This window comes from Bacillus sp. VA15, from assembly GCF_055721145.1.
Genome location: NZ_JBVQPQ010000001.1, coordinates 687999 through 744944 on the forward strand (window position 1 = coordinate 687999; position 56946 = coordinate 744944).

Here is a 56946-nt window from a genome sequence, read left to right on the forward strand (position 1 = left end):
TTCCGATTCGGCCTAATCCGACAATCCCAAGCGTTTTTCCATAAAGCTCTGAACCGACGTAAGCTGTGCGGTTCCACTCTCTGGATTTTACTGAAATATTAGCCTGAGGAATGTGTCTCATTAAAGAAGAGATCATCGCAAATGTATGCTCAGCTGTCGAAATGGTGTTGCCGTTTGGAGCGTTAATCACGATTACTCCGTGTTTAGTCGCCTCGTCAATATCGATATTATCTACACCGACACCGGCTCTTCCGACAATTTTTAAAGAAGTCATTTTTTTGAAAAGGTCTTCTGTTACTTTTGTCGCACTTCGCACCAAAAGAGCATCAAAAGTATGTAATTCATCTTCTGCATCTGCTGCGTTTTTTTGAACAATTTCAATAAAGTCTGATTCAATAAGTGGCTGTAAGCCGTCGTTGCTCATTTTGTCTGAGACCAATACTCGAAACATCGTTAGATTTCCTCCTAAATTGACAAACTAAATATCTGATAATTTAACATATTCTCAATAGAGTGTCAACGTGTATTGACGCAGTAAAGGATAAAAGGAAAGCTTAAAAATCAATGTTTTTATAGCTTTCAGGTATTATATATAATTTGAAGCAATTCTCTATACAGCCAACCAGTTATCGTTTATAATGGAACTAAATTCATATGATCAATCTTCGGGGCAGGGTGAAATTCCCTACCGGCGGTGATGAGCCAATTGCTCTAAGCCCGCGAGCTGTTTTTACAGCAGGATTCGGTGAGATTCCGGAGCCGACAGTACAGTCTGGATGGGAGAAGATGGAGGTTCATAAGCGTTTTGAAATTGTATTTTAAAACGTTTCTTTGCCTAGCCTAATTTTCGAAACCCCGCTTTTATACATGAAGCGGTTTTTTTATTGGCTGGAAAAGAACCTTTCCGTTTTCGAGTAAGATGTGATCGAAAAGGAGAGAGTGAAGTGAAAGTAAAAAAATTAGTTGTGATCAGTATGCTGAGCAGCATTGCATTTGTTTTGATGCTGTTGAATTTCCCGTTTCCGGGTCTTCCGGATTATTTAAAAATTGATTTTAGCGACGTGCCCGCTATTATTGCCATTCTGATTTACGGACCTTTGGCGGGTATTGCCGTAGAAGCGATAAAAAACGTTCTTCAATATATCATTCAGGGTAGCATGGCCGGAGTTCCTGTAGGGCAAATTGCGAATTTTATCGCAGGAACACTCTTTATATTGCCGACTGCTTTCTTATTTAAGAAACTGAACTCAGCAAAGGGCTTGGCTGTCAGCCTGCTTCTAGGCACAGCTGCAATGACCATTTTGATGAGTATTTTAAATTATGTTCTGATTCTCCCGGCATACACGTGGTTTTTACATTCGCCGGCATTATCTGACAGCGCGCTGAAAACAGCGGTCGTCGCTGGTATCCTACCTTTTAACATCATAAAAGGCATTGTGATTACGATTGTATTCTCACTTATCTTCATCAAGCTTAAGCCATGGATTGAACAGCAGCGCGCACATATCCATTAAATAAAAAAGCTCCCGCAGGGGAGCTTTTTTTGTTTCTTCTATTCAAATTTAAGCGGGTCGCCTTCAAATGGCTCATCCGCCACTTTGATGGAATCAGTAGGACATCCTTCAAATGCATCAATCATATCTTCTTCCAGTACCTCAGGAACTTCGACAACGCCTTTGTTTTCATCAAGCGTTACGAACGCGATGCCTTCATCATCGTAATCGTAAATGTCTGGTGCAGCAGCACCGCAAGCGCCGCATGCAATGCATGTATCTTTGTCTACGATTGTGTACTTTGCCATGAATAAAACCTCCCAGATTGTTCTTGGTGGAACAAATGGATCAATCTTTATATTTAATCAATTTAACACCTATTCCTCTTACTTATTGTAATGATGTTGCTGCCACATTTCAACAGAAAAATGATTGAGAATGCTTATCACATAAGGGGTTATCTACATAACATCCCCCTTAATGATGACTTTAAACGTCGATTTCTGTTTAAAATCTGTTAAAATAAAGAGAGCAAATCAACGATTTTTGTCAGGAAGAATGTGGGTGGATAGGTTGTCATTAAATTACTTCGATATTATGGTTCTCGATTGCCTTTTTAAAATAAACGGAGAACGGTCGGGAAGCGCTGTTTTTCACCTATTCAAAGGCAAAAGATCGTCACAAACCATTCAAGATGCCGGCTTATTTCAGACTGCAAAATACTTTGGAATGGCGGCGCAATGTTCGAGAAGCGATATTTCAGCGTCGCTCACCAAGCTTGAACAGCATTCATATCTCGAACCTATGTCTGAAACAGATACATACAAAGTGACAGCCAGCGGCGCAGCAGGATTAAGGCACGCCCTTAGTGAGCGGCCTTGGCCAGTTCATTGCCACGGCGCTTATTATCAGCAGGCTGCCGGCGTGCTTTGGAAGAGGCTTTCGCTGCTTGTGCAGGTCTTATCTCATAAACTGCAAGGGAGCAGGCAGTATATCCCTGTCACAAAGGATTATAAGACACTTCACTGGGTAAAGAGATACCTGTCCCGGCATACGGATCATATAGAGATGGCAAGCAGTCTTTTTGCCATGCTGGAGGCGCATTTGCATGAGGTTGGTGACAAAGCAGCGCAAATTTTTGTCTACTCCTTAACCTCACACGATAGGATCGGTTATACGAGCAGGCAGCTTGCTGACACGCTGAAAGAAGATGAATGGTATGTTTATATCATGTTTTGGGCTTCGGTACATTATTTTATTCATTCTCTTCCGGAGTGTGAAGATACTTTGTTAAAGGATCTCCTTTCTGATGTGCGTTTAGATAATGCTCTGACAGAGTCAACCAGAAAAACATGGCAGATGATCAAACAAGGGGTTCCGATACATCGTATTGCTGAAATCAGAAAGCTGAAAACAGCGACGATCGAAGACCATATTGTCGAGATTTCTCTTCACGAGCCTGCGTTTGTGATTGATGACTATGTATCAGCGGAAGACCAGCTCCAAATTGCAGAGTTTGCCAAACGGATGCGGACGAACAAAATCAAACAAATTCGAGACGGGCTGGAGCAGCGGTTCAGCTACTTTCAAATCAGACTGGCATTGACAAAGCAGGTGCAGCAATATGACTAAATTACAGCAAACGTTACATCAGTTTTTTGGTTTTACTTCCTTTAAAAAAGGGCAGGAGGACATTATTAGAAGCATACTTAGCGGGAAGGATACCATTGCGATGCTTCCGACCGGGGGAGGAAAATCGCTTTGCTACCAGCTGCCTGGCTACATGCTTGACGGCATGGTATTAATCGTTTCTCCATTGCTTTCTTTAATGGAGGATCAGGTACAGCAGCTGAAAGCACGGGGTGAAAAACGTGCGGCCGCTTTGAATAGCATGCTTAGCAGGCAGGAAAGACAATTCGTTTTGGAACATATTCATCGTTATAAATTTTTGTACTTGTCTCCTGAGGCTTTACAGTCGCCATATGTATTGGAAAAATTGAAAAACGTCCCGATCAGCCTATTCGTTATTGATGAAGCACATTGCATATCTGAATGGGGGCATGACTTTAGGCCTGACTATTCAAAGCTCGGACAGCTGAGAAAAAAACTTGGGCATCCTCCGGTTCTGGCATTGACTGCTACGGCTACAAAGGATACGCTGCAAGATGTCACGAACCTGCTGGAGCTGCAGCATGCCGAACGGTATCTCAACTCAGTCAACCGCCCAAACATCGCCCTTCGGGTTGAAAATGCGGCGGATACTGCCGAAAAAATAGATAGGGTCATTCAGCTGGTTGAAAACCTGCAAGGACCCGGAATTGTTTATTGTCCGACACGGAAATGGGCTGAAGAATTAGCGGGTGAAATTAAGAGCAAGACGAGCAGCAGAGCCGACTTTTACCATGGCGGTATGGAGTCTGGCGACAGGATTTTAATACAGCAGCAGTTTATCCATAATCAGCTTGATGTGATATGTTGTACGAATGCGTTTGGAATGGGTGTCGATAAACCTGATATCAGATATGTGATTCATTTCCACATCCCGCAGACGGCTGAAGCTTTTATGCAGGAGATCGGCAGAGCGGGACGCGACGGAAAACCGAGTGTCAGCATTTTGCTGCGGGCACCAGGTGATTTTGAATTACAGGAGCAGATTATCCAAATGGAGAGTGTCACAGTGGCAGAAATCGCCGATGTGATCCGTGTGCTTGAAAAGACGGATGAGCAGGATGAGAGAAGGTTGCGTGACGTATTAATGCAGTATGGTGTCGGAGAGACACAAGCACGTATGATGATACATCTGTTTATGCAGGGGAAAACATCAATTGAACTGATGAAACAGGAAATTTCATATCGCATGGAGCTGAAGCTGGAAAAAATGCGCCGCGTATCTTTTCTGCTTCAGCATGACGGCTGTTTAAGGCAATCACTGTTAAACTATTTTGATGAATCATACGAGCCTGATGACGGAAATCTTCCGTGCTGTTCACATTGCGGTTTTGATCTATCCCTGTATGAACAAAAAGGCGAACGGAGTAAAATGGCGCCATTAGTCAGTTGGAGTTCGGAATTGCACCGGATATTCAGCTTGCAGACTGTAGGTGAGCTAAACTGAAACAGCAAAAGGATTTCATTCAGCATATGTCTGATCGTGATATGCTCAAGCAGTTATATTTGACGCAGCTTTTGATCATCATCGCAGCAGCCTTAGCGGGATTGTTCTTTTTTGAGGATGTAAGAGACGTACTAAAACTCTGGGATATTCACGATCTGCGAATCATATGGTATGGTGTTTCTATTTCGGTTATTGTTATTTTAGCCGATATGGCAGTGATGAAATGGTGTCCGCCTCATTTATATAATGACGGCGGAATCAATAAAAAAATATTCAGTAAGAGGTCAATCCCTCATATTATATTTTTAACGCTTCTGATTGCTTTTGCGGAAGAAATGTTATTCAGAGGAGTGCTGCAGACTCATATCGGTCTATGGGCGGCCAGCCTTATATTTGCCGTTCTGCACTTTCGGTATTTGTCAAAATGGCTGTTATTTATCATGGTGACAGCAATCAGCTTTTTGCTCGGTCTGATGTATGAATGGACCGGTAACTTATTTGTTCCGGTGACGGCGCATTTTATCATTGATGCCGTGTTTGCCTGTCAGATTCGTTTTGAACATGTGAGGAGGGATAAACATGACGAACATGTCGAGAGTAGAGAGAAGAAAAGCCCAGAATCTTTATGAAGATCAAAACGCCGCATTGGCGGACGATTATGTCGATGATGATGGAGAAAGCCTTCCGACAAGACAATCTGTAAAAAATCAAAGAGAACAGAAAAAAAAGCAAGGCAAAACAAAAACGCCATTATTCACTGTACTCGCTGTATTATTTGTATTTGTGCCGGTTATCGTGTTAGTCAGCTTATTTTATCTAAAAAACTATCCGGATAATCATGACGATTATGAAGATGTTTTTATCGACAGCAGCCAAAGCAAATATGAGGTTGTGCCGAAACCAGAGGATAAAAATGACACCGCAGACACCAAAGAGACCAAAGAAACTAAAGAGACCGCACTGCAGCAAGAGTCAAAAAAAAAGTCTGAGGATACAAAGGCAAAAGACCCTGCAAAAACAACAACTGATAAGAAACAGCCTGCTGTAGCGGAAAAAGAAGTCTCAGCAAATAAGGAGGAAGCAACCGCCGCGGCTGCTTCCTCTTCTCAACAAGAAGCGGCACCGCAAGAGCGGCAGCCGGCTGAACCAGTTCAATCTGAGCCAAAACGCGTTGTCAAGCACACCGTCCAAAAGAAAGAAACGCTGTACCGCATTTCTATGAAGTATTATAAAAGCCGGTCGGGAGAAGAAAAAATTCGTGTGTATAATCATCTGAATGGAAATGATGTTTACACCGGACAAGTTTTGGACATCCCCTTAATGGATGAATAGGGCATTTTTTTATTTTACGCTCATATATTGTAGAAATGAAAATGGACAAGGTGTGAAGCGTATGAAAACCTTATGGAGTCAGATGGATCAGTTTACAGACGCGCCGACCAAACAGATGCTCCAAGCGCTGGTGAAACGAAAACAAAAATTTGAAAATTATGCAACGCAATGCCGCAGATGGCGATGGACTTCACTCATTTGCTTAGGCCTATTATGTATTATGATCATGATCAAGAGCCCGGCGCCTCAGCTTGTTCTTCAAGAAATGCTTAGCCATACCTTTTATTTATTTTGGATGATGGCAACCGCTTTTGCATACTGCACTTCATATTATTTTAAGAAAAAGGAAGAAAAAGCTGAGGGCGATTTTCATAAACTGAGATGCGAAATTATTCAGAAAAGCACTGATCTTTGGCCGCAGCCGGATAAATGGAAGGCGAGAGAATCTGTTTTTCAAATGATGAAGCACCAATATGACATTAATCTATATTTTGAAAGTAAATAAAATCGGGCGTTTTCTCAAACGATAGAAACGTCTTTTTTTATTGTCCGTCTTATTGATAAGTTCTAAAAGAATGGAGAGTTTTTATGAAGCTATCAGTGAAAATTGCCGGTGTGCTAACTGTGGCGGCAGCGGCAATGACGGCAAAGATGTACTCAACAGCAAAAGGCAACCATTTGAAAACACATACGTTTCCTTTATCAAAAATGAAGGGTAAGCCGCCTCTTACAATCTTTTTTATTTCGGACATTCACAAACGTCTCATCGATGAAGATCTTTTAGAAAAAGCGCGAAGCCATGCCCCTCAGCTGGTTATCATCGGCGGTGATTTAGCCGAGGGTGGTGTGCCCAGTACGAGAATCGAGGAAAACATCAAAAGGCTCACGGCTTTCGGGGTCCCTGTCGTGTTTGTGTGGGGGAATAATGATTATGAAGTCAGGCAGCATAAGCTGTATTCCATATTCAAAGCGCACGGTGTCATCACTCTGAGGAATGAGTCAATTCCGTTTTCGTACAACGGCCATACGATTGCGATTGCCGGAGTTGATGATATCAGGATGGAGATGGATCATTATGAGGAAGCCATTAAAGAACTCGACAAAAGCCAGCTGAATATTCTGATATGCCATAACCCGGAGATTCATGAACAAATCAATGAAGCTGACGGTATTGATGCGATATTCAGCGGACATACCCACGGCGGTCAGATTAGGTTTGGAAAATTCGGCCCGTATGAACTCGGGAAAACAGGCATTGTGAAAAATGCAGCGTATCTCATTAGCAACGGATACGGCACAACAAAAGTGCCTCTTCGTTTAGGTGCTGAGCCGGAAACACATATTGTGACGCTTTGTGCGCCGGAATAGCTTCTCAAAAGCAAAAAATCCATAAGGTAATAAAAACTGCATTGTGCTTGTCTTACTAGTGAACTCAGTGTAAACTGATAACAATTAAGAACCTATGACTCATCATCTCATATAATGTGTTATATGATTTGTGTGCAAGTAGAGGCAGGAGGGAACGTTATGCGGCTTGAGCGTCTGAATTATAATAAGATCAAAATCTTTTTGACCCTCGATGATTTGACAGACCGGGGATTGACAAAAGAAGACCTCTGGAAGGACTCATTTAAAGTCCACCAGTTATTTAAAGATATGATGAATGAAGCTAATACAGAGCTCGGCTTTGAAGCGAATGGACCGATTGCAGTGGAAGTGTATTCTCTCCAAGCACAAGGGATGGTTGTGATTGTAACAAAGGACCAAAGCGCCGATTCAGAAGACGATGAGTATGATGATGGTTACATCGAAATGCAAGTCAAGCTTGATGAAAGTGCGGACATCATTTATCAATTCCATTCCTTTGAAGATATCATTCAGCTTTCAGAAAGCTTACAGCGAATCGGTATCAATGGGGGAACTGTCTACCACTATGACGGACAGTACTTTTTAAGCCTAGAAGATCTGGGGTCACATACGGCTGAGGGGGTTGTGGCGGTTCTGGCTGAATACGGCAATCCGACAACTTTAACGATTTATCGCTTGCATGAGTATGGTAAGATCATAATGGACGGTAATGCCGTTGAGACGATACAGACTCATTTTTCATAAGAATGCAACGGAAAACTGCTGATTTCACAGCAGTTTTTTTTCGTTAAAAAACATGGAAAAACATAACGTTTATTCTATGCACAGATCATATGAAGGTGTATACTATTCTCTGAAAGGGAGCATGTGAGAAACAGAAGATTCTAGGAGGTTAACTCAAATGGCAGCCGATCGAAACACCGGTCATACAGAAGAGGACAAACTTGATGTATTAAAATCAACCCAAACCGTAATACATAAGGCTCTGGAAAAATTGGGATATCCTGAAGAAGTGTACGAACTGTTAAAGGAGCCGATGAGATTATTAACGGTAAAAATACCTGTTCGTATGGACGACGGTTCAGTAAAGATTTTTACAGGTTATCGTGCGCAGCACAATGACTCTGTCGGTCCGACGAAAGGCGGGATACGTTTTCACCCGAACGTAACAGAAAAAGAGGTGAAGGCGCTTTCTATTTGGATGAGTTTAAAATGCGGCATAATTGATCTTCCATATGGCGGTGGTAAAGGCGGAATTGTTTGTGATCCAAGGGATATGTCGTTTAGAGAGCTGGAGCGTCTGAGCAGAGGGTATGTCAGAGCAATCAGCCAAATTGTCGGCCCGACGAAAGACGTGCCGGCGCCGGATGTATTTACAAACTCACAAATCATGGCTTGGATGATGGATGAGTATTCAAGAATTGATGAATTTAATTCGCCTGGATTTATTACAGGCAAGCCGCTTGTGCTTGGCGGATCTCATGGGAGAGAATCTGCGACAGCAAAAGGTGTAACCATCTGTATTAAGGAAGCGGCTAAGAAAAAAGGCATCGATATTAAAGGTGCGCGTGTCGTTGTCCAAGGCTTCGGAAACGCGGGAAGCTATTTGGCGAAATTTATGCATGATGCAGGGGCAAAGGTTGTCGGCATTTCAGATGCGTATGGCGGACTTTATGATCCTGAAGGTCTCGATATCGATTACTTACTCGACCGCCGTGACAGCTTCGGTACCGTAACAAAGCTTTTCAACGATACCATTACGAACCAAGAGCTGTTGGAGCTGGATTGTGATATCCTCGTTCCCGCTGCGATTGAAAATCAAATTACAGAAAAAAATGCCCATAATATCCAGGCTAAAATTGTCGTTGAAGCGGCAAACGGGCCAACAACGCTTGAAGGAACAAAAATTCTTTCAGACCGGGACATTCTGCTTGTACCAGACGTGCTGGCAAGTGCCGGGGGCGTAACAGTTTCTTATTTTGAATGGGTTCAGAATAACCAAGGCTTCTACTGGAGTGAAGAAGAGGTAGAAGAAAAATTAGAAAAAATGATGGTCAAATCATTTAACAATATTTATGAAATGGCTAAAAACCGAAGAATTGACATGAGACTCGCTGCTTATATGGTCGGCGTTCGCAAAATGGCTGAAGCTTCGCGTTTTAGAGGCTGGATATAAGTTGATGATTTGCATAAAAATAAAAAATCTCCTATGATAAAATAGGAGATTTTTTTATTCGGAAATAGAAAAATATGTAGTGAAATGCCAATCGCAGGAGTTGACGGAAATGATTCAAGAAAAAGCAATAATTATAGGCGGAGGACCTTGCGGACTGTCTGCTGCCATTCACCTAAAACAAATTGGCATTGATGCCCTCGTCATCGAAAAAGGAAATGTCGTTAACAGTATTTACAATTATCCGACGCATCAAACCTTTTTCAGCTCAAGTGAAAAGCTTGAAATCGGAGACGTGGCATTTATTACGGAAAACAGAAAGCCTGTCAGAATTCAGGCTTTGTCGTATTACCGGGAAGTCGTCAAAAGGAAAAACATCCGTGTAAATGCGTTTGAGATGGTGCATAAAGTGACGAAAGCGGAAAACGATACATTCGTTATAGAGACGTCAAAAGGGACCTACACGACGCCATATTGTATTATTGCAACAGGCTACTATGATCATCCAAACTATATGAACGTACCCGGTGAGGATTTGCCAAAAGTATTTCATTATTTTAAAGAAGGCCACCCATACTTTGATAAAGATGTTGTCGTCATCGGCGGGAAAAATTCAAGCGTAGACGCCGCCCTTGAACTCGTGAAATCTGGAGCGCGTGTCACAGTTTTATACAGGGGCAAGGAGTATTCGCCAAGCATTAAGCCATGGATTCTGCCTGAATTTGAAGCGCTCGTCAGAAACGGTACAATCCGTATGGAATTTGGCGCTAGTGTCGAAAAAATCACCGAGGATGAAGTGGTATTCTGCTCAGATAAAAAGGAACTTATTACCATTAAAAATGATTTTGTATTTGCCATGACAGGCTATCATCCCGACCATCAATTTCTTGAAAAAATGGGTGTTGAAATTGATAAAGAAACAGGACGCCCCTTTTTCAATGAAGAAACGATGGAAACGAACGTTAAGGGTATTTTTATTGCCGGGGTCATTGCTGCAGGTAACAATGCAAATGAAATATTTATTGAAAACGGCAGATTTCACGGAGGACATATCGCAGCGGAAATCGCAAAAAGAGAAAATTATTAAAGAAGGGGAGCATATGATGAATTCGTATGCTCTTTTTGTTTTTTTAGGTTCTGACAGATGTAAAATCATAAACAACATGGTAGGATAGACTTAGGAATATAAAGGAAAGAGGTTGCCTGATGTTTGCAATCATCTCTGCAGGAATTGCTCCCGGCATCGCGCTGTTAAGTTATTTTTATTTAAAAGATCAGTATGATAATGAACCTGTACATATGGTGCTTCGGTCGTTTTTTCTAGGGGTTGTTCTTGTATTTCCCACAATGTTTATCCAGTACGTGCTTGAAAAAGAGAATGTGGGAGGCGGAAGCTTTTTCGTTTCTTTTTTATCTTCAGGGTTTTTGGAGGAATCATTAAAATGGTTTATTCTGATGGTCAGTGTTTACCCTCACGCCCACTTTGATGAGCATTATGACGGGATTGTATACGGGGCAAGTGTGTCGCTCGGTTTTGCAACCCTCGAAAATATTCTTTATTTAATTGGCCACGGTGTGGAGCATGCGTTTGTCAGGGCGCTCCTGCCTGTTTCATGCCATGCATTAATAGGCGTTATTATGGGATTTTACCTTGGGAAAGCCCGTTTTTCCGCTGATAAGGCGCGTGTGAAGTGGCTTATTCTTTCTTTAGCTCTCCCGTCACTTTTGCATGGATCGTATGATTTTATCCTGACAGCACTCAGTAATTGGATTTATTATATGTTTCCATTTATGTTATTTTTATGGTGGTTTGGTTTGCGAAAAGCGAAAAAAGCCCGTTCCGTCAATATGATGCAAGTATAGAAGCCGCACAGCAACCGTGCGGCTTTTTTGTGTGTGTTGATTTATCAAAACAGATATTATGTTCTGAGGGATAACAAGGAAAGAGTGTATAAAAATAACCTCGTTACAGAAAATACGATTACACTTAAAAATTTGCTGTAGGAGGCTTGAAAAGATGAAGTCCAAAGGATCGATTATGGCATGTCTCATCCTTTTTTCCTTTACAATCACGACGTTTATCAATACTGAAACCATCTCTGCCTTTTCGAATCAGGTCATTCAAAGAGGGGCAACAGGGGATGATGTGGTCGAACTCCAGGCGCGCCTTCAGTACAACGGATACTACAACGGAAAAATTGACGGGGTTTATGGATGGGGAACGTACTGGGCAGTTCGAAACTTTCAGGATCAATTCGGGTTAAAAGAGGTTGACGGCCTTGTCGGGGCTAAAACAAAGCAAACCTTAATATCTAAATCTAAATACTATCGTGAATATGTCATGGAACAGCTTAATAAAGGGAATACCTTTACGCATTACGGAAAAATTCCGCTGAAATACCAGACGAAACCATCAAAAGCTGCAACACAAAAGGCAAGACAACAAGCAGAAGCGCGGCAGAAACAGCCTGCGGAAAAAACAACGCAGCAGCCTAAAGCGAATAAACAGCAAAACAATACACCTGCAAAAGCAAGAAAACAGGATGCGGTCGCAGCTAACATGCCTGGCGGATTTTCCAACAATGATATCAGGCTCCTTTCTCAGGCAGTTTATGGTGAAGCCCGGGGCGAGCCGTACGAGGGACAGGTTGCCATTGCAGCAGTCATTTTGAACCGATTGAACAGCCCATTATTTCCGAATTCTGTAGCGGGGGTTATTTTTGAGCCGCTAGCCTTCACAGCAGTAGCCGACGGTCAAATTTACATGCAGCCGAATGAAACGGCCAGAGAAGCAGTGCTGGATGCCATCAATGGATGGGACCCATCAGAGGAAGCGCTGTACTACTTTAACCCGGATACGGCTACAAGTGCTTGGATTTGGGGACGTCCGCAGATTAAAAGAATCGGTAAACACATTTTCTGTGAGTAGCAGGACATGAGAAAGCATAAAAAGAGGTGTGATAAATGATCAGAGGAATTTTAATCGCCCTGCTTGGTATTGCAATAGTCGGTACAGGCTACTGGGGATACAAAGAGCACCAGGAAAAAGACGCAGTTCTTCTTCATGCTGAAAATAACTATCAGCGGGCGTTTCATGAACTTACCTATCAGATGGATCAGCTTCATGATAAAATCGGAACAACACTTGCCATGAACAGCCAAAAATCACTATCACCTGCATTGATAGATGTGTGGAGGATTACATCTGAAGCTCATAATAGCGTCAGCCAGCTGCCGCTTACATTAATGCCGTTTAACAAAACAGAAGAGCTATTATCAAAGATCGGGGATTTCAGTTATAAAACGTCAGTCAGAGATTTAGATCAAAAGCCGCTTGATAAAAACGAGTATACATCACTAAATAAACTATATCAGCAGTCCGAAGATATACAAAATGAACTGCGTCATGTTCAGCACCTTGTCATGAGCAAAAACCTTCGCTGGATGGACGTGGAGATGGCGCTGGCTTCTGATGAAAAACAAAGTGATAATACGATTATCAACAGCTTTAAAACTGTTGAAAAGAATGTTGGTGCATTCTCCACGGGAACAGATCTTGGCCCGAGTTTCACCAGCACAAAAAAAGAAGAGAAAGGCTTCGACCATCTGAAGGGAAAAGAAATTTCCGAACAGGAAGCAAAACAAATTGCTGAGCGCTTTGCCCCGGATAATAATTATTCCATTAAAGTAGTAAAGAGCGGGAAAAAAACAAATCGCGACGTTTATAGCATCAGCATGAAAGACCCAGACCATAAAGCAGCGATTTATATGGATATTACGAAAAAGGGCGGGCATCCGGTATATTTAATTCAAAACAGAGAAGTGAAAGATCAGAAAATCAGTTTGAATGACGGATCGAACCGTGCACTCGCTTTTTTAAAGAAAAACGGTTATGAGACAGAAGATTTGGAAATTGATGAAAGTGCCCAATATGATAAAATCGGCGTATTTTCATATGTTCCTGTTGAAAATAAAGTCCGGATGTACCCGGAAGCGATTCGTATGAAAGTGGCCTTGGATGACGGTGAAGTTGTCGGGTTTTCAGCAAGAGACTTCCTAACAGCCCATAGAAAAAGAGATATACCAAAGCCGGCTATTACTGAAGCAGAAGCAAAATCTAAATTAAATAAAAATGTACAAGTGAGAGAAACAAGGCTTGCTTTGATTACAAATGAACTCGGCCAAGAAGTATTATGCTATGAAATGCTCGGAACAATTGAAAATGACACATTTAGAATGTATATAAATGCCAAGGACGGATCAGAAGAAAAGGTTGAAAAACTAAAAAATGCAGAACCTATATATAAAGACCTATAAAAAACAGGAGGAAAGGACTAAATGTCTTTTCCTTTTTTTCATTACGTGCTTTAATAAAAAAGCGAGTATATTGAATACGAAAGAGTGAAGTCAATGATAGGGATTGGAGAAAATGTACTTTTAGAATATATAGAAGAAAATGAATTAAAAAAAGCAAAGAGCAAGGCAGTCAGCATCGAAAACAATGAGCTTTTGATAGCATATCCGGTTGATGTAGTTACAGGGCGAACTGTGATTTTACATAACGATATGGAAGTAACGGTAGAGTTTGTGGGCAAAGATGAAGTTCCTTACCGTTTTACAAGCCGTATAAAAGGTAAAGTGAAGGAAAAACTTCAAATGATCTGTCTTGAAATGCCTCCCAGTGAAAAAATGAAACGAATCCAGCGCCGCCAGTATGTAAGAACTGATGCGGTATTGGATGTGCTAATTCAGCCGCCAAATAAAGAAGAGTTCTTCACACTTTCCTATAACATCAGCGCAGGCGGCATCGCCGTAATTTTAGCTGAAGGCCGTTCTCTTCAATCCGGGGAATCATTGCGACTTATTATCAGTCTTTCTGAAGAGGAGAACACACGTCAAATAGAAACAGAAGCCGTTGTCAGACGAATTTTTGATGACCTGAAATCAGGGAAACGTAAAATGACCCTTGAGTATACAGGAATCGCAGCAAGTGACCAGCAGTTTCTGCTTCAATATTGCATCCGGCGCCAGTTAAATAAGAGAAGAAAGGCAAGGATGGAATAAACATCGGCAAACACTTCCATACTATTTGTGATGGAGGTGCTCCGATGAAAACATTTGAACGGCTGCTGATTAAATTATTGTTCATTCAGGTCATCATTTTACTTGGTGTCCAGATTCTTTTTCACTATCAGCATATTGAACCTTATGTATCAAAAGTGATTCAATATGAAGGGGTGGATAAAATGGAGGAGAACAATAGGATTGAAACCTTCAAACATTAATTATTCATCAATTTTTCACCCTTTTTCATAAAGTTCGTGATACAATCCATAGAGGAGAAAAGAGCAAGGAGAGGAATTATGGACAAGAAATTATCGATTGCAATTGACGGCCCGGCAGCTGCGGGGAAAAGCACCGTTGCCAAAATTGTGGCTGAGAAAAAATCGTACATATATATTGATACAGGAGCGATGTATCGGGCGATAACGTACGCGGCTTTACAAGAAAACGTTGATCTGACAAATGAAGAAAAATTGGCTGAGCTGCTAAAGCGGACAGACATTGAACTGATTACAGCAAAAGAAGGACAAAAAGTGCTCGTTAACGGCACCGATGTAACTGAGGCGATCAGAACAGACGAAGTCAGCAACCAAGTTTCAATTGCGGCCAAGCACAGAAGCGTTAGAGAAGAAATGGTGAAACGCCAGCAGCAGCTTGGGGAAAAAGGCGGCGTCGTTATGGATGGACGTGATATCGGGACTCACGTGCTGCCGAATGCAGAAGTGAAAATTTTTCTTTTGGCATCTGTTGAAGAGAGAGCGAAACGCCGTTATGAAGAGAATGTGAAAAAAGGCTACGATGTCAACTATGAAACATTGATCGAGGAAATTGCAAGAAGAGATAAGCTTGATTCAGAGCGTGAAGTATCTCCGCTGCGCAAGGCAGAGGACGCTCTTGAAATCGACACGACCTCCCTTTCTATTCAAGAGGTAGCTGATAAAATCCTCGAGGCGGTGGAACAAAAGTCCCGCTGATTATGGCAAATGCCACTTTTTTTGAATTTTTCAACAAAGAAAGAATGTTATTGCTTGACAAACCTGTCCTTTTATTAGAAGTTAATACTAATAAAACTTTTTATTGATCATTCAAAAAACTTTTTTGGATGATTCTTTAATACATATTCGGCTAAAAAGCGGGCATGTTTATATGTTCAGCTTTCAAACCGTTTTAATTAAGCTGTGTAGGTTTGGACCAAGGAGGTTATTCAAATGACAGAGGAAATGAATCAAATTGATGTTCAAGTGCCAGAGGTTGGAGATGTAGTTAAAGGGATTGTGACAAAGGTAGAGGACAAACATGTGGATGTTGAAATTATCAATGTCAAACAGTCCGGCATTATTCCAATCAGTGAATTATCAAGTCTTCATGTAGAGAAAGCATCGGATGTTGTTAAAGTAGACGACGAGCTTGACCTGAAAGTAACAAAAGTGGAAGACGATGCTTTGATTTTATCTAAACGTGCTGTTGATGCAGACCGCGCTTGGGAAGACCTTGAGAAAAAATTTGAAACAAAAGAAGTGTTTGAAGCTGAAGTGAAAGATGTCGTGAAAGGCGGCCTTGTCGTTGATATCGGCGTTCGCGGTTTTATTCCGGCATCACTTGTTGAAGCGCATTTCGTTGAAGATTTCACTGACTATAAAGGGAAAACACTGTCTCTGCTCGTTGTAGAGCTTGACCGTGACAAAAACCGCGTCATCCTTTCACACCGTGCTGTTGTTGAAAGTGAACAAGCGAATAAAAAACAAGAACTTCTTCAGTCTCTTGAAGTTGGAAGTGTACTTGATGGCAAAGTGCAGCGCCTGACTGATTTTGGCGCATTTGTTGATATCGGCGGTATCGACGGACTTGTACACATTTCACAGCTTTCCCACTCCCATGTAGAGAAGCCGTCTGATGTTGTTGAAGAGGGACAAGAAGTAAAAGTGAAAGTATTATCTGTAGACCGTGATAATGAACGTATTTCTTTATCCATCAAAGATACATTGCCTGGACCGTGGAGCCAAATCGGCGAGAAAGTGAAGTCTGGCGATGTGCTTGAAGGAACTGTACAGCGTCTTGTCAGCTTCGGTGCCTTTGTTGAAATCCTTCCAGGTGTTGAAGGTCTCGTTCATATTTCTCAAATTTCCAATAAACACATCGGCACGCCGCATGAAGTCCTTGAAGAAGGACAGACTGTAAAAGTGAAGGTTCTTGATGTGAATGAAAATGAGGAGCGCATTTCATTAAGCATGCGTGAACTAGAAGAAGCACCTAAAGCCGATCAAGAGGATTACCGTCAATATCAGGCGAAGGAAGAAACAAGCACTGGCTTCCAGCTTGGAGACTTGATCGGAGATAAGCTGAATAAACTAAAATAATTGGTGATAAACGTGACTCGAGCAGAACGGAAAAGACAACACATCAATCATGCCCTGTCCACCGGTCAAAAGCGGGAAACAGGTCTTGATGATATTACGTTTGTTCATGTCAGTCTGCCCGATCTTGCATTAGAACAAGTAGATATTTCCACAAAAATCGGCGAACTTTCAAGCAGTTCGCCGATTTTTATCAATGCAATGACTGGCGGCGGCGGACAACTTACATATGAAATTAATAAATCGCTTGCACGAGCGGCTCGTCAAGCTGGAATACCTCTTGCTGTCGGATCACAAATGTCAGCATTAAAAGATCCCTCAGAGCGTGTTTCGTATGAAATCGTTCGAAAGGAAAACCCAAACGGACTGATTTTTGCCAACCTGGGAAGCGAGGCGACAGCTGATCAGGCGAAGGAAGCAGTTGATATGATTGAAGCAAATGCCCTGCAAATTCACTTGAATGTGATTCAGGAAATTGTGATGCCTGAAGGGGACAGAAGCTTTAGCGGCGCTCTGGACCGCATTGAGCAAATTTGCAGTCAGGTCAGTGTACCAGTCATTGTGAAAGAAGTCGGCTTTGGTATGAGCAAGGAGTCAGCAGGGAAGCTGTATGAAGCTGGTGCTGCAGCTGTTGATATTAGCGGCTACGGGGGTACAAATTTTTCGAAAATCGAAAATCTCCGAAGGCAGCGGCAAATCACTTTTTTTAACTCATGGGGCATTTCGACAGCTGCAAGTTTGGCGGAAATCCGTTCTGCGTTTCCTGCAAGCACAATGATTGCCTCCGGCGGCCTGCAGGGTGCGCTTGATGTGGCAAAGGCAATTGCGCTAGGGGCCTCTTGCACCGGAATGGCAGGACACTTTTTAAAGGCGTTGACTGATAGCGGAGAGGAAGGACTGCTTGAGGAGATTCAGCTGATCCTTGAGGAATTAAAAATGATTATGACCGTGCTGGGCGCCAGAACGATTGCTGATTTGCAAAAGGCGCCTCTTGTAATCAAAGGTGAAACCCATCACTGGCTCACAGAGAGAGGGATCGATACGTCCAGCTATGGTATGAGATAAATGATAAAAGCCCAAAACCTAATGAGTTTTGGGCTTTTTGTATTATGATTTTCTCTTTTTAAATCTTCCGTTTTGTTCAAGGCTTGTCGCTCCGTCATAGTGAATGGACTGGTCGCGGTCTGATTCGACTCTGCCCGAAGCTTTGAGTTTTTTCTCCTGTCTGTCTTTTCCCATGATCATGCTCCTTTATGTGAGATGGATTGTTTAAAAAATGCGCTTGGGCTCCATACTGGGAGTATGGAGGAAGCAAAATGGAACAATTTTATTACTATTGGTCAATGTGGTTTTTGTGGGTCCTGACAACCTTTATTTTTGAAAAGACGAAAAGACGATTTGCCGTCTCTGTCTTTATTTTGACTAATATTATTTTAAGCATACATGACATCACTTTATATTTTACCCTAAATGCTGCTTATATGATGTTTTTCGTCTGCGGGTGTGTCTATGCCGGGTATTTGGGAATGTATCGTTTTCGTTATCTCATGGTCTTTCTGACGCTTGTTGGCGGGTATGCGTTTGTTTATCTTTTTGCATTATATGATCCGGTTTGGTTCATCATAAAACCTGAGTGGGCGGCCGTTATATTAATAGTGCTTTTGACAGCTTCGGTTGAAAGGAATTTCGAGAAGCAGCTTGCCTTATTTGTCTTAGGGATGTGCCAAGGCGAACTGGTGTATTCATTTGTGATTCAAAAGTTGGCCGGGACTTTGGCTGTCGGCGGCTTTCAATGGCTGAATGCTTGTTCTGCAGGCATGATATTGCTGTTTGGCATATCCAAATACGAACAGCTCGCAAGCCAGATTGGTCAAAAAAGCAAAAGATCAAACAAAGGAGCTACCAAAATGTCATGAGTGATTACATCTATCCGATTATTGCCGGGGTCATTGCCGGCGTCGCGACAAGGCTTTATATGCTCAAAACGGATTACCGCCAGTATCCGACCTATGTTCATGGGAAAGTGATTCACATTGCACTAGGGCTGATAGCGGCTGGTTTAGGGGCAATTATTATGCCGGCGCTTTTGCAGGAGGAATTTACGGCCATCACATTTTTAACGTTGGCAGCGACACAATTTAGAGATGTCCGAAACATGGAGCGGAACACACTGACGCAAATGGATTCATATGAACTTGTCTCAAGGGGAAGCACATATATTGAGGGAATTGCCATTGCGTTTGAAAGCAGAAATTATATCGTAATCTTTACAGCGCTTTTAACAACCTCTGCGTATGTGTTTTTATCCATATGGGCTGCAGTCTTAGCGGCTGTTGTTTGTTTTTTGCTGGCAATGAAATTTATGTCGGGCAGTGTGTTGAAGGATATTGTCGACATCGAGTACATAAAACCTCACTTTGACGGTCCGGGACTGTTTGTTGATAATATTTATATGATGAATATCGGACTTCCGGAGAAACAAGAGCTGATTTTAAAGCATGGCATGGGCTTTATTTTAACGCCAAAAAACTTTAATTCAGCAGCGACGATTGCCAACTTAGGGCAGCGTCAGGCGATTTTATTTGATGTTTCTAATGTGCTCGGGGTTTATCGGGATTCAGGCGAGCCGTCTCTGACCCCCATTGCAAAACGTGATTTAAATGACGGGAGAGTAGCAGTCTTTGTTCTGCCGCAAATTAACCACCCCGAAACGGCTGTTCAGATCATCAGCAATGTTCCAACCTTGGAGAACGCGATCAGAATGCCGACAGAATTTATCAAGAACCAGGATAAGGTGATAGGATGAGCGAATCTCTCACGAAAGTGATTTTGTCTGTGATCACGACGAACCGAAACCGGGCTGCAGGGGGAGCGCCTGTCTTTTTTTGCAATGACCAAAAGGAGATGGAGCTTTTCGCTAAAAATCTTGAGGCGATCCTTGATGGAATAGCGCATAGAATTGGAGATGACGTGTATTTGATCGTGAAACATTTCTAAGAATAGTTGTGATCCCAGTAAAAACTGATATAATAAATGAGTTAAGCCCTTCCTCTGAAGGGTTTCTTTTCATAAAAGTGAATGAAATGATTTTAATAACCGGTTGAAAATTTATGTAAAAATGAAAGCGGCTGGATCGAAAGGAAGGGTACTATGGGTAAACCTGTCGTAGCCATTGTCGGGAGACCAAATGTAGGAAAATCCACAATCTTTAATCGGATTGCGGGAGAAAGAATTTCAATAGTAGAAGATACCCCTGGTGTGACAAGGGATCGGATATACAGCTCGGCTGAATGGCTGAATTATGATTTTAATTTGATTGATACTGGCGGTATTGATATCGGTGATGAGCCATTCTTAGCGCAAATTCGCCAGCAGGCTGAAATCGCCATGGATGAAGCGGACGTCATTATTTTTATGGTGAACGGCCGTGAAGGCGTAACAGCTGCTGATGAAGAAGTAGCAAAAATTTTGTACCGCACGAAAAAGCCTGTTGTTTTGGCAGTTAATAAACTGGATAACACAGAAATGAGAGCGAATATTTATGATTTTTATTCGCTTGGTTTTGGCGAGCCGTATCCAATTTCGGGAACACACGGACTCGGATTAGGAGATTTACTTGATGCCGTTGCAGAGCATTTTAAAAACATTCCTGAAACGAAATATGATGAAGAAGTTATTCAATTTTGCCTGATCGGACGCCCGAATGTCGGAAAATCCTCACTTGTGAATGCGATGCTCGGCGAAGAGCGTGTCATTGTCAGCAACGTGGCAGGAACGACAAGAGATGCTGTTGATACGGCATTTACGTACAACCAGCAGGAGTTTGTCATTGTCGATACTGCTGGTATGCGAAAAAAAGGGAAAGTTTATGAAACGACTGAAAAGTACAGTGTGCTGCGCGCGCTGAAAGCAATTGACCGCTCAGAAGTCGTTGCGGTTGTGCTGGATGGCGAAGAAGGCATTATTGAACAGGACAAACGTATCGCCGGTTATGCACACGAAGCGGGTAAAGCCGTCGTGATCGTCGTAAACAAATGGGATGCTGTTGACAAAGATGAAAGCACGATGAAAGAATTTGAAGAAAATATCCGTGATCATTTTCAATTTCTTGATTATGCGTCAATCCTATTCATGTCAGCCTTAACGACAAAACGGATCCATACGCTGATGCCTGCGATTATCAAAGCAAGCGAAAACCATTCACTTCGAGTTCAAACGAATGTCTTAAATGATGTCATCATGGATGCTGTGGCAATGAACCCGACGCCGACTCATAACGGTTCTCGCTTGAAGATTTATTACGCGACTCAAGTGTCGGTGAAGCCACCTAGCTTCGTTGTATTTGTAAACGATCCGGAATTGATGCATTTTTCGTACGAACGCTTTTTAGAAAACCGAATCAGAGATGCGTTCGGTTTTGAGGGGACACCAATCAAAATATTTGCAAGAGCTAGAAAATAAAAAGGTGTGAAGCAAATATGAAAAGAGTCACTATGCTCGGAGCGGGAAGCTGGGGGACGGCATTGGCTTTAGTGTTAGCCGATAATCATCACGATGTAACCATGTGGGGGCACCGTGCAGAGCTGTTTCATCAAATTAATGATCAGCATGAAAATAAGGATTATTTGCCGAACGTCAAGCTTCCAGAATCAATAGAGGCAACAACGAATATCGGGAAAGCTGTTTCGGACGCAGATTTCATTATCGTTGCGGTTCCGACAAAAGCAATTCGGGAAGTGCTGAGGCAGGCTGTGCCTTTTATGACGAAAAAGGCAGTCTTTGTTCATGTCAGCAAGGGCATAGAGCCGGATTCACTCCTGCGCATTTCTGAGATTATGGAAATCGAGCTCCCGAGCGATGTCAGAAAAGATATTGTTGTCCTTTCGGGGCCGAGTCATGCGGAAGAAGTGGGGCTGCGGCATCCAACGACCGTTACTTCATCTTCAAAGAGCATGAGGGCAGCAGAAGCGGTGCAGGATTTATTTATTAATCACAATTTCCGGGTGTACACAAACCCTGACATTATCGGAGTTGAAATCGGCGGGGCTTTAAAAAATATTATTGCCCTTGCCGCAGGAATCACAGACGGTTTAGGATATGGTGACAATGCCAAAGCCGCTTTGATTACACGCGGACTTGCTGAAATCGCGAGACTCGGAACGAAAATGGGCGGGAATCCCCTGACGTTTTCTGGATTGACAGGAGTAGGCGATCTGATTGTGACGTGCACAAGTGTTCATTCCAGAAACTGGCGTGCCGGCAATTTGCTCGGAAAAGGGTACAAGCTTGAAGACGTTCTTGAAGAGATGGGAATGGTAGTCGAAGGTGTCCGCACAACAAAAGCGGCTTACCAGCTTTCGAAGAAATATGATGTGAAAATGCCGATTACAGAAGCACTCCATCAAGTTCTATTTAACGGACAAAAAGTGGAAACTGCTGTTGAATCTTTAATGGCGAGAGGGAAAACCCACGAGATGGAGGATCTTGTCAATACGTTTGAAAATCAAGTGAAGTAAAAGTGTCAATCGTATGGGAGATCGCATATCTTAATTGAACGAAAGCCCGAAAAACAGAAGGACACCCAAGTCTTGGAATCTCCTGAAACATTTTGCCGATTTAGGCAATAGAGGATGCATCTGTATGCCAAGTCGCATACTATAGCATCGAAGTCCAAGAGAGTGTTTCTTAAACGTGCAGGTGAATATAGTCAAGTTGACTGAAGCGAAGGTCCCCCTCTTTGCTTCAGTTTTTTTGTTTTATCAAAGGATGGAAAATCTGGTTGATCTTTTCCGGGGCTGTATATTAAAATTAAAATATAACGCTTACATCATACATATCGGGGAGGCGCAGGTCATTGAGTCTGGCATTGATGAAAATGTGGTTTGCACTAGGGTCCATGGGTCTGATGTTTCTGGCTGTAGCTTCCATCTATTTAAGCCGCTTTAAGTGCCAAAACCGTTTTTTGAAGATTGCGGTTTCGTCATTCGCTTTCATGTGTATGCTCATATCTGGAATTATTGTGTTTGTTGTGGTATTCAGCGGCCCTGTCAATGAATAAAGCTGTAAAAGGAAGTGCTGTATGGGTAAACTGAAGTGCGCTATGATTTTTGCGGCAGTCGTGTTTTTATCAGGCTGTTTATATCCAAATGAGCGGAAAAGCAGTGTACATGCCATTCCTTATCAGGACCAGCTAAAGCAGGTCCAGTCTGCTATTGATGAATTTCAAAAGGCAAATGGAGGGCTGCTTCCCATTCAAACAAAAGATATGTCGACACCGCTATATCAAAAGTATCCGATAGACTTTAACCGTTTAGCGCCGAGATATATAGCTGAACCCCCGAGCACGGCATATGAAAGCGGGGGAGACTATCAATACGTGCTTGTTGACGTAGAGAACGATCCAACTGTTAAATTGATTGATCTAAGGATGGCTGAAAAAATCCGCGATGTAAAATTGCGTGTCCAAATGTACCGCCAGGAGCATCAATATCCGCCTTACAAGGATGTGTTATCACATGATTTATTTACACTCGATGAGAAGAAGCTGGGAGATGGAAGCTCTCTTACAGTGACAAGCCCAATCTCAGGGAATTCCTTGCCGCTTATGATTGACGGAGACGGAGAAATATACGCCGATTACCGGACTGAGCTGGCTTCTTTTCTCAAAAAAAGCAAAAAAACGTTTAAACCCGGGTCTGAAATCCAGGATATGATTTGGCAAGAAACCCCCTTTGTCCCCGCGTTTTCTGTGAAATATACGGTAAATGACAAACAGGAACCTGTTTTTTTAGAAAATGATATCAAATAGGAATGAACCTTTCTCCAGTGCATACAAATAGGGAGAAAGGTTTTTTTATACTTTAATAGATTGAGGATGGGAAATTTTCTAAAGATGTCATATTGAAATAGGACAACGTCATACACATATAGTGTCCTGTGTTTGATTGAAAGAGTTTAATAAAATTGATAAGGATAGGAAGTCCGGGAGGGGATCACTTGGAAAAGGTCGATATTTTCAAGGATATCGCTGAACGAACAGGAGGCGATATATACTTAGGAGTCGTAGGTGCTGTCCGTACAGGAAAATCCACGTTCATTAAAAAATTTATGGAGCTTGTGGTGCTCCCGAATATCAGTAACGAAGCAGACCGGGCCCGTGCGCAGGATGAACTGCCGCAGAGCGCAGCCGGCAAGACGATTATGACTACAGAGCCTAAATTTGTTCCGAATCAGGCGATGTCTGTTCATGTGTCAGACGGACTCGATGTCAATATAAGATTAGTAGATTGTGTAGGTTACACAGTGCCCGGCGCAAAAGGATATGAAGATGAAAACGGGCCGCGGATGATCAACACGCCTTGGTACGAAGAACCGATCCCATTTCATGAGGCTGCTGAAATCGGCACACGAAAAGTCATTCAAGAACACTCGACCATCGGAGTTGTCATTACGACAGACGGCACCATTGGAGATATCGCCAGAAGTGACTATATAGAGGCTGAAGAAAGAGTCATTGAAGAGCTGAAAGAGGTTGGCAAACCCTTTATCATGGTCATCAATTCAGTCAGGCCGTATCACCCGGAAACAGAAGCCATGCGTCAGGATTTAAGCGAAAAATATGATATCCCGGTATTGGCAATGAGCGTGGAAAGCATGCGGGAATCAGATGTGCTGAATGTGCTCAGAGAGGCCCTCTATGAGTTTCCGGTGCTTGAAGTGAATGTCAATCTCCCAAGCTGGGTAATGGTGCTGAAAGAAAACCATTGGCTGCGTGAAAGCTATCAGGAATCCGTAAAGGAAACGGTTAAGGATATTAAGCGTCTCCGGGACGTTGACAGGGTTGTCGGCCAATTCAGCGAGTTTGAGTTCATTGAAAGTGCCGGATTAGCCGGAATCGAGCTTGGCCAAGGGGTGGCTGAAATTGACTTGTATGCGCCGGATCAATTATATGATCAAATCCTGAAAGAAGTGGTTGGCGTTGAAATTAGAGGAAGAGACCATCTGCTTGAGCTCATGCAGGACTTTGCTCATGCGAAAACAGAATATGATCAAGTGTCCGATGCCTTAAAAATGGTCAAACAGACGGGATACGGCATTGCGGCGCCTGCTTTAACTGATATGAGTCTCGATGAGCCGGAAATTATACGGCAGGGCTCACGATTTGGTGTGAGGCTGAAGGCTGTCGCTCCGTCGATCCATATGATCAAAGTAGACGTCGAAAGCGAATTCGCGCCGATTATCGGAACGGAAAAACAAAGCGAAGAGCTTGTGCGCTATTTAATGCAGGACTTTGAGGATGATCCGCTCTCCATCTGGAACTCCGATATCTTCGGAAGGTCACTGAGCTCAATTGTGAGAGAAGGGATTCAGGCAAAGCTGTCATTAATGCCTGAAAATGCACGGTACAAATTAAAAGAAACGTTAGAAAGAATTATAAACGAAGGTTCAGGCGGCTTAATCGCCATCATCCTGTAATACCGGAAGACCTCTTTATAGAATGGGAGGTCTTTTTTCTATGCTCTTAATAATGGAAAAGGATCAAGGAATAGGATGAAAAAAGGAAAAAAAGGAATATTTGTTCGGTAAATCACGTTAAATCCTTGACGAGCAAGGGATTGACGCTTTAAAATGCTTGATATGGCTTTTTATATGTGTTACTCTACATACAGAAATTCTTCACTTTGTTGGACAAACATTCCTCAGAGTGCAGTTTTTCTTAAAAAGCCGTTTAATTGTCTTTCTCTTGCCTGCTCTGATTTTTTTCTGAGACAGGTTTAGAATCAGACTGAACTGTGAAGAAATGATAATAAACGAACTGAATGTATTCCTTTTGGGAGGAGGTGAAAGGCATGAACAAAACAGAACTTATCAATGCGGTTGCAGAAGCAAGCGAATTGTCTAAAAAAGACGCTACAAAAGCAGTTGACTCTGTTTTTGATACGATCTTAGATGCACTTAAAAACGGTGATAAAATCCAACTGATCGGTTTTGGTAACTTCGAGGTGCGTGAACGTTCTGCACGTAAAGGACGCAACCCTCAAACAGGTGAAGAAATCGAAATTCCAGCAAGCAAAGTACCTGCTTTCAAACCAGGTAAAGCGCTTAAAGACGCAGTTGCTGGAAAATAATTGTGAATATAGATCGTGTATGCATCTAGCTTACATACACTTTATTTCTTCACAGAAAAGCCCCTTTCTAAGGGGCTTTTCATATTTCAAGAGCATGGGCTTCCTGACAGGGCATTCACTTTGCTTTTAGCGGGGCATGTGTGCTAGAATCGAAATTAAATGTATTCATTGGTGGAGGACATAGAACATGAAAGAAGTTAATAAAGAGCAAATCGAACAAGCTGTTCGTCAAATTTTAGAAGCGATCGGAGAAGACCCGAATAGAGAAGGGCTTCTTGATACCCCGAAAAGAGTCGCAAAGATGTATGCCGAAGTATTCTCCGGCTTGAATGAAGATCCAAAAGAACATTTCCAGACTATCTTCGGTGAAAACCATGAGGAGCTTGTTCTTGTAAAAGATATCGCGTTTCATTCTATGTGTGAGCATCACCTTGTTCCCTTTTATGGAAAAGCACACGTTGCATATATACCGCGAGGCGGAAAGGTCACAGGACTCAGCAAACTGGCACGTGCCGTTGAAGCCGTTGCAAAGCGTCCGCAGCTTCAGGAACGCATCACTTCTACAATTGCGGAAAGCATCGTAGAAACGCTTGACCCGCATGGCGTAATGGTAGTGGTTGAAGCAGAACACATGTGCATGACGATGCGCGGTGTCAGAAAACCGGGTGCAAAAACTGTCACTTCAGCAGTCAGAGGCGTTTTCAAAGATGATGCCGCTGCCCGCGCTGAAGTATTGGAACATATTAAACGCCAGGACTAATAAAGATAGAGGGTGCTATAAATGAACGAAAAGCATTCAAGTGATTTTGTCGTCATTAAAGCGGTTGAGGACGGAGTGAATGTGATCGGCCTGACAAGAGGAACAGACACAAAGTTTCACCACTCCGAAAAACTCGACAAGGGAGAAGTAATCATCGCTCAGTTCACAGAGCATACTTCTGCCATTAAAGTCAGAGGAGAGGCACTCATTCAAACCGCATACGGAGAAATGAAAAGCGAAAAAAAATAAGCTGGCTGTCCCCGCTGTTAAAAGCAAATGTTCGCAAACAGCGGGAGGATACAGCCAATTTCTTTTTTTTATGCTATAATGATACCTGCGTAAGTGAATGAAAAAATAAGACTCATACATAGATTAAGAAATAAATGTGAATTTGGGGACAAGGGTGATATTTTTGCAAGACATCTACGGAACTTTAGCCAATCTGAACACGAAATTAAAACAAAAGCTGTCTCATCCTTATTTAGCGAAGCATATTTCTGCGCCAAAAATTGATGAGGATAAGCTTCTTCTTTTTCATGCTTTATTTGAAGAAGCCGACATAAAAAACAACGACAGAGAAAATTATATTGTAACAGCGATGCTTGTACAAAGCGCCCTTGATACCCATGATGAAGTGACGACAGCCAGAGTCATAAAACGAGACGAAAACAAAAACCGCCAATTGACTGTTCTCGCAGGCGATTATTTCAGCGGGCTGTACTACTCTTTACTATCTGAAATGAAGGATATCTACATGATTCGGACGCTTGCTACAGCCATCAAAGAAATCAATGAACATAAAATTCGTCTATATGACCGTTCTTTCAAGGACGAACACGATTTTTTCGAAAGTGTCGGCATCGTTGAATCAGCTTTATTCCATCGGGTTGCGGAACACTTCAATCTTCCGCGCTGGAAAAAGCTGTCGAGTGATTTTTTTGTATTTAAGCGGCTTATGAACGGAAATGATACATTTCTGGATGTGATCGGCAGTTTTATACAGCTGGGAAAAACAAAAGAAGAGATATTAGAAGATTGTTTTAAAAAAGCGAAAAACAGCATTGAGTCACTTTTGCCTCTAAATTCACCTGTTCAGCACATTTTATTAAACCGTCTGAAGACAATCAGCCAAGATCAAACCTATCATCAGAAAGTGGAAGAAGGGTAAACCATTATGCAGGAATCAAAAGAACAGCGCGTACATGGAGTATTTGAAAAAATATCTAAAAACTACGACCAAATGAACTCCGTCATCAGTTTTCAGCAGCATAAAAAATGGCGCGATAAAACGATGCGCATTATGGATGTGAAAGAAGGCGCCAAAGCGCTTGATGTCTGCTGCGGAACGGCTGACTGGACGATCGCTCTTGCAAAAGCAGCCGGAAAAAGCGGCGAGATTAAGGGCTTGGATTTCAGTGAAAATATGCTGAGTGTCGGACAGCAGAAAGTGAAAAACGGCGGATTCAGCCAAATTGAACTGCTGCACGGAAATGCGATGGAGCTTCCTTTTGATGATGATACATTTGATTATGTCACTATTGGCTTCGGACTTCGCAATGTCCCTGATTACTTGACCGTATTGAAAGAGATGAGACGTGTGGTAAAGCCGGGCGGCCAGGTGGTATGTCTGGAAACGTCCCAGCCGGAAATGTTCGGATTCAGACAGGCTTACTTTATGTACTTTAAGTATATTATGCCGTTTTTCGGGAAACTGTTTGCGAAGAGCTATAAAGAATATTCTTGGCTTCAAGAATCAGCCAGAGAATTCCCTGGAATGAAGGAACTGGCAGGCCTGTTTGAAGAGGCGGGCCTGAAAAATGTCAAATATCATTCGTTTACTGGCGGAGTCGCTGCCACGCATATCGGATGGAAATGAAAACACAGATGTTTGGGTGAATGATATGAAATTTAAAATGGCCTACTCTTTTTTAAATGACGATATTGATGTAATCGAAAGAGAACTTGAACAAACCGTACGTTCCGATTACCCGCTTTTAAGCGAGGCAGGTCTTCACCTGCTGCAGGCCGGAGGGAAACGTATTCGGCCCGTTTTCGTGCTGCTTTCCGGCATGTTTGGCGATTACGATATTAATAAGATTAAATATGTCGCCGTCACTCTGGAAATGATTCACATGGCATCTTTGGTTCATGATGATGTCATTGATGATGCGGAGCTTCGCAGAGGGAAGCCGACAATCAAAGCAAAGTGGGATAATCGCATTGCGATGTACACAGGCGATTATATGCTTGCGGGATCTCTTGAAATGATGACGAGAATTAACGAACCGAAAGCCCATAGGATTTTGTCACAAACGATTGTTGAAGTGTGTCTTGGGGAAATCGAGCAGATCAAAGACAAATACAACATGGAACAAAATCTCAGAACGTATCTCCGTCGCATCAAAAGAAAAACGGCGCTCCTGATCGCGGTCAGCTGCCAGCTCGGTGCTATTGCGTCCGGGGCTGATGAAAAGATTCATAAGGCGCTGTACTGGTTTGGGTATTACGTCGGCATGTCTTATCAAATCATTGATGATATCCTTGATTTTACTTCAACTGAAGAAGAGCTGGGCAAACCCGTTGGAGGAGATTTGCTTCAAGGGAATGTCACATTGCCAGTGCTGTATGCTCTGAAAAATCCAGCATTAAAGAATCAGCTTAAATTGATTAACAGCGAGACAACGCAGGAACAGCTTGAACCAATCATTGAGGAAATCAAAAAAACGGATGCGATTGAAGCATCTATGGCAGTAAGCGAAATGTATTTGCAGAAAGCTTTCCAGAAGTTAAACACGCTTCCGAGAGGGCGGGCACGTTCGTCTCTTGCGGCCATCGCAAAATATATCGGTAAAAGAAAATTTTAATTTTTGTAGATATTAAGAAATTTCTCCGCCCCGGATTGATTAATTATCAGAAAGATGTTACGATTTCGGTGTGCAGTGTGAAAGCCTATACATACATAATGATGGGGTGGAGAATGTGATGGAAAAGACTTTTATCATGGTGAAACCAGACGGTGTCCAACGTCAGCTCATTGGAGATATTTTATCCAGATTCGAACGTAAGGGCTTACAATTAGCTGGTGCCAAGTTAATGAGAGTGACTGAACCAATGGCTGAGAAACACTACGCCGAACATCAAGGGAAGCCTTTCTTCGGAGAGCTCGTTGAGTTTATTACTTCAGGACCTGTATTCGCAATGGTTTGGGAAGGCGAAAATGTCATTGAAGTAACGAGGCAGCTGATCGGAAAGACAAATCCTAAAGAAGCTTTGCCTGGTACGATTAGGGGAGATTATGGCATGTTTGTCGGAAAAAACATCATCCACGGCTCTGATTCTCTCGAAAGTGCAGAACGCGAGATTAACATTTTCTTTAAGAATGAAGAATTAGTAACATATCAACAGCTCATGGCAGGCTGGATCTATTAATCATTATGAAAATAAGTAACAGAGCCGGCACCATGTAATGCCGGCGGTTTTCGTTTTCTTTTGTAAAGGTTTACATCAAAGTGAATAAAGCGTTTAATGGCAGGATGCATCAGATTCCTGCCTTTCCTAACGATCTAAAATCAGCTGCAAAGCTGATTTTTTTATTGAAACAATACAATTTCCTGATAAAACAAGCTATACTAGGACAAAAAGACAGCGAGACTGGGAGAGTAGAGAGATGGATACATACAGCGTATTTACAACGAAGTGGAAACAATTAACCGGAGTCGATTTGACATTATATAAAGAAGCACAAATGAAGAGAAGGCTGACGTCGCTTTATGAGAAAAAGGGGTTTCAAAGCTTTAAGGACTTTGCGGCGGCATTGGAAAAGGATCAAGCCCTCTTAAATGAAACATTGGACAGAATGACGATCAATGTTTCTGAATTTTATCGTAATTATAAAAGATGGGAAGTTCTTGAGACTGCTATTTTGCCGTTAATCAAGAACTCTAAGCCTTTAAAGATATGGAGTGCCGCCTGCTCAACGGGTGAGGAGCCTTATACGCTTGCCATGCTTTTGGATCAGCAAAAAGGTCTTCCCGGCTTTCAGATCTTGGCGACTGATATTGATGAAAAAGCATTGGAAAAAGCGAAAAAAGGCGTCTATCAGGAGAGGTCTTTACAAGAAGTGCCGTCATCTGTGAAGGATCGTTATTTTACTCAAAACGCAAATAGAAGTTATGAAGTCAAACCGGAAATCAAAAAGAATATTACATTCAAAAAGCACAATCTACTGGCTGACCGTTATGAACAAGACTTTGACTTAATTGTGTGCCGCAATGTATTTATTTATTTTACAGAAAGCGCGAAGGAAGAGCTTTATTTAAAAATGGCACATAGCTTGAAAAAGAATGGAGTTCTATTTGTCGGCAGCACCGAGCAAATCTTCAATCCTGAGAAATTTGGCCTGATTCCAGCCGATACATTCTTTTATCAAAAAAGATAGACTGACTTTTTGCTGAAAAATATGTTATAGTAGTTTTACTTAAAAGCGTTAATGCGATGAAGGGAGAAGAAGTCATGAGATATTTAACAGCCGGAGAATCACACGGCCCCCAACTGACAACCATTATTGAAGGTGTGCCTGCCGGGCTTTACATAACGGAGGAAGATATCAATTTTGAGCTTGCCAGACGCCAAAAAGGCCACGGCCGCGGCCGCCGTATGCAGATCGAAAAAGACCAGGCCAAAATTATGAGCGGGGTGCGCCATGCACGAACACTCGGTTCACCAATTGCTCTCGTCGTTGAAAATAACGATTGGAAACATTGGACCAAAATCATGGGCGCGGCTCCGATTACAGAGGATGAAGAAAAGGAAATGAAGCGCCAAATTTCCAGACCGAGACCTGGGCACGCTGACTTAAACGGTGCGATTAAATATAATCACCGTGATATGAGAAATGTGCTTGAGCGCTCTTCAGCAAGGGAAACAACTGTCAGAGTGGCGGCAGGAGCTGTCGCTAAAAAGATTCTTTCTGAGCTCGGCATTAAGGTGGCAGGTCACGTATTGCAAATTGGCGCAGTTAAAGCTGAAAAAACAGAATATACGTCAATTGATGACCTGCAGCGTGTAACGGAGGAGTCTCCGGTCAGATGCTACGATGAAGAAGCGGGCAAAAAAATGATGGCTGCCATTGATGAAGCGAAAACCAACGGAGATTCCATCGGCGGAATTGTAGAAGTCATTGTCGAGGGAATGCCGGTAGGCGTGGGCAGCTACGTCCATTATGACCGCAAACTGGACAGCAAGCTTGCTGCTGCTGTTCTGTCAATTAACGCATTTAAAGGTGTGGAATTCGGCATCGGCTTTGAAGCAGCCGGAAGAAATGGAAGCGAAGTCCATGACGAGATCATTTGGGACGAGGAAAAGGGATATACCCGCGCTACAAACAGACTCGGGGGACTGGAAGGCGGCATGACGACAGGAATGCCGATTGTTGTCCGCGGAGTCATGAAGCCGATTCCGACTTTGTATAAACCGCTGAAAAGCGTAGATATTGAAACGAAAGAACCCTTTTCTGCCAGCATTGAACGTTCAGACAGCTGTGCAGTGCCTGCGGCAAGTGTAGTAGCTGAAGCGGCTGTCGCATGGGAAATTGCCAACGCAGTCGTTGAACAATTCGGCTTAGATCAAATCGACCGTATTAGAGAAAATGTGGAGAATATGAGAAAACTGTCGAGGGAATTTTAATGAAAACACTGCATGTTCAAACCGCTTCCTCGTCGTATCCTGTTTTTATCGGGCAAGGCATCAGAAAAGAGGCTTGCGAACTATTAACCTCTTTAAACAGGCCTTTAACACGGATTATGCTTGTCACGGATGAAGAGGTTGACCGCCTGTATGGTGATGAAATGCTTCATTTGCTGCAAGAAAAATGGCCTGTGAAAAAAGTGACGGTGCCGATTGGAGAGCAGGCGAAATCCATGGACATGTACACAAGACTGCAGAGTGAAGCGATTCGTTTTCATATGGATCGCTCCTCATGCATCATCGCGTTCGGTGGCGGTGTTGTAGGAGATCTTGCCGGTTTTGTGGCTGCCACTTTTATGCGCGGCATTGATTTCATCCAAATGCCTACGACGCTTTTGGCGCATGACAGTGCAGTCGGAGGAAAGGTAGCCGTGAACCATCCGCTCGGAAAAAATTTAATCGGTGCGTTTTACCAGCCGAAGGCCGTGCTCTACGATACAGACTTCCTGCGTTCTCTGCCTGAAAAAGAGCTTCGATCCGGAATGGCAGAAGTGATTAAACACGCTTTTATCTATGACAGAGCGTTTCTGGAAGAGCTGCTGAATATCCGCTCACTCCGCGATATCACCAGTGATCAGCTAAATGACATGATTTTTAAAGGCATTTCAATAAAAGCATCTGTCGTTCAGCAGGATGAAAAAGAAGAGGGGATTAGAGCTTACTTAAACTTTGGACATACGCTCGGCCATGCCGTTGAGGCCGAATATGGATACGGACAGATTACTCACGGTGATGCCGTAGCCCTCGGAATGCAGTTTGCTTTATATATAAGCGAAAAGACAGCGGGCTGTGAAATGGACAGGAAACGTTTGGTCAGCTGGCTAATAAGCCTAGGCTATCCAAGTCAAATTAAAAAAGAGACGGAAACTTCGATTCTATTGGACCGTATGATGAATGATAAGAAAACCCGCGGCGGGAAGATTCAGTTTATCGTGCTCAACGAATTAGGAAAAGTTGCTGATCACACATTTTCCAGAAATGAACTTGAGAGCTGGCTGAACAAATGGCGATTGGAGGAGACATCATGATGATTCGCGGAATTCGCGGAGCAACTACAGTTGAACGAGATACTGAAGAAGAAATTTTACAAAAAACAAAACAGCTGTTAGAGAAAATCATAGAAGAAAACAAAACAAAACCGGAAGATGTCGTTCAAATGCTTCTTTCGGCGACACCTGATTTGCACTCCGTTTTCCCGGCAAAAGCTGTTCGTGAGCTTTCAGGATGGCAGTATGTGCCGGTAACCTGTATGCAGGAAATGGACGTAATCGGCGGTCTGAAAAAGTGCATCAGAGTCATGATGACCGTCCAGACAGATGTTCCTCAGGATCAGATCAGACATGTATATTTAGAAAAAGCCGTTGTATTAAGACCCGATTTATCATTGACAAAAAATACTGAATTGTAATACGATAAGAACAGCTTAGAAATACACAAGAGTGTGTATAAAGCGATTGATTGAGTTGAGTTAGAGAATAGGGTAGCAGAGAATGAGTATAGTTGAGCTGAGACATGTATGTTTATTCTACCCAAAAGAAGCCTTTCTTTTGGGTTTATTTGTTATATAATGTTTTATCCTCTCATGCCATCTTCTCATTCTCCTTGCCATAAGGAGTGAGAACAATGTATTTCCAATCCAACATTTCTTCATTTTTACAGGACAGCTTGTCCCACCACACCATACCGATTGTGGAGACCTTCACAGTCGATACGATGACACCCATTCAAATGATAGAGAAGCTCGACAGGGAGATTACGTATCTTCTTGAAAGCAAGGATGATACATCCAACTGGTCAAGATATTCGTTTATCGGCCTGAATCCATTCCTCACGATTAAAGAAGAGCAGAGCCGTTTTACAGCTACAGATCAGGACGGCAGATCTCTTTACACAGGAATTGAACTTAAAGAAGTTCTGAATTGGATGAATACCACCTACAACATCAAAACGCCAGAGCTAGGCATTCCTTTTGTCGGCGGAGCTGTCGGGTACTTAAGCTATGATATGATCCCGCTGATTGAGCCTTCTGTTCCTCCGCATTCAAAAGAAGCAGGAATGGAAAAGTGTATGCTGTTTGTTTGCCGGACATTAATTGCGTATGATCATCAAACCAAAAACGTCCACTTTATCCAATATGCAAGGCTCAATGGACAGGAAACAGAAAACGAAAAAATCGATGTATTTCATCAAAATCATCAAGAGCTTCAAGATCTCATAGAAAAAATGATGGATCAAAAAAACATAAAAGAACTGTTTCTCTCTGCTGATTCATATAAGACACCCAGCTTTGAGACAGTATCATCTAATTATGAAAAATCAGCTTTTATGGCTGATGTAGAAAAAATAAAAGAATATATAAAAGCAGGCGATATCTTCCAGGGGGTTCTGTCACAAAAATTTGAAATTCCGATAAAATCAGATGCCTTTGAGTTATACCGGGTGCTTAGGATCGTCAATCCTTCTCCGTATATGTATTATATGAAACTCAAAGACAGAGAAATAGTCGGAAGCTCTCCGGAACGTTTAATCCATGTTAAGGACGGGCACTTGGAAATCCATCCGATTGCCGGTACGAGAAAACGAGGCGCAGATAAAGAGGAAGATGAAAAACTCAAAGTTGAGCTGATGAAGGATGAAAAAGAAAAAGCAGAGCACTACATGCTCGTTGACCTTGCCCGGAACGATATTGGCAGAGTAGCAGAGTATGGATCTGTTTCTGTGCCGGAGTTCACAAAAATTGTCTCCTTTTCGCATGTCATGCACATTATTTCGGTGGTTACAGGTCGATTGAAAGAAGGGATTCACCCAGTCGATGCACTGATGTCCGCTTTCCCGGCAGGAACTTTAACAGGCGCTCCCAAAATCCGTGCCATGCAGCTTTTGCAAGAGCTGGAGCCTACACCGAGAGAGACATACGGCGGCTGCATCGCCTACATCGGATTTGACGGTAATATCGACTCTTGTATTACGATTCGCACCATGAGCGTAAAGGGCGGTGTTGCATCGATACAGGCAGGTGCTGGCATTGTTGCAGATTCTGTTCCGGAAGCCGAATACGAAGAAAGCTGTAATAAAGCCGGTGCGCTGCTGAAAACGATTCATATTGCAGAAGACATGTTCCATAGCAAGGAGGATAAAGCTGATGAACAAATTTCTACAATTGTGCGTTGACGGAAAAACACTTACTGCCGATGAGGCAGAGGCATTGATGAATATGATGATGACAGCGGAAATGACGCCTTCTGAAATGGGCGGTATATTGTCTATTCTTGCTCATCGGGGAGAGACGCCAGAAGAGCTTACGGGCTTTGTGAAGGCGATGCGGGCACGCGCTCTTACAGTCGATGGACTTCCTGATGTCGTTGATACATGCGGAACCGGAGGAGACGGTATTTCCACTTTTAATATCTCAACGGCATCAGCAATTGTTGCCTCAGCAGCAGGGGCAAAAATCGCTAAGCACGGCAATCGCTCTGTCTCTTCTAAAAGCGGAAGTGCTGATGTTTTAGAGGTGTTAGAGGTTCCAATTCAAACGACTCCCGAAAAAGTCAAAAGCAGCATTGAAGTAAACAACATGGGATTTCTTTTTGCCCCGCTTTATCATTCGTCTATGAAACATGTAGCGGGTACTAGAAAAGAACTGGGTTTCAGAACGGTATTTAATCTGCTCGGACCGCTCAGCAATCCCTTGCAGGCGAAGCGTCAGGTGATTGGGGTCTATTCCGCTGAAAAAGCTGGAGTGATGGCAAGCGCACTGGAGACGCTTCAGCCGAAGCACGTCATGTTCGTATCAAGCCGAGACGGTTTAGATGAGCTTTCAATTACAGCACCGACTGACGTGATTGAATTAAAGGACGGGGAGCGCCGGGAATATACCGTTTCACCGGAAGATTTCGGTTTCACAAATGGCAGACTTGAAGATTTACAGGTGCAGTCACCGAAAGAGAGTGCCTGTCTTATTCAGAATATTTTTGAAAATAAAAGCAGCGGTTCCGCTTTATCTATTACTGCTTTTAATGCAGGGGCTGCGATATACACGGCGGGGATCACCGCCTCACTGAAGGAAGGAACGGAGCTAGCATTAGAGACGATTACAAGCGGAGGCGCTGCCGCGCAGCTTGAACGAATAAAGCAGAAAGAGGAAGAGATCTATGCTTGAAAACATCATCAAACAAAAGAAGGAAGAAGTAAACACACTGGTCCTGCCGGAAGAGCAGCCTTTCGAAAAACGTTCATTTAAAGAGGCGCTGGCAAGCCCGAATCGGTTTATCGGGTTGCTTGCTGAAGTGAAGAAAGCGTCGCCGTCAAAAGGGCTCATTAAAGAGGATTTTGTCCCTGTGCGGATTGCAAAAGACTATGAAACTGCGAAAGCAGATGCGCTTTCCGTTTTAACAGACACCCCGTTTTTTCAAGGGGAAAACAGCTATTTATCAGACGTAAAGCGCGCTGTTTCGATCCCTGTACTCAGAAAAGATTTTATTATTGATTCTCTTCAAGTGGAGGAATCAAGAAGAATCGGAGCGGATGCCATATTGTTAATCGGCGAAGTGCTTGATCCCTTACACCTTCATGAGTTATATCTTGAAGCAGGTGAAAAGGAGATGGACGTGTTAGTGGAGGTTCATGATGCAACAACGCTAGAACAAATATTGAAAGTGTTCACGCCTGATATTCTCGGCATAAACAACCGAAACCTAAAAACATTTGAAACCTCTATAATGCAGACAGAACAAATCGCATCTCTTGCTCCGAAAGAATCACTGCTTGTCAGCGAAAGCGGAATCGGTTCTTTAGAACATTTAACATTTGTCAAAGAACATGGAGCACGAGCTGTGCTTATCGGTGAATCATTGATGAGACAAACATCACAGCAAAAAGCAATCCATGTTTTGTTCGGGGAGTGAGGATGTGAAGAAGCCGGCATTAAAATATTGCGGCATACGGTCACTGCAGGATTTGCAGCTTGCAGCGGACTCGCAGGCTGATTATCTGGGCTTTATTTTTGCTGAAAGCAAACGAAAAGTATCTCCGCAAGATGTGAAGAAGTGGCTGAGTCAAGTTCGTGTCGAAAAACGGGTTGCAGGGGTTTTTGTTAATGAATCGATAGAGACGATGTCACGCATTGCCGACGACTTGAATCTCGATGTCATTCAGCTTCACGGTGATGAGGAACCGGCGGATGCCGATGCGCTTCGCATGCTGACAGATTGTGAAATATGGAAGGCGCTTCACCATCATAAGAACACAACTCAAGAAATTGCCCGCTTTAAAGATGATGTGGACGGCTTTGTGATTGATTCATCTGTCAAAGGGGCAAGAGGCGGCACTGGTGTTGCTTTTTCTTGGGACTGTGTGCCGGAATACAAGCAGGCAGCTATAGGCAAACGCTGTTTTATCGCAGGCGGCGTGAATCCGGACACTATCGCAGACTTATTGAAATATGAGCCGGCAGGAATTGACCTTGCCAGCGGAATCGAAAAAAACGGACAAAAAGATCAGAATCTGATGAGGCTTTTAGAAGAAAGGATGAACCAATATGTATCCATATCCGAATGAAATAGGCAGATACGGTGATTTCGGCGGAAAGTTTGTTCCGGAAACACTGATGCAGCCGTTAGAAGAAATTGAAACCGCATTTAAAGAGATCAAGGATGATCCTGTTTTTCGTAATGAATATTACAAGCTGTTAAATGACTATTCCGGAAGGCCGACTGCACTCACATTCGCTGATCGAGTCACTGAGTATTTAGGCGGTGCGAAAATTTATTTGAAACGAGAAGATTTGAACCATACAGGGTCTCATAAAATCAATAATGCGTTAGGTCAAGCGCTGCTCGCTAAGAAAATGGGAAAAACGAAAATCATTGCTGAAACCGGTGCCGGTCAGCACGGTGTGGCCGCTGCAACAGTCGCAGCCAAATTCGGCTTTTCCTGCACTGTGTTTATGGGCGAGGAGGACGTTGCCCGCCAGTCTCTGAACGTTTTCCGCATGAAGCTTCTTGGAGCGGAAGTTGTGCCTGTAACAAGCGGAAACGGCACATTGAAGGATGCCACAAATGAGGCGATTCGATACTGGGTTCAGCATTGCGAGGATCATTTTTACATGATTGGATCAGTTGTCGGACCGCACCCTTATCCGCAGGTGGTCCGAGAATTTCAGAAAATGATTGGAGAGGAAGCGAAGGATCAGCTGAAACACATTGAAGGCACTCTGCCTGATAAAGTAGTGGCGTGTGTAGGCGGAGGAAGCAATGCGATGGGCATGTTTCAGGCGTTTTTAGATGAAGATGTTGAACTGATCGGCGCTGAAGCAGCCGGAAAAGGAATTGATACTCCTCTTCATGCCGCTACTATGTCGAAAGGAACCGTAGGCGTTATTCACGGTTCATTGACTTATCTGATTCAAGATGAGTTCGGGCAAATTATTGAGCCTTACTCCATTTCAGCAGGACTCGACTATCCTGGAATCGGTCCGGAGCACGCTTATTTGCATAAGAGCGGCCGTGTCACTTATGACAGTATCACAGATGAAGAAGCGGTGGATGCATTAAAACTCTTGTCAGAAAAAGAGGGGATTTTGCCGGCGATCGAATCTGCCCATGCGTTAGCGAAAGCATTCAAACTCGCCAAAGAGATGGATCGCGATCAAACCATTCTCGTCTGTTTATCAGGACGGGGAGATAAGGATGTCAACACATTAATGAATGTATTGGAAGAAGAGGTGAAAGCGCATGTTTAAATTAGATCTTCAAGCATCAGAAAAATTGTTTATCCCGTTTATTACAGCGGGAGATCCATCGCCTGAGGTTTCGGTTAAACTGGCGAAGTCACTTCAAAAAGCAGGCGCCACAGCACTGGAGCTTGGTGTTGCATACTCAGACCCGCTTGCAGACGGTCCGGTGATCCAGCGTGCTTCAAAGCGGGCGCTTGATCATGGAATGAATATCGTAAAAGCAATCGAATTAGGCGGAGAAATGAAAAAAAACGGAGTGAATATTCCGATTATCCTCTTTACGTATTATAATCCTGTGTTACAATTGAACAAAGAATACTTTTTCGCTTTACTGCGGGAAAATCACATTGACGGTCTGCTTGTTCCGGATCTGCCATTAGAAGAAAGCGCCAGCCTTCAAGCGGAATGCAAAAGCCATGAGGTGACGTATATTTCTTTGGTTGCGCCGACAAGCGAAAGCCGTTTGAAAACTATTATTGAACAAGCCGAGGGATTCGTCTACTGTGTATCTTCTCTAGGTGTGACCGGTGTCCGCAATGAGTTCAATTCATCCGTGTATCCGTTCATCCGGACAGTGAAGGATCTTAGCACTGTGCCGGTTGCTGTAGGATTCGGTATATCAAACCGCGAACAGGTCATGAAGATGAATGAAATTTGTGACGGTGTCGTAGTGGGAAGTGCGCTCGTCAGAAAAATAGAAGAGCTAAAGGACCGGCTCATCAGCGCTGAAACGAGAGATCAAGCGCTGCAGGAGTTTGAAGATTACGCAACGGCGTTTGGCGGCTTGTACAGCTTAAAATGAGGTGACTGGATTTGCGTATCAAAGAACATTTAAAACAGCTGAAGCCTTATCAGCCTGGTAAGCCGATTGAAGCAGTGAAATCAGAATATGGCTTGGATAAAGTTGTGAAGCTTGCTTCAAACGAAAATCCGTACGGCTGTTCAGAAGCTGCAAAAGAGGCGCTTCAACATGAGATTCATCAGCTTGCGCTTTATCCGGACGGGTATAGCGCCGCTTTGCGGACAAGGCTCAGTGAGCACCTCAATGTCAGTGAAACATCACTTATTTTCGGAAACGGTTCAGATGAAATCATTCAGATCATCTGCCGGGCATTTTTAAACGATAAAACCAATACGATAACTGCTGCTCCGACTTTTCCGCAGTATAAACATAATGCGGTCATTGAAGGCGCTGAAGTTCGTGAAATCGCACTTCGTCCTGACGGCTCACATGATTTAGACGCCATGCTTGAAGCAATTGACGAACAGACACAAGTCGTTTGGATATGCAGTCCGAATAACCCGACTGGCACTTATACATCAGAAGGGGAATTACTCGCATTTCTGGAGCGCGTTCCTTCTCGTGTCCTCGTTGTTCTTGACGAAGCATATTATGAATATGTAACAGCTGAGGATTACCCGGAAACTGTGCCGTTATTAAACAAGTATTCCAATCTGATCATATTACGGACATTTTCAAAGGCTTACGGTCTGGCTGCGCTCAGAGTCGGATATGGAATTGCTGACGAGGACCTGATTCGCCAGATTGAGCCGGCAAGAGAGCCATTTAACACGAGCCGTCTAGGCCAGGCTGCGGCGATCGCAGCACTTGATGACCAAGCGTTTATTGCTTCCTGTGTCGAGCAAAATAAAGCAGGCCTTCAGCAATATTATGATTTTGCGAAGATTCATGGTTTAAAGTGCTACCCTTCACAGACCAATTTTGTGTTAATTGACTTTAACCGTCCTTCTGATGAACTGTTTCAGGCTCTGCTGGAAAAAGGCTATATTGTCCGGTCAGGAAATGCATTAGGTTTCCCGACATCACTCCGGATTACGATCGGAACAAAAGAGCAAAATGAAGAAATTCTTGCAATTTTAGCTGAAATTTTATAAGAGGTGATCAAATATCACCTCTTTAGTCTATAAACCAGGTGATGACGTATGAATCGAATGAAAGATACAATATTGCTCGCCGGTCTCGGATTGATAGGCGGTTCGATTGCGTTAGCGATCAAAAAAGAGCATCCGGGCAAACGGATTATCGGAATCGACATCTCTGATGAACAGGTAGTAGCCGCATTAAAATTAGGTGTGATAGACGAGCGTGCTGATTCGTTTATTAGCGGTGCAAAAAAGGCAGCTACAGTAATCATTGCGACACCTGTCGCGCAAACCCTGCTTATGCTTAATGAACTGGCTCATTCAGGAATTGAACATCAGCTTTTGATTACCGATGTAGGAAGCACAAAGCAAAAAGTGGTTCGATACGCTGAGCAAGTGCTGCCTGGCCGCTACCAATTTGTCGGGGGGCATCCGATGGCGGGTTCACATAAATCAGGAGTGGCCGCTGCGAAGGAATTCCTGTTTGAAAATGCATTTTATATTTTAACGCCAGGCCAGAAAACGGACAGACAAGCGGTAGAACAGTTGAAAAACCTGCTGAAGGGGACGAATGCCCATTTTGTGGAAATGTCGCCAGAAGAGCATGATGGCGTTACAAGTGTGATCAGCCATTTTCCGCATATTGTCGCAGCAAGCCTAGTTCATCAAACCCATCATTCGGAAGAGCTTTATCCGCTTGTTAAGCGTTTTGCTGCCGGCGGGTTTAGGGATATTACAAGGATTGCATCGAGCAGCCCCGCAATGTGGCGGGATATTCTATTACATAATAAAGATAAAATCTTGGACCGTTTTGAAGAGTGGATTCGTGAAATTGAGACGATCCGGACATATGTAGAACAAGAAGATGCGGAAAATCTATTTCGTTATTTTAAAGCGGCCAAGGATTATCGCGACGGACTGCCGCTTCGGCAGAAGGGCGCGATACCTGCATTTTACGATTTATACGTGGATGTTCCCGATCATCCGGGTGTGATTTCCGAGATAACGGCTATCTTAGCTGCGGAGCGCATCAGTATCACGAATATCCGCATTATTGAAACACGAGAAGATATTAACGGGATTTTAAGGATCAGTTTTCAGTCTGATGATGACCGCAAACGGGCAGAACAATGCATTGAAGCCCGGGCGGAATATGAAACTTTTTATGCTGATTGAGGTGGAAAATAATGAAAAGAGAAAAGGTGCAGGCCTTAAACGGAGAAATACATATTCCTGGTGATAAATCCATTTCTCACCGTTCCGTCATGTTTGGCGCGCTAGCGAAAGGCACAACAACTGTTAAAAACTTTCTGCCGGGAGCGGATTGTTTGAGCACCATCGATTGCTTTAGAAAAATGGGTGTTCGAATTGAGCAAAACGGCAGCGATGTAGTGATTCACGGAAATGGAATCGATTCCCTGAGTGAGCCAGAAAGCCTTTTAGATGTCGGAAATTCAGGTACAACGATTCGCCTCATGCTCGGCATCTTGGCGGGTCGTCCCTTTTACAGCGCGGTAGCCGGAGATGAGAGCATTGCGAAGCGTCCAATGAAACGTGTAACTGAGCCTTTGAAGCAAATGGGGGCTAAAATCGACGGCAGAGCCGGCGGAGAATTTACACCGCTGTCAGTGAGCGGCGCTTCATTAAAAGGCATTGATTATGTATCACCTGTTGCAAGCGCACAAATTAAATCTGCTGTTTTGCTGGCCGGATTACAGGCTGAGGGCACAACAACCGTCACAGAGCCTCATAAATCTCGGGACCACACTGAGCGGATGCTTTCTGCTTTTGGCGTGAAACTCTCTGAAGATCAAACGAGTGTTTCCATTACAGGAGGGCAGAAATTTACAGCTGCAGATATTTTTGTTCCTGGAGACATTTCTTCAGCGGCGTTTTTCCTTGCTGCGGGTGCAATGGTTCCAAACAGCAAGATTATATTAAAAAACGTAGGTTTAAATCCGACTCGGACAGGTGTCATTGACGTCCTTCAAAACATGGGGGCAAAACTTGAAATCAAACCGTCTGCTGACAGCAGTGCGGAGCCTTATGGAGATTTGGTTATAGAAACGTCATCTCTAAAAGCGGTTGAAATCGGAGGAGATATCATTCCGCGTTTAATTGATGAAATCCCTATCATCGCGCTTCTTGCGACTCAGGCGGAAGGAACAACCGTTATTAAGGACGCGGCAGAGCTTAAAGTAAAAGAAACAAACCGCATTGACACTGTGGTTTCTGAGCTTCGTAAGCTAGGTGCTGAGATTGAACCGACAGCAGATGGAATGAAGGTTTATGGCAAGCAAACACTGAAAGGCGGCGCAACAGTGTCCAGCCATGGAGATCATCGAATCGGAATGATGCTTGGTATCGCTTCCTGTATAACTGAGGAGCCAATTGAAATTGAGCAGACAGATGCCATTCACGTTTCTTATCCAACCTTTTTCGAGCATTTAAATAAGCTTTCAAACAAATCCTGAAGTTTTTCTTTCAGGATTTTTTGTGCAGATTGCCTGTGAGAATCATAATCCGAGACCAAAAAACATAGCTTGTCTTATAGAAAAGAAAAAACGAAAAGGGGGGATGCGCTTTACTTACAAGCCGGCAGGTCAGAGAGCTGCTTTACTGTACAGAGGGCGATCTTCCTTTTTTCATTTTCTATCTCAAGAACTTTTGGTAAACTAATAAGACTCAATAATTCCCTGCCGTACAGCAAGCATCTTATTTGCCGGGGGCTTTCGTCTGAATTATGATAAGATTAACCCGAACAAATAAAGCTTTTTTGTATGGTTGATGTTCTATAGGAAAAGAAAGGACCGGTCCGATTTGAATACATTGATTCAAGAAGCCATAAAATTAGTTGAAGCAGGTGAAACAGAAAAAGGCCTCAACACTCTCTCGAAAGCTGAAAACCAGCTCCATGATGAAGACAAAGCCATTGCCGCCCAGCTTTATTACGAGTGGGGCAATGTAGAAAAAGCGATTTCACTGATCAGTGATTTACATGATTTATATCCAAATGAAACAGAACTGACGAATTTTTACGCTGAACTTTTAATAGATATTGACGAAGAAGAAAAAGCCCTCGCTGTGCTGGAAACCATTCCGGAAACAGATCCATCATATCCGGAAAGTTTGCTGCTTATGGCGGATCTTTATCAGATGCAAGGGTTATTCGAAGTCAGTGAACAAAAGCTTTTACAGGCAAAGTCCATTCTGGACAATGAACCCATTATTGATTTTGCACTGGGTGAACTTTACTTTACTCAAGGAGCCTATGCAAAAGCGGTTCAATATTTTAAAACAACGGCTGAGGAGCAGAGTGAGATCGGAGGCGTTAATGTCCATCAAAGACTGGCCGAATCGTTAAGTGCCTCAGGTGAATTTGAGGATGCCATTCCGTGGTACGAGAAAGCTGTTGATGAGAATCCTGATCCTAATACGATTTTCGGCTATGGGTTTACAGCCTTACAGGCGGGGCTTGTTAAAACAGCTATTAAGCAGCTGTCTGATTTAAAAGAGCTTGATCCATCTTATTCTTCACTTTATATGCCGCTTTCGAAAAGCTATGAAGCTGAAGGGATGTATGAAGAGGCATTAAAAACGGCAAAAGAGGGTATCAGATATGATGAATATAACAAAGAGCTTTTCCTCTATGCCGCAAAAATGGCTTTAAAAATCGGGAAGTCAGAAGATGGGAAAAAGCTGCTTCAGGAGGCGCTTGCACTTGATCCGGGCTTCGTCGAGGCACTTCATACACTTCTTGCCGTGTATCATAAAGAAGAGGATTATGAACAGATCATTGATCTTATTCAAGAGGTGCGCGGTTATGGGGAAGAAGACCCGAAATACAATTGGTATCTTGCGAGCGCATATACCGAATTAGAGCAATACGAGAAAGCAAAACAATCCTTTGAGGCTGCCTTTCTTCACTACCGGGAGGACAGAGATTTCTTATACGAATACGCAAGCTTCCTATTAGAAGAAGGCCTGCAAAAAGAAGCGCTGCCGCTTTTGAAAAAGGTTCTTGAAATTGACGGGGCCAATGAAGAGCTGGAAGAAACGATTTTGCGAATCGAGGATGAATTTTCAAGATAAGCAGGAATGTTCACCATTCATGTGGAACATATAAGTATATAGATTATACGAACGATAGAGGAGGGAATTACATGCAGACCCCTGTTTCTGTCAATGAGAAAAAAGATTTTATCCGATGGTTTTTAAACCATTATCAGTTAAAGCGCCGAGAGTGCGTTTGGATCTTGAACTACTTAATGAGCCATGATTCTCTCATGGAGAAGGTTCATTTTGTAGAGCAGGCAGAATTTTGCCCGAGAGGCATTATAATGTCAACACATTGTGTTGAAGAAGTTCCGTTTCGGTTCTATAAAGAGAATGTCATGACAACCGACGCGGAAAAATCTTTTCATGATATTAGATTAAATAAACAGCAGGATTTGTTTATCCAGCTTAATTTCCGTTCAGCGTACAGCTCACCTGAGTATGCTGCAGTACTGGAATCCAACCCTCATATTCCGAAGGATCTGTTTGAGAACAAAAAAGATCAGGGGTTGGCTGAACAAATTTTGGAGCACGCTATTTCCACATTCCAAAGAGAAAAATTATTAAAAGACATTGACGATGCGCTAGATCGTCATGATAAAGAAGCATTTGAACAACTATCGCGCCAATTGAATCAGCTCACATAATTTGACCAGCCTTGCAGTGTATTGCAAGGCTTGTTGTCGTAAAGGGGGAGAACGATGAGGTGGAGAATGACTGATGCCAAGGACTATTTACAAGCTGAGGATTACATTGATACCGCTGTCATTCCATTAATTAACATAAAGGTAGGCGGCCATTTCAAAATGGCGGCGGAGAAAGGAGAATTCACGCAGCTTCTGTCAGAAGAACTGGAAAGGCAGTTAAAGGGACGGGTATATTTACTGCCTCCATATACATATGTTGATAGAAATGAAATAACCGTTCAAGGACTTAAGGATTTGCGGGAAGAGCTTATATCAGAATTTCCGCATGTTGTGCTGCTCACGTCTGACGAAAATTGGAAAAGTGAGGATGCGTTAGGCAAAATCATTGTGACACCGTCTGTTCCGTTAGAGCATTTAAATGACTCCTTAAAAAGAAAAATATTGGATGAACGCACTGCTGAAATTTTGAACGTTTTGTTACAGTTGTGGAGCATCCAATAAAAACACTTACATTTCCTTATAAACAATATTTTGGCTATATTGACCTTGCTGAGAGATTCATATATTATGAGGGTGTCTAGAGTTATTGCAATATTTTCTATTTTAGTCAGTTTGCAGGGGTGACCTAGAGGGGGGAGAAGTTATGGGCGGAAAACATGATATATCCAGACGTCAATTTTTGAATTATACGCTCACAGGCGTAGGGGGTTTTATGGCGGCTAGTATGCTCATGCCTATGGTTCGCTTTGCACTCGACCCGGTATTAAAATCGACAGGGAAGCAGGACATGGTTCAGGTTGTCAGCGTAGATGAGCTGACAAAAGAGCCGCAGCGCTTTGATTTCAAAATTAACCAAGTCGATGCCTGGTATGAGTCAGAAGAGTCAAGATCAGCCTGGGTCTTCAAAAGCGGGGATGAGATTGTAGCGCTTTCGCCAATTTGTAAGCATTTAGGGTGTACGGTGAACTGGAATAGTGATCCTAAAAATCCGAATAAATTCTTTTGTCCATGCCATTACGGACTCTATGAAAAGGACGGCACCAATGTCCCGGGCACGCCGCCGCTTTCGCCTCTTGATCATTATGAGCAAGAAGTAAAAGACGGCTTCCTGTATCTTGGAAAAGCAAAGCCTAAGGGGGAAGGGTGACATGCTGAACAAAATTTATGACTGGGTAGATGAGCGGCTTGATATTACACCGATGTGGAGGGATATTGCCGATCACGAAGTACCGGAACATGTGAATCCCGCCCATCATTTCTCTGCGTTTGTGTATTGCTTTGGGGGACTGACGTTTTTTGTAACCGTTATCCAAGTGTTATCTGGAATGTTTTTAACGATGTACTATGTGCCTGATATCAAAAATGCCTGGGAATCGGTATATTATTTGCAAAATGAAGTGGCATTCGGCCAAATTGTCAGGGGAATGCACCACTGGGGTGCGAGCCTGGTCATTGTGATGATGTTTTTACATACGCTGAGGGTCTTTTTCCAAGGGGCGTATAAAAAGCCGCGCGAGCTGAACTGGATTGTCGGTGTACTGATCTTTTTTGTCATGCTCGGGCTGGGCTTTACAGGCTACTTGCTTCCTTGGGACATGAAGGCTCTGTTTGCAACAAAAGTCGGGCTGCAGATCGCTGAAGCCACGCCTTTGATCGGGACGCAAGTCAAAACACTCCTTGCGGGGCACCCGGATATTGTAGGCGCCCAAACGCTGACTAGGTTTTTTGCGATCCATGTATTCTTTCTTCCTGCCGCATTGTTCGGGCTGATGGCTGCACATTTTATTATGATCCGGAAGCAGGGGATTTCAGGACCGCTTTAAACTCTTGATCTGCGAATAAAAGGGAGGGGATGACATGCACCGGGGCAAAGGGATGAAATTTGTAGGCGACTCAAGGATACCGGCTGAAAAAAAGCCGAATATACCGAAGGATTATTCGGAGTATCCTGGTAAAACAGAGGCTTTCTGGCCGAATTTCTTGTTGAAGGAATGGATGGTTGGCGCTGTCTTTCTGATCGGTTTTCTTGTTTTGACGATTGTGCATCAGCCGCCTTTGGAGCGGATGGCGGACCCGACTGATACAGGTTATATTCCGCTGCCGGATTGGTATTTTCTTTTCTTATACCAGCTGTTGAAGTATGAATACGCCGCCGGAAGCTTTACAGTGGTCGGCGCCATGATTATGCCGGGACTCGCTTTTGGCGCCCTGCTTTTGGCGCCATTTCTTGACAGAGGAACAGAGAGAAGGCCGTGGAAGCGTCCTGTTGCTGTCGGTATGATGCTTTTAGCGATTTCCGCTGCTGTGTTTTTGACGTGGCAGTCAGTTGCTACTCACGACTGGGCCAAGGCAGAAGAACAGGGGAAAATCACAAAAGAAGCCGACATTGACACCAATGCAGAAGGATATAAGATTTTTAAAGAGCAGGGCTGTATTTCTTGCCATGGGGATAACCTTCAAGGAGGGGCAGCCGGGCCTTCGTTGGTTGACACCGGGCTGAAGCCGGATGAAATCAAAAAAATAGCTGTTGAAGGGAAAGGCAAAATGCCGGCGGGCGTATTCAAAGGGAATGATAAGCAGCTCGAAGAACTTGCGAAATTTATTTCTGAAACAACCGCAAAATAACGTGTTGTGAATTGTGAAATGGAAGGATATACTTTTATTATCAAAAGCTGACCCGGCGTCAGCTTTTTTATATGGACATATTATTTTTACAGACTGAGAGTTGATTTAATGTGAAATGGTTTCAATATGTATTAGGACAGCGGCCGATGCTTATTCTTGTCTTAGCCATCAATTTTCTGGGAACGGTTTACGGATACTATTGGTACTTGCCGCAGCTTCTGGAGACACCGGCCCGTTTCCTGATTTTTGTTCCGGACAGTCCGACAGCAACGTTTTTCTTTCTGTTTGTGCTGCTCGCCTTTATCATGAAACGGAACGCTCCGCTCTTTGAGGCGCTTGCGCTAGTCACTCTCGTAAAGTATGGCCTTTGGGCGGTCGCTATGAATTTTCTTGTGCTGGCTGTAGAAGGTGACTTGCCGTGGGAGGGCTATATGCTGATTGCCTCGCATTTTGCCATGGCAGTCCAAGGCGTGTTGTACAGTCCGTATTTTCGTTTTTCTTTTTGGCATCTTGCAATTGCTGCAGTCTGGACGCTCCACAACGATGTCATTGATTACTTGTTTGACATGATGCCGCAATATTCTATGCTTTCTGATTATATGACTGATATAGGGTACGGAACATTTTGGCTGAGCATTTTTTCAATTGGGCTTGCTTACTTTCTCGTGGTCTCGAAAAAGCAAACAAAGCTTGAGCTGATGTAAAGACAATGTTGGTCTATCCTTGTCCCTTTCTTCATATTCTGTAAGGAGAGAGAGTGGGAGGGACCTGCATGAAACGAAAGCTGACGATCTGTTTGTTGATTGCTCTTATTTTTTATAATGGAAATGCCAAGGCTGCAGAGCGGGGAAGTCTCGAAGAGTTAAACGATTTATCCGATACGGTCTTTCAAATGACCCGCCAGTCAAAATATGAAGAGGCGCTGCAAGTCCTTGCTTATTTTGAAAAAACATTAAAATCCGCTGAGAAAAAAAAGCAAGACACCATGCTAACTGGAGCCCAAATCCGTCAAATCACACTGGGCTATAACGATATGGTACGGAGTTTAAAGCAGGCTGATACATCAGATACACAAAAACTCAGAGCAGCCGCGCAGTTCAGAATGCTGATGGACGCAGTTGACAATCGATCTGATCCGCTTTGGGGCTCACTGGAGAGACCGATTATGGAAGCCTTTGCTGAACTGAAGCAGGATGTCCAAAAGAATGAAAGTACGAGCTTTCATGAAAAATGGAATGAATTTATCAGTCTATATGATTTGATTTACCCCAGTCTTACAATCGATGTATCAGAGGATCAGCTTGAAACAGTCGGGAAACATATAGACGTCATTGAGCAAGAGGAATTTCAGCAAATGACTGAGAGCACGAAGCTTGAACGGCTTTCTCTTCTTCAGCATGATCTAAAAAATGTATTTGACAGGGTGGAGGAGGATGATGCCGATCCGTCTTTACTCTGGGTGATCATCACAACCGGCAGTATTATCATTACAGCTCTGACCTATGTCGGCTACAGAAAGTACAAAGCGGAGAAAAACAAGCTGAAAAAACGGGACTACCCTAAATAAGTATGTGGGGCGGCTGCTGCCGCCTTTTTTCTATCAAATGTCAGCGCGGAAGCGGATTTTTATTTTCGTCAAGCGTAAATCCTTCTCCGAGCACATCGTGGACATCGCTTACCGCCACAAAGGCATGAGGATCAATGGAGTTAATCACACTTTTCAGCATCACCAATTCGTTCTTCGGCACAACACAATAAAGGACATCTATATCCTCTTTTGTATAGGAACCCTGTCCTTTCAAAATGGTGACGCCTCGTTCCATTTCTTCAAGAATCTTTTTCTGAATCAGATCGTTTTTCGAAGAAATAATTGTAGCGCCTTTAGCAGCGTATCCGCCTTCCTGAATAAAATCAATTAATCTTGCCGCTACAAATACAGCCACCAGAGTATACATCGCTTCTTTGTAGGAGAGATAAGTAAGCAAAGACAAAATGATAACGCAGGCATCGAAAGCAAACATCGTTCTGCCCATCGGAATCCCAAAATACTTATTGACCAAACGGGCGATGATATCAACTCCGCCTGTCGTACCGCCGAACTTAAAAATAATTCCTAATCCGGCTCCGATAAACACGCCGGCAAATAAAGCAGCGAGCGCTAAGTCATGCTGAAGAGGCATATGTATTTCATATCGCTGAAAAATGCTGAGGAACAAAGACAAGGCTACAGTGCCGACAAGGGTGTAAACAAACATTGTCCTGCCAAGCAAACGCCAGCCGATAAAAAAGATCGGAATATTCAAAACCAGGTTCGAGATAGAGGGGCTGATGTGGAAAAGGGCATAAAGCAAAAGTGTAATACCTGTAAAACCGCCCTCAGCCAGATTGTTCTGCATATTGAAGTGAACCAAGCCAAATGAAAAAATTGCCGCTCCGATTAAAATAAAAAATATGTTTTTTAATCTAATTTCTCCAAGCATCACACAAAACCCCTTTTCCTTCCAATAGATAGCGTTTATATTATAGTGGATGAAAAAGAAAACAGCAAACGTGCTTAAACATTTGTCAAACGTATCTGAATTAGCTAACATGTAAGAGGATGATAGGAGGTTTCGTTTAGTGAGTGATAAAACAATGAAAGACATACAGGCTGAAGTAGACCGTTACATCGGCCAATTTAAAGAAGGATATTTCAGCCCGCTTGCCATGATGGCGAGGCTGACCGAAGAACTTGGCGAGCTTGCCAGAGAAGTGAATCACCGCTATGGAGAAAAACCAAAAAAAGCGTCTGAAGATGATAAAAGCATGGAAGAGGAAATGGGCGATGTGCTGTTTGTATTGGTTTGTTTAGCCAACTCTCTTGATATCTCTTTAGAGGAAGCCCACGACCGAGTCATGCATAAATTTAATACTAGAGATAAAGATCGCTGGACCAGAAAAGAAGAAGGAAAGTAGAGGAGATCAAGATGTCAAACGAAACAATTAAAGTAGTCATTGCAGGACCGCGTGGAAGAATGGGGCAGGAAGCTGTTAAATTGACAGAACGAACACCTCATTTTGACCTTGTCGGGGCCATAGACCATACATACGACCAGCAAAAATTATCTGATGTGATGTCTGTTGAGTCAGACGCTCTCATTTACACAGATATCTGTGCATGCTTTACGGAAACACAGCCGGATGTCTTAATTGATTTAACAACGCCTGAAATCGGGAAAGTACATACAAAAATTGCATTAGAACACGGAGTTCGTCCGGTTGTCGGAACAACCGGTTTCTCAGAAGCTGATTTAAAAGAGCTTACGTCTTTAACAGAAGAGAAGGGAATCGGAGCCATCATCGCTCCAAATTTTGCACTTGGTGCGGTGCTGATGATGAAATTTTCGAAAATGGCTGCCAACTACTTTGAGGATGTTGAGATTATTGAGCTTCACCATGATCAGAAGCTTGACGCGCCAAGCGGAACGGCGCTGAAAACAGCGGAAATGATTTCAGAAGTTCGTAAAGAAAAGCAGCAAGGACACCCGGATGAAAAAGAAATTCTTCCAGGAGCTAGAGGAGCGGAGCAAAACGGTATCCGCTTGCACAGTGTCCGTCTTCCGGGATTGATCGCACATCAGGAAGTCATGTTCGGTATGGATGGCCAAACGCTTCAGATCCGCCACGATTCCTATAACCGCGCTTCTTTCATGTCAGGTGTTAAACTGTCAGTCGAACAAGTCATGAAGATCGATCAGCTTGTGTACGGATTAGAAAATATCATTGATTAGACAGGGGGATAAATGATGAAAATTGCTTTGATCGCGCATGACAAGAAAAAACAGGATATGGTTCAATTCACGACTGCCTATCGGGATATTTTGAGACATCATGATCTATACGCGACCGGAACAACAGGGTTGAAAATTCAAGAGGCGACAGGTCTTCAAATTGAACGTTTTCAATCCGGCCCTTTAGGGGGAGACCAGCAAATCGGTGCACTGATCGCGGCCAATGCACTTGATCTTGTCATCTTTTTGCGCGACCCGCTGACCGCGCAGCCGCATGAACCGGATGTCTCGGCATTAATCCGGTTATGTGATGTGTATTCCATTCCGCTCGCTACAAATATGGGTACTGCGGAGATTCTTGTCCGCACACTTGATGAAGGTGTTTTCGAATTCCGCGATCTTCTTCGGGGAGAAGAGCCGAATGTATAATGCTGACGTTCTTGCGTTTGGCGCCCACAGTGATGATGTCGAGATCGGAATGGGCGGCACAATCGCAAAGTTTGTCAAACAGGGAAAAAAAGTAATGATATGCGATTTGACTGAAGCGGAACTCTCTTCAAACGGAACGGTCAGTTTACGTAAAGAAGAAGCAGCTGAAGCAGCCCGTGTATTAGGTGCAGAAAAAAGAATTCAGCTGACACTTCCAGACCGCGGTCTGATAATGAGTGATCAGGCAATTCGGGCGATTGTCAGTGTCATCAGAACCTGCCGGCCCAGAGCAGTTTTCATGCCGTATAAAAAGGATCGCCATCCGGATCACGGCAATGCGGCTGCACTGGTGGAAGAAGCAATCTTTTCCGCAGGAATCCACAAATATAAAGACGAAAAAAGCCTTCCCGCGCATAAAGTAAACAAGGTTTACTATTATATGATAAATGGTTTTCATCAGCCTGATTTTGTCATTGATATCTCGGATACAATAGAGGCCAAAAAACAAAGCCTCAATGCCTACAAAAGCCAGTTTATACCGTCAAAGGATTCAGTTTCAACTCCTCTGACGAATGGCTATATCGAGATCGTTGAAGCGAGAGAAAAGCTTTACGGTAAAGAAGCGGGTGTGGAGTATGCCGAAGGTTTCTTTTCAAAACGGATGCTGATGCTCGATCATGATGATGTGCTTGGGGGAGAACAATGAAAAAACTAAAAATAGGTATCACATGCTATCCGAGCGTCGGAGGCTCAGGTATCATTGCGACAGAACTGGGGAAGCAGCTTGCTGAAAAGGGACATGAAATCCATTTTATCACGTCAAGCATTCCGTTTAGACTAAATACATATCACCCCAATATTCATTTTCATGAAGTTGAGGTTAATCAATATGCTGTTTTTAAGTATCCTCCGTATGATTTGACACTAGCAAGCAAAATCGCTGAGGTGGCAGAACGGGAGAATTTAGACATTATCCATGCTCACTACGCTCTCCCGCATGCGGTTTGCGCCTATCTTGCAAAGCAGATGCTGAAACGCAATATCGGCATTGTGACAACTTTGCATGGCACGGATATCACTGTGTTAGGCTATGACCCCTCTTTAAAAGATCTTATCCGTTTTGCCATTGAGGCATCAGACAGGGTGACAGCTGTCTCCTCAGCGCTTGCAGCTGAAACGTACGATTTAATTAAACCGGAGAAAAAAATCGAAACGATTTATAACTTTATAGACGAGCGCGTGTATCTGAAGAAAAACACTGCGGCAATTAAAGAGAAACATGGTATTTTACCAGACGAAAAAGTTGTCATCCATGTGTCCAACTTCAGAAAGGTTAAACGTGTGCAGGACGTCATCCGTGTGTTCCGGAATATCGCCGGCAAAACGAAAGCGAAGCTGCTGTTAGTCGGAGACGGTCCGGAGAAATCGACAGCCTGTGAGCTTGTCAGAAAATATGGATTGGAAAACCAAGTTTTAATGCTTGGAAATCAAGATCGTGTTGAGGAGCTTTATTCCATTAGCGATTTAAAGCTGCTGCTGTCTGAAAAAGAAAGCTTCGGCCTTGTCCTGCTTGAGGCGATGGCTTGCGGGGTGCCTTGTATCGGAACAAACATTGGCGGTATTCCGGAGGTTATTAAGAACAATGTGAGCGGATTTTTGGTGGATGTCGGCGACGTTGCAGCCGCAACAGACCGCGCGATGAGTATTTTAGAAGATGAACAGCTAAGCAAGCGTTTTACAGAGGCTGCAATGGAAATGCTCAAAAATGAGTTTTCTTCACAAAAAATTGTCAGCCAGTATGAACAGATTTATGCCGATTTAGCAGAACCGGAGTGATAACATGGAACAAGTTTTTATCAAAGCACTTCCCGTGCTCCGCACCTTAATCGAAGCGGGCCACCAGGCTTATTTTGTCGGAGGTGCAGTTCGTGACAGCTATATGAAACGAACGATCGGAGATGTCGATATCGCGACTGATGCTGCACCAGATCAAGTAGAAAGGTTGTTTCAGCGGACGGTTGATGTAGGCAAAGAGCACGGGACGATTATTGTGCTCTGGGAAGATGAAACCTATGAAGTCACTACATTCCGGACTGAATCAGAGTATGAAGATTATAGAAGACCGTCAGACGTGCAATTTATCACATCATTAGAAGAGGATTTAAAACGCAGAGATTTGACGATTAATGCGATGGCCATGACAGCGGATGGGAAGGTGCTTGATTATTTCGGCGGCAAGAAAGATATTGATCAGAAACTGATTCGAACCGTCGGAAAGCCTGAGGACAGATTTCAAGAGGATGCACTTCGTATGTTGAGAGCTGTACGCTTTATGAGCCAGCTTGGCTTTACGCTTTCACTAGAAACAAAAGAAGCCATCACGAAAGAAAAATCACTCCTATCCCATGTTTCAGTTGAACGAAAAACAATAGAGTTTGAAAAAATGCTGCAGGGAAGAGCGTCCCGCCAGGCGCTTCAAACGCTCATTCAAACGGGGCTGTATGAGGAACTGCCTGGTTTTTATCATAAACGAGAGAACCTGCTTGCGGCGAGTGAGTTTCCTTTTTACTCTTTAACATCCCGTGAAGAGCTTTGGGCTGCGCTTTTAATTGATCTTGAAATAGATTTGAAAGATGCGCCGCTTTTTCTGAAAGCATGGAAGCTCCCGGGAAAAGTGATGAAGGAAGCGATTCACATAGCCCATACGTTTGGCCAGAGCCTTGACGCTATGTCAATGTACAATGCCGGGGAAAAATCACTTCTATCAGCGGCCAAAATATCGCAGCTTCGGCAAAACGAAAAACTGGATGACGAAAAACTAAAGGACATTCAAAACACTTATCAAAGCCTGCCGATCAAAAGTCTTAGGGATCTTGATTTCACGGGTAAGGATTTGCTTGCGCTTCGTAACCGGCCTGCCGGGAAATGGGTGTCGGAAGAATTACAGCGGATCGAGCAGGCTGTTGTGACAGGAAAGCTCTCCAATCAAAAGAAACACATAGAGGAGTGGCTGAAGACATGCGGTCAACATTAAGAAAAGACCTTATTGAATTATTTTCTCAGGCTGGAAATGAATTTATTTCCGGCCAAAAAATAAGTGATGCGCTCGGCTGTTCCAGAACTGCTGTGTGGAAGCATATTGAAGAGCTTCGGAAAGAGGGCTATGAAGTAGAAGCCGTTAGAAGAAAAGGATATCGGCTTATCAAAAAGCCCGGGAAAATCAGTGAAAGTGAAATTCGCTTCGGATTGAAAACGGAAGTGATGGGCCAGCATCTTATTTATCAAGACGTTATTTCAAGCACGCAAAAAACGGCGCATGAGCTTGCGAATAATAACGCACCGGAAGGCACTCTTGTGGTGGCTGACAAACAAACAGCCGGCAGGGGGCGAATGTCTAGGGTATGGCATTCCCAAGAGGGAAACGGCATTTGGATGAGCCTGATTTTGCGGCCTGACATTCCGCTCCAAAAAACACCGCAGCTCACATTACTTGCTGCAGTAGCTGTTGTGCAGGGAATAGAAGAGGCAACAGGCATCCAAACGGATATTAAATGGCCTAATGATATTTTGATTAACGGAAAAAAAACAGTCGGCATCTTAACAGAAATGCAGGCCGAGGAAGACCGTGTACGTTCAGTTATCATCGGGATCGGCATTAACGTTAACCAGCAGTCTGATGATTTTCCAGATGAACTGAAGGACATCGCGACAAGCCTCAGCCAAGCTGCCGGAGAAAAAATTGACCGGGCCGGCATCATCCAGCATATTTTACTTTGCTTTGAAAAACGGTACCGGGATTATATGACACACGGCTTTACGCCGATTAAGCTTTTATGGGAAAGCTATGCGCTGGGAATCGGCACTAATATGAGAGCCAGAACGTTAAACGGAACCTTTTATGGGAAGGCGTTAGGTATAGATGATGAAGGCGTTCTTCTTTTAGAAACGCAGGAAGGCATTAAAAAAATCTATTCTGCCGATATTGAATTGGGTTAATGTGTTGGTACAAGCACGTTTATTTTGGTATACTTCCATTGGGCAGTATCGCCTGCGAACTGCACCTATTATAAAAATAGATAGACATTGCAGCAGTCTGCCTTGATCCAAAAAAGGACTGGGACAGAGGGATGAAACTCGCCGAACTTTAGAAAGTGCAGAATCCTTCTCGTTAAACGGAAGGTTTTTTGGCTTGTATAAGAAAACGGCAGCTCATCTCCTCTAAACATGAGGAGGAGAAAACATGAAAACAAAACTCGATTTTCTAAAAATG

66 protein-coding genes and 1 riboswitch (2 of these 67 running past the window's edge) are annotated in these 56946 nt (G+C 43.3%); of the genes, 62 read left to right on the plus strand and 4 right to left on the minus strand.

Annotated features, from left to right (window positions below):
- On the minus strand, nucleotides 1-451 hold the beginning of the coding sequence (gene serA / locus AC0DBE_RS03740; RefSeq protein WP_014114240.1) for a phosphoglycerate dehydrogenase. The gene continues 1127 nt to the left of window position 1, outside the view; only the first 451 of its 1578 coding nucleotides appear in the window; it begins with the start codon at nucleotides 449-451; its stop codon lies beyond the left edge, outside the window.
- 206 nt (nucleotides 452-657) lie between these two features.
- Nucleotides 658-792, plus strand: a riboswitch (FMN riboswitch).
- A gap of 152 nt (nucleotides 793-944) precedes the next feature.
- On the opposite strand from serA, the gene fmnP reads away from it, so the two are divergent.
- Complete coding sequence (fmnP, locus tag AC0DBE_RS03745; protein ID WP_014114238.1) at nucleotides 945-1514, plus strand: riboflavin transporter FmnP; 570 nt, start codon at nucleotides 945-947, stop codon at nucleotides 1512-1514.
- A 38-nt stretch (nucleotides 1515-1552) separates the two neighbouring features.
- Here fmnP and AC0DBE_RS03750 read toward each other — a convergent pair whose 3' ends face one another.
- Nucleotides 1553-1801: a ferredoxin gene (locus AC0DBE_RS03750; protein WP_003225461.1), complete on the minus strand. Its 249-nt coding sequence runs from the start codon at nucleotides 1799-1801 to the stop codon at nucleotides 1553-1555.
- A gap of 265 nt (nucleotides 1802-2066) precedes the next feature.
- On the opposite strand from AC0DBE_RS03750, the gene AC0DBE_RS03755 reads away from it, so the two are divergent.
- The 17 genes from AC0DBE_RS03755 to fni all read left to right on the plus strand — a co-directional run bounded on the left by AC0DBE_RS03755 (nucleotide 2067) and on the right by fni (nucleotide 17964).
- A complete protein-coding gene (locus AC0DBE_RS03755) occupies nucleotides 2067-3125 on the plus strand; it encodes a YpbB family protein (protein WP_014114237.1) in 1059 nt (352 codons plus the stop codon).
- Nucleotides 3118-4608 (plus strand): RecQ family ATP-dependent DNA helicase, encoded by a 1491-nt coding sequence (locus tag AC0DBE_RS03760; RefSeq protein ID WP_014114236.1) that lies wholly within the window; start codon nucleotides 3118-3120, stop codon nucleotides 4606-4608. Before AC0DBE_RS03755 ends, AC0DBE_RS03760 begins: the two co-directional genes overlap by 8 nt.
- A 26-nt stretch (nucleotides 4609-4634) precedes the next feature.
- Entirely contained in the window at nucleotides 4635-5237 is a 603-nt protein-coding gene (locus AC0DBE_RS03765; RefSeq protein ID WP_014114235.1) for a CPBP family intramembrane glutamic endopeptidase, read from the plus strand.
- Nucleotides 5188-5940: a LysM peptidoglycan-binding domain-containing protein gene (locus tag AC0DBE_RS03770; protein ID WP_014114234.1), complete on the plus strand. Its 753-nt coding sequence runs from the start codon at nucleotides 5188-5190 to the stop codon at nucleotides 5938-5940. Before AC0DBE_RS03765 ends, AC0DBE_RS03770 begins: the two co-directional genes overlap by 50 nt.
- A 61-nt stretch (nucleotides 5941-6001) precedes the next feature.
- Nucleotides 6002-6445, plus strand: coding sequence for a YpbF family protein (locus tag AC0DBE_RS03775; protein WP_014114233.1), 444 nt, complete (start codon nucleotides 6002-6004; stop codon nucleotides 6443-6445).
- Nucleotides 6446-6528: 83 nt separating this feature from the next.
- Nucleotides 6529-7308, plus strand: coding sequence for a metallophosphoesterase (locus AC0DBE_RS03780; protein WP_072566493.1), 780 nt, complete (start codon nucleotides 6529-6531; stop codon nucleotides 7306-7308).
- A 159-nt stretch (nucleotides 7309-7467) separates the two neighbouring features.
- Entirely contained in the window at nucleotides 7468-8052 is a 585-nt protein-coding gene (locus AC0DBE_RS03785; RefSeq protein WP_472961117.1) for a genetic competence negative regulator, read from the plus strand.
- A 157-nt stretch (nucleotides 8053-8209) separates the two neighbouring features.
- Nucleotides 8210-9484 carry an NAD-specific glutamate dehydrogenase gene (gene gudB, locus AC0DBE_RS03790; protein WP_014114230.1) on the plus strand — a complete coding sequence of 425 codons (1275 nt, stop codon included), beginning with the start codon at nucleotides 8210-8212 and terminating at the stop codon, nucleotides 9482-9484.
- Nucleotides 9485-9593: 109 nt separating this feature from the next.
- Entirely contained in the window at nucleotides 9594-10568 is a 975-nt protein-coding gene (locus AC0DBE_RS03795) for a YpdA family putative bacillithiol disulfide reductase (protein ID WP_014114229.1), read from the plus strand.
- 119 nt (nucleotides 10569-10687) lie between these two features.
- Complete coding sequence (gene prsW / locus AC0DBE_RS03800; RefSeq protein WP_014114228.1) at nucleotides 10688-11344, plus strand: glutamic-type intramembrane protease PrsW; 657 nt, start codon at nucleotides 10688-10690, stop codon at nucleotides 11342-11344.
- A 154-nt stretch (nucleotides 11345-11498) separates the two neighbouring features.
- On the plus strand, nucleotides 11499-12410 hold the full coding sequence (gene sleB / locus AC0DBE_RS03805; protein WP_061187626.1) for a spore cortex-lytic enzyme: 912 nt from the start codon (nucleotides 11499-11501) through the stop codon (nucleotides 12408-12410).
- Between the two features lie 35 nt (nucleotides 12411-12445).
- Nucleotides 12446-13798, plus strand: a complete 1353-nt coding sequence (ypeB, locus tag AC0DBE_RS03810; protein WP_014114226.1) for a germination protein YpeB — start codon at nucleotides 12446-12448, stop codon at nucleotides 13796-13798.
- A 93-nt stretch (nucleotides 13799-13891) separates the two neighbouring features.
- Entirely contained in the window at nucleotides 13892-14545 is a 654-nt protein-coding gene (locus AC0DBE_RS03815; RefSeq protein WP_472961121.1) for a flagellar brake protein, read from the plus strand.
- Between the two features lie 44 nt (nucleotides 14546-14589).
- Nucleotides 14590-14766, plus strand: a complete 177-nt coding sequence (locus AC0DBE_RS03820) for a YpfB family protein (RefSeq protein WP_014114224.1) — start codon at nucleotides 14590-14592, stop codon at nucleotides 14764-14766.
- Nucleotides 14767-14844: 78 nt separating this feature from the next.
- A complete protein-coding gene (cmk, locus tag AC0DBE_RS03825) occupies nucleotides 14845-15519 on the plus strand; it encodes a (d)CMP kinase (protein ID WP_014114223.1) in 675 nt (224 codons plus the stop codon).
- Between the two features lie 234 nt (nucleotides 15520-15753).
- Nucleotides 15754-16902, plus strand: coding sequence for a 30S ribosomal protein S1 (gene rpsA / locus AC0DBE_RS03830; protein WP_014114222.1), 1149 nt, complete (start codon nucleotides 15754-15756; stop codon nucleotides 16900-16902).
- Nucleotides 16903-16914: 12 nt separating this feature from the next.
- Complete coding sequence (gene fni / locus AC0DBE_RS03835; RefSeq protein ID WP_079288174.1) at nucleotides 16915-17964, plus strand: type 2 isopentenyl-diphosphate Delta-isomerase; 1050 nt, start codon at nucleotides 16915-16917, stop codon at nucleotides 17962-17964.
- A gap of 42 nt (nucleotides 17965-18006) precedes the next feature.
- On the opposite strand, the gene AC0DBE_RS03840 is transcribed toward fni, so the two are convergent.
- Complete coding sequence (locus AC0DBE_RS03840) at nucleotides 18007-18138, minus strand: YpzI family protein (RefSeq protein ID WP_003225499.1); 132 nt, start codon at nucleotides 18136-18138, stop codon at nucleotides 18007-18009.
- A 77-nt stretch (nucleotides 18139-18215) separates the two neighbouring features.
- On the opposite strand from AC0DBE_RS03840, the gene AC0DBE_RS03845 reads away from it, so the two are divergent.
- The 36 genes from AC0DBE_RS03845 to ypjB all read left to right on the plus strand — a co-directional run bounded on the left by AC0DBE_RS03845 (nucleotide 18216) and on the right by ypjB (nucleotide 50044).
- The gene (locus AC0DBE_RS03845; RefSeq protein ID WP_014114220.1) at nucleotides 18216-18815 is read left to right on the plus strand and encodes a YphA family membrane protein; all 600 of its coding nucleotides are present in this window, start codon (nucleotides 18216-18218) and stop codon (nucleotides 18813-18815) included.
- Nucleotides 18812-19705, plus strand: coding sequence for a YIEGIA family protein (locus AC0DBE_RS03850; protein WP_014114219.1), 894 nt, complete (start codon nucleotides 18812-18814; stop codon nucleotides 19703-19705). The genes AC0DBE_RS03845 and AC0DBE_RS03850 overlap by 4 nt, the downstream gene beginning before the upstream one ends.
- Nucleotides 19702-19896 carry a capping complex subunit for YIEGIA gene (locus AC0DBE_RS03855; protein ID WP_004398137.1) on the plus strand — a complete coding sequence of 65 codons (195 nt, stop codon included), beginning with the start codon at nucleotides 19702-19704 and terminating at the stop codon, nucleotides 19894-19896. The genes AC0DBE_RS03850 and AC0DBE_RS03855 overlap by 4 nt, the downstream gene beginning before the upstream one ends.
- Nucleotides 19897-20049: 153 nt before the next feature.
- A complete protein-coding gene (gene der, locus AC0DBE_RS03860) occupies nucleotides 20050-21360 on the plus strand; it encodes a ribosome biogenesis GTPase Der (protein ID WP_472961127.1) in 1311 nt (436 codons plus the stop codon).
- A 17-nt stretch (nucleotides 21361-21377) separates the two neighbouring features.
- The gene (locus AC0DBE_RS03865) at nucleotides 21378-22415 is read left to right on the plus strand and encodes an NAD(P)H-dependent glycerol-3-phosphate dehydrogenase (protein ID WP_472961129.1); all 1038 of its coding nucleotides are present in this window, start codon (nucleotides 21378-21380) and stop codon (nucleotides 22413-22415) included.
- Nucleotides 22416-22753: 338 nt separating this feature from the next.
- The gene (locus AC0DBE_RS03870) at nucleotides 22754-22957 is read left to right on the plus strand and encodes a DUF2768 domain-containing protein (protein WP_003225508.1); all 204 of its coding nucleotides are present in this window, start codon (nucleotides 22754-22756) and stop codon (nucleotides 22955-22957) included.
- Nucleotides 22958-22978: 21 nt separating this feature from the next.
- Nucleotides 22979-23707 carry a hypothetical protein gene (locus tag AC0DBE_RS03875; protein ID WP_472961131.1) on the plus strand — a complete coding sequence of 243 codons (729 nt, stop codon included), beginning with the start codon at nucleotides 22979-22981 and terminating at the stop codon, nucleotides 23705-23707.
- 188 nt (nucleotides 23708-23895) lie between these two features.
- Nucleotides 23896-25374, plus strand: coding sequence for a stage IV sporulation protein A (gene spoIVA, locus AC0DBE_RS03880; protein WP_041520986.1), 1479 nt, complete (start codon nucleotides 23896-23898; stop codon nucleotides 25372-25374).
- Nucleotides 25375-25748: 374 nt separating this feature from the next.
- A complete protein-coding gene (hbs, locus tag AC0DBE_RS03885; RefSeq protein WP_003153447.1) occupies nucleotides 25749-26027 on the plus strand; it encodes a non-specific DNA-binding protein Hbs in 279 nt (92 codons plus the stop codon).
- A 187-nt stretch (nucleotides 26028-26214) separates the two neighbouring features.
- On the plus strand, nucleotides 26215-26787 hold the full coding sequence (folE, locus tag AC0DBE_RS03890) for a GTP cyclohydrolase I FolE (RefSeq protein ID WP_003225516.1): 573 nt from the start codon (nucleotides 26215-26217) through the stop codon (nucleotides 26785-26787).
- A 21-nt stretch (nucleotides 26788-26808) separates the two neighbouring features.
- Nucleotides 26809-27036, plus strand: coding sequence for a trp RNA-binding attenuation protein MtrB (gene mtrB, locus AC0DBE_RS03895; protein WP_003225517.1), 228 nt, complete (start codon nucleotides 26809-26811; stop codon nucleotides 27034-27036).
- 163 nt (nucleotides 27037-27199) lie between these two features.
- On the plus strand, nucleotides 27200-27955 hold the full coding sequence (hepS, locus tag AC0DBE_RS03900) for a heptaprenyl diphosphate synthase component 1 (RefSeq protein WP_003225519.1): 756 nt from the start codon (nucleotides 27200-27202) through the stop codon (nucleotides 27953-27955).
- A 6-nt stretch (nucleotides 27956-27961) separates the two neighbouring features.
- Nucleotides 27962-28663 carry a demethylmenaquinone methyltransferase gene (gene menG / locus AC0DBE_RS03905; RefSeq protein WP_014114213.1) on the plus strand — a complete coding sequence of 234 codons (702 nt, stop codon included), beginning with the start codon at nucleotides 27962-27964 and terminating at the stop codon, nucleotides 28661-28663.
- Between the two features lie 25 nt (nucleotides 28664-28688).
- Complete coding sequence (gene hepT, locus AC0DBE_RS03910; RefSeq protein WP_003246013.1) at nucleotides 28689-29651, plus strand: heptaprenyl diphosphate synthase component II; 963 nt, start codon at nucleotides 28689-28691, stop codon at nucleotides 29649-29651.
- A 115-nt stretch (nucleotides 29652-29766) separates the two neighbouring features.
- Nucleotides 29767-30216 carry a nucleoside-diphosphate kinase gene (ndk, locus tag AC0DBE_RS03915; RefSeq protein WP_472961135.1) on the plus strand — a complete coding sequence of 150 codons (450 nt, stop codon included), beginning with the start codon at nucleotides 29767-29769 and terminating at the stop codon, nucleotides 30214-30216.
- A gap of 238 nt (nucleotides 30217-30454) precedes the next feature.
- Nucleotides 30455-31225: a protein-glutamate O-methyltransferase CheR gene (gene cheR, locus AC0DBE_RS03920; protein WP_072566487.1), complete on the plus strand. Its 771-nt coding sequence runs from the start codon at nucleotides 30455-30457 to the stop codon at nucleotides 31223-31225.
- Nucleotides 31226-31299: 74 nt separating this feature from the next.
- Nucleotides 31300-32472, plus strand: coding sequence for a chorismate synthase (aroC, locus tag AC0DBE_RS03925; protein WP_472961138.1), 1173 nt, complete (start codon nucleotides 31300-31302; stop codon nucleotides 32470-32472).
- The gene (gene aroB, locus AC0DBE_RS03930; RefSeq protein WP_472961140.1) at nucleotides 32472-33560 is read left to right on the plus strand and encodes a 3-dehydroquinate synthase; all 1089 of its coding nucleotides are present in this window, start codon (nucleotides 32472-32474) and stop codon (nucleotides 33558-33560) included. The genes aroC and aroB overlap by 1 nt, the downstream gene beginning before the upstream one ends.
- On the plus strand, nucleotides 33557-33940 hold the full coding sequence (gene aroH, locus AC0DBE_RS03935) for a chorismate mutase (protein ID WP_014114208.1): 384 nt from the start codon (nucleotides 33557-33559) through the stop codon (nucleotides 33938-33940). The genes aroB and aroH overlap by 4 nt, the downstream gene beginning before the upstream one ends.
- Nucleotides 33941-34155: 215 nt before the next feature.
- Nucleotides 34156-35703 carry an anthranilate synthase component I gene (trpE, locus tag AC0DBE_RS03940; protein WP_014114207.1) on the plus strand — a complete coding sequence of 516 codons (1548 nt, stop codon included), beginning with the start codon at nucleotides 34156-34158 and terminating at the stop codon, nucleotides 35701-35703.
- Nucleotides 35675-36691 (plus strand): anthranilate phosphoribosyltransferase, encoded by a 1017-nt coding sequence (trpD, locus tag AC0DBE_RS03945; RefSeq protein ID WP_079287906.1) that lies wholly within the window; start codon nucleotides 35675-35677, stop codon nucleotides 36689-36691. The genes trpE and trpD overlap by 29 nt, the downstream gene beginning before the upstream one ends.
- Nucleotides 36684-37436 carry an indole-3-glycerol phosphate synthase TrpC gene (trpC, locus tag AC0DBE_RS03950; protein WP_472961143.1) on the plus strand — a complete coding sequence of 251 codons (753 nt, stop codon included), beginning with the start codon at nucleotides 36684-36686 and terminating at the stop codon, nucleotides 37434-37436. Before trpD ends, trpC begins: the two co-directional genes overlap by 8 nt.
- A 4-nt stretch (nucleotides 37437-37440) precedes the next feature.
- On the plus strand, nucleotides 37441-38088 hold the full coding sequence (locus tag AC0DBE_RS03955; protein WP_072566482.1) for a phosphoribosylanthranilate isomerase: 648 nt from the start codon (nucleotides 37441-37443) through the stop codon (nucleotides 38086-38088).
- Complete coding sequence (gene trpB, locus AC0DBE_RS03960) at nucleotides 38069-39271, plus strand: tryptophan synthase subunit beta (RefSeq protein ID WP_072182220.1); 1203 nt, start codon at nucleotides 38069-38071, stop codon at nucleotides 39269-39271. The genes AC0DBE_RS03955 and trpB overlap by 20 nt, the downstream gene beginning before the upstream one ends.
- On the plus strand, nucleotides 39264-40067 hold the full coding sequence (trpA, locus tag AC0DBE_RS03965; protein WP_014114202.1) for a tryptophan synthase subunit alpha: 804 nt from the start codon (nucleotides 39264-39266) through the stop codon (nucleotides 40065-40067). Before trpB ends, trpA begins: the two co-directional genes overlap by 8 nt.
- Nucleotides 40068-40078: 11 nt before the next feature.
- Nucleotides 40079-41161 carry a histidinol-phosphate transaminase gene (hisC, locus tag AC0DBE_RS03970; RefSeq protein WP_014114201.1) on the plus strand — a complete coding sequence of 361 codons (1083 nt, stop codon included), beginning with the start codon at nucleotides 40079-40081 and terminating at the stop codon, nucleotides 41159-41161.
- 48 nt (nucleotides 41162-41209) lie between these two features.
- Complete coding sequence (locus tag AC0DBE_RS03975) at nucleotides 41210-42325, plus strand: prephenate dehydrogenase (protein ID WP_079287904.1); 1116 nt, start codon at nucleotides 41210-41212, stop codon at nucleotides 42323-42325.
- A gap of 11 nt (nucleotides 42326-42336) precedes the next feature.
- Nucleotides 42337-43623: a 3-phosphoshikimate 1-carboxyvinyltransferase gene (aroA, locus tag AC0DBE_RS03980; protein WP_472961147.1), complete on the plus strand. Its 1287-nt coding sequence runs from the start codon at nucleotides 42337-42339 to the stop codon at nucleotides 43621-43623.
- A gap of 346 nt (nucleotides 43624-43969) precedes the next feature.
- On the plus strand, nucleotides 43970-45241 hold the full coding sequence (locus tag AC0DBE_RS03985; RefSeq protein WP_014114198.1) for a tetratricopeptide repeat protein: 1272 nt from the start codon (nucleotides 43970-43972) through the stop codon (nucleotides 45239-45241).
- A gap of 71 nt (nucleotides 45242-45312) precedes the next feature.
- Nucleotides 45313-45852 (plus strand): ReoY family proteolytic degradation factor, encoded by a 540-nt coding sequence (locus AC0DBE_RS03990; RefSeq protein ID WP_003225551.1) that lies wholly within the window; start codon nucleotides 45313-45315, stop codon nucleotides 45850-45852.
- A 54-nt stretch (nucleotides 45853-45906) separates the two neighbouring features.
- Entirely contained in the window at nucleotides 45907-46353 is a 447-nt protein-coding gene (locus AC0DBE_RS03995) for a YpiF family protein (protein WP_472961150.1), read from the plus strand.
- 142 nt (nucleotides 46354-46495) lie between these two features.
- Complete coding sequence (locus AC0DBE_RS04000) at nucleotides 46496-46999, plus strand: ubiquinol-cytochrome c reductase iron-sulfur subunit (protein WP_003225556.1); 504 nt, start codon at nucleotides 46496-46498, stop codon at nucleotides 46997-46999.
- A gap of 1 nt (nucleotide 47000) precedes the next feature.
- Complete coding sequence (gene qcrB / locus AC0DBE_RS04005; RefSeq protein ID WP_003225560.1) at nucleotides 47001-47675, plus strand: menaquinol-cytochrome c reductase cytochrome b subunit; 675 nt, start codon at nucleotides 47001-47003, stop codon at nucleotides 47673-47675.
- 34 nt (nucleotides 47676-47709) lie between these two features.
- Complete coding sequence (locus AC0DBE_RS04010; RefSeq protein WP_014114196.1) at nucleotides 47710-48477, plus strand: menaquinol-cytochrome c reductase cytochrome b/c subunit; 768 nt, start codon at nucleotides 47710-47712, stop codon at nucleotides 48475-48477.
- Between the two features lie 110 nt (nucleotides 48478-48587).
- On the plus strand, nucleotides 48588-49181 hold the full coding sequence (gene lhaT, locus AC0DBE_RS04015) for a lipoprotein heptaprenylglyceryl N-acetyltransferase LhaT (protein ID WP_175304911.1): 594 nt from the start codon (nucleotides 48588-48590) through the stop codon (nucleotides 49179-49181).
- 68 nt (nucleotides 49182-49249) lie between these two features.
- The gene (ypjB, locus tag AC0DBE_RS04020; protein ID WP_003225565.1) at nucleotides 49250-50044 is read left to right on the plus strand and encodes a sporulation protein YpjB; all 795 of its coding nucleotides are present in this window, start codon (nucleotides 49250-49252) and stop codon (nucleotides 50042-50044) included.
- Nucleotides 50045-50084: 40 nt separating this feature from the next.
- Here ypjB and AC0DBE_RS04025 read toward each other — a convergent pair whose 3' ends face one another.
- On the minus strand, nucleotides 50085-50957 hold the full coding sequence (locus tag AC0DBE_RS04025) for a YitT family protein (RefSeq protein ID WP_003230635.1): 873 nt from the start codon (nucleotides 50955-50957) through the stop codon (nucleotides 50085-50087).
- Nucleotides 50958-51096: 139 nt separating this feature from the next.
- On the opposite strand from AC0DBE_RS04025, the gene AC0DBE_RS04030 reads away from it, so the two are divergent.
- The 8 genes from AC0DBE_RS04030 to panB form a co-directional block, all read left to right on the plus strand.
- The gene (locus AC0DBE_RS04030; RefSeq protein ID WP_003225569.1) at nucleotides 51097-51432 is read left to right on the plus strand and encodes a nucleotide pyrophosphohydrolase; all 336 of its coding nucleotides are present in this window, start codon (nucleotides 51097-51099) and stop codon (nucleotides 51430-51432) included.
- A gap of 11 nt (nucleotides 51433-51443) precedes the next feature.
- The gene (dapB, locus tag AC0DBE_RS04035; protein ID WP_014114194.1) at nucleotides 51444-52247 is read left to right on the plus strand and encodes a 4-hydroxy-tetrahydrodipicolinate reductase; all 804 of its coding nucleotides are present in this window, start codon (nucleotides 51444-51446) and stop codon (nucleotides 52245-52247) included.
- A 15-nt stretch (nucleotides 52248-52262) separates the two neighbouring features.
- Nucleotides 52263-52676, plus strand: coding sequence for a methylglyoxal synthase (gene mgsA / locus AC0DBE_RS04040; RefSeq protein ID WP_003225572.1), 414 nt, complete (start codon nucleotides 52263-52265; stop codon nucleotides 52674-52676).
- A complete protein-coding gene (gene bshB1, locus AC0DBE_RS04045; RefSeq protein ID WP_472961156.1) occupies nucleotides 52669-53382 on the plus strand; it encodes a bacillithiol biosynthesis deacetylase BshB1 in 714 nt (237 codons plus the stop codon). The genes mgsA and bshB1 overlap by 8 nt, the downstream gene beginning before the upstream one ends.
- Nucleotides 53379-54512: an N-acetyl-alpha-D-glucosaminyl L-malate synthase BshA gene (bshA, locus tag AC0DBE_RS04050; protein WP_014114192.1), complete on the plus strand. Its 1134-nt coding sequence runs from the start codon at nucleotides 53379-53381 to the stop codon at nucleotides 54510-54512. The genes bshB1 and bshA overlap by 4 nt, the downstream gene beginning before the upstream one ends.
- A gap of 4 nt (nucleotides 54513-54516) precedes the next feature.
- The gene (locus AC0DBE_RS04055; RefSeq protein ID WP_072182229.1) at nucleotides 54517-55710 is read left to right on the plus strand and encodes a CCA tRNA nucleotidyltransferase; all 1194 of its coding nucleotides are present in this window, start codon (nucleotides 54517-54519) and stop codon (nucleotides 55708-55710) included.
- Complete coding sequence (locus AC0DBE_RS04060; RefSeq protein WP_014114190.1) at nucleotides 55695-56672, plus strand: bifunctional biotin--[acetyl-CoA-carboxylase] synthetase/biotin operon repressor; 978 nt, start codon at nucleotides 55695-55697, stop codon at nucleotides 56670-56672. Before AC0DBE_RS04055 ends, AC0DBE_RS04060 begins: the two co-directional genes overlap by 16 nt.
- 244 nt (nucleotides 56673-56916) lie before the next feature.
- Nucleotides 56917-56946 carry the 5' portion of a 3-methyl-2-oxobutanoate hydroxymethyltransferase gene (panB, locus tag AC0DBE_RS04065; RefSeq protein WP_472961159.1) on the plus strand. Its footprint extends 804 nt past the window's final position, so 30 of the gene's 834 nt are visible here — the first part of the coding sequence; it begins with the start codon at nucleotides 56917-56919; its stop codon lies beyond the right edge, outside the window.

Coding starts and splice junctions, on each gene's coding strand:
- AC0DBE_RS03780 (WP_072566493.1), top strand. CDS start 6,529: ATGAAGCTATCAGTGAAAATTGCCGGTGTGCTAACTGTGGCGGCAGCG.
- trpB (WP_072182220.1), top strand. CDS start 38,069: ATGTATCCATATCCGAATGAAATAGGCAGATACGGTGATTTCGGCGGA.
- AC0DBE_RS03990 (WP_003225551.1), top strand. CDS start 45,313: ATGCAGACCCCTGTTTCTGTCAATGAGAAAAAAGATTTTATCCGATGG.
- trpA (WP_014114202.1), top strand. CDS start 39,264: ATGTTTAAATTAGATCTTCAAGCATCAGAAAAATTGTTTATCCCGTTT.
- AC0DBE_RS03850 (WP_014114219.1), top strand. CDS start 18,812: ATGAGTGATTACATCTATCCGATTATTGCCGGGGTCATTGCCGGCGTC.
- AC0DBE_RS03815 (WP_472961121.1), top strand. CDS start 13,892: ATGATAGGGATTGGAGAAAATGTACTTTTAGAATATATAGAAGAAAAT.
- AC0DBE_RS03995 (WP_472961150.1), top strand. CDS start 45,907: ATGAGGTGGAGAATGACTGATGCCAAGGACTATTTACAAGCTGAGGAT.
- AC0DBE_RS03875 (WP_472961131.1), top strand. CDS start 22,979: ATGGGTAAACTGAAGTGCGCTATGATTTTTGCGGCAGTCGTGTTTTTA.
- mgsA (WP_003225572.1), top strand. CDS start 52,263: ATGAAAATTGCTTTGATCGCGCATGACAAGAAAAAACAGGATATGGTT.
- AC0DBE_RS04010 (WP_014114196.1), top strand. CDS start 47,710: ATGCACCGGGGCAAAGGGATGAAATTTGTAGGCGACTCAAGGATACCG.
- AC0DBE_RS04060 (WP_014114190.1), top strand. CDS start 55,695: ATGCGGTCAACATTAAGAAAAGACCTTATTGAATTATTTTCTCAGGCT.
- aroA (WP_472961147.1), top strand. CDS start 42,337: ATGAAAAGAGAAAAGGTGCAGGCCTTAAACGGAGAAATACATATTCCT.
- hepT (WP_003246013.1), top strand. CDS start 28,689: ATGAAATTTAAAATGGCCTACTCTTTTTTAAATGACGATATTGATGTA.
- prsW (WP_014114228.1), top strand. CDS start 10,688: ATGTTTGCAATCATCTCTGCAGGAATTGCTCCCGGCATCGCGCTGTTA.
- ypjB (WP_003225565.1), top strand. CDS start 49,250: ATGAAACGAAAGCTGACGATCTGTTTGTTGATTGCTCTTATTTTTTAT.
- trpC (WP_472961143.1), top strand. CDS start 36,684: ATGCTTGAAAACATCATCAAACAAAAGAAGGAAGAAGTAAACACACTG.
- folE (WP_003225516.1), top strand. CDS start 26,215: ATGAAAGAAGTTAATAAAGAGCAAATCGAACAAGCTGTTCGTCAAATT.
- AC0DBE_RS03865 (WP_472961129.1), top strand. CDS start 21,378: ATGAAAAGAGTCACTATGCTCGGAGCGGGAAGCTGGGGGACGGCATTG.
- AC0DBE_RS03855 (WP_004398137.1), top strand. CDS start 19,702: ATGAGCGAATCTCTCACGAAAGTGATTTTGTCTGTGATCACGACGAAC.
- aroB (WP_472961140.1), top strand. CDS start 32,472: ATGAAAACACTGCATGTTCAAACCGCTTCCTCGTCGTATCCTGTTTTT.
- bshA (WP_014114192.1), top strand. CDS start 53,379: ATGAAAAAACTAAAAATAGGTATCACATGCTATCCGAGCGTCGGAGGC.
- menG (WP_014114213.1), top strand. CDS start 27,962: ATGCAGGAATCAAAAGAACAGCGCGTACATGGAGTATTTGAAAAAATA.
- ypeB (WP_014114226.1), top strand. CDS start 12,446: ATGATCAGAGGAATTTTAATCGCCCTGCTTGGTATTGCAATAGTCGGT.
- AC0DBE_RS03845 (WP_014114220.1), top strand. CDS start 18,216: ATGGAACAATTTTATTACTATTGGTCAATGTGGTTTTTGTGGGTCCTG.
- mtrB (WP_003225517.1), top strand. CDS start 26,809: ATGAACGAAAAGCATTCAAGTGATTTTGTCGTCATTAAAGCGGTTGAG.
- trpE (WP_014114207.1), top strand. CDS start 34,156: ATGTATTTCCAATCCAACATTTCTTCATTTTTACAGGACAGCTTGTCC.
- aroC (WP_472961138.1), top strand. CDS start 31,300: ATGAGATATTTAACAGCCGGAGAATCACACGGCCCCCAACTGACAACC.
- AC0DBE_RS03750 (WP_003225461.1), bottom strand. CDS start 1,801: ATGGCAAAGTACACAATCGTAGACAAAGATACATGCATTGCATGCGGC.
- dapB (WP_014114194.1), top strand. CDS start 51,444: ATGTCAAACGAAACAATTAAAGTAGTCATTGCAGGACCGCGTGGAAGA.
- der (WP_472961127.1), top strand. CDS start 20,050: ATGGGTAAACCTGTCGTAGCCATTGTCGGGAGACCAAATGTAGGAAAA.
- AC0DBE_RS04055 (WP_072182229.1), top strand. CDS start 54,517: ATGGAACAAGTTTTTATCAAAGCACTTCCCGTGCTCCGCACCTTAATC.
- trpD (WP_079287906.1), top strand. CDS start 35,675: ATGAACAAATTTCTACAATTGTGCGTTGACGGAAAAACACTTACTGCC.
- rpsA (WP_014114222.1), top strand. CDS start 15,754: ATGACAGAGGAAATGAATCAAATTGATGTTCAAGTGCCAGAGGTTGGA.
- sleB (WP_061187626.1), top strand. CDS start 11,499: ATGAAGTCCAAAGGATCGATTATGGCATGTCTCATCCTTTTTTCCTTT.
- AC0DBE_RS03975 (WP_079287904.1), top strand. CDS start 41,210: ATGAATCGAATGAAAGATACAATATTGCTCGCCGGTCTCGGATTGATA.
- AC0DBE_RS03770 (WP_014114234.1), top strand. CDS start 5,188: ATGACGAACATGTCGAGAGTAGAGAGAAGAAAAGCCCAGAATCTTTAT.
- cmk (WP_014114223.1), top strand. CDS start 14,845: ATGGACAAGAAATTATCGATTGCAATTGACGGCCCGGCAGCTGCGGGG.
- qcrB (WP_003225560.1), top strand. CDS start 47,001: ATGCTGAACAAAATTTATGACTGGGTAGATGAGCGGCTTGATATTACA.
- bshB1 (WP_472961156.1), top strand. CDS start 52,669: ATGTATAATGCTGACGTTCTTGCGTTTGGCGCCCACAGTGATGATGTC.
- cheR (WP_072566487.1), top strand. CDS start 30,455: ATGGATACATACAGCGTATTTACAACGAAGTGGAAACAATTAACCGGA.
- AC0DBE_RS04000 (WP_003225556.1), top strand. CDS start 46,496: ATGGGCGGAAAACATGATATATCCAGACGTCAATTTTTGAATTATACG.
- AC0DBE_RS03765 (WP_014114235.1), top strand. CDS start 4,635: ATGTCTGATCGTGATATGCTCAAGCAGTTATATTTGACGCAGCTTTTG.
- AC0DBE_RS03760 (WP_014114236.1), top strand. CDS start 3,118: ATGACTAAATTACAGCAAACGTTACATCAGTTTTTTGGTTTTACTTCC.
- hbs (WP_003153447.1), top strand. CDS start 25,749: ATGAACAAAACAGAACTTATCAATGCGGTTGCAGAAGCAAGCGAATTG.
- AC0DBE_RS03785 (WP_472961117.1), top strand. CDS start 7,468: ATGCGGCTTGAGCGTCTGAATTATAATAAGATCAAAATCTTTTTGACC.
- AC0DBE_RS03820 (WP_014114224.1), top strand. CDS start 14,590: ATGAAAACATTTGAACGGCTGCTGATTAAATTATTGTTCATTCAGGTC.
- aroH (WP_014114208.1), top strand. CDS start 33,557: ATGATGATTCGCGGAATTCGCGGAGCAACTACAGTTGAACGAGATACT.
- gudB (WP_014114230.1), top strand. CDS start 8,210: ATGGCAGCCGATCGAAACACCGGTCATACAGAAGAGGACAAACTTGAT.
- AC0DBE_RS04025 (WP_003230635.1), bottom strand. CDS start 50,957: ATGCTTGGAGAAATTAGATTAAAAAACATATTTTTTATTTTAATCGGA.
- AC0DBE_RS03775 (WP_014114233.1), top strand. CDS start 6,002: ATGAAAACCTTATGGAGTCAGATGGATCAGTTTACAGACGCGCCGACC.
- AC0DBE_RS03795 (WP_014114229.1), top strand. CDS start 9,594: ATGATTCAAGAAAAAGCAATAATTATAGGCGGAGGACCTTGCGGACTG.
- AC0DBE_RS03840 (WP_003225499.1), bottom strand. CDS start 18,138: ATGGGAAAAGACAGACAGGAGAAAAAACTCAAAGCTTCGGGCAGAGTC.